Here is a 57671-nt window from a genome sequence, read left to right on the forward strand (position 1 = left end):
CCCCAGAAGATCACCGAGATCACCGGCATCACGCAGAAAGACCTGGCCCATGCCATGGACGAACGCACCGCTTTTATCATCCTCAAGGAGTTTATTGGTGACAGCACCGTGGTGGCGCATAATGCCCCCTTTGACCTTGGATTCCTGTACAGCACATACCGCCGGCTGAAATTGGGCCCGGTGCAGCACCCCTTCATTGACACCCTATCGGTTTGCCGGTTGCGCCAGCCCTCGCCGCGCAATTTGCCAGACATGTGCAAGGTGTACGGTATTCCGCTTACCCGTTGGCACCGGGCCTTGCCAGACGCTACCGCCACCTGGCACCTGCTTCACCGCCTGCACGAGGAAAGCCCGCTGGACGAAATGCGGAACAAACTGGTTTTAAATCCAAAATACGGCACTCCTTATTGGCTCCCGCCTTTGGCAGAAGTATTAACCCCGCCCGGCGCTCCCGTACAAGACGCGTTTGCCTCCGCCCCAGAATAGGAAACAACGCGCTAGCAGAACCCATGGGCAATATATCAATTGTAACAAAACCAACACACTCCTGTTTACCACCTTTCTGAAATTCCGGTATTTTCAACCATAAAATCTCGTACAAATTCAGAATACCCCATCATTCCTCCTTCGTTAAAGCATACTCTAGGGATAGAGGCAGGGCTACTATTTAGCACTATTCCCTTTTACTAATTTTTACAAGAGTCTAAGAGGAACGACAATGCGAAAGTTACAACTGATCTGGATACTGGTGCTGAGCGGATGGCTAAACGCTTGCTCGTCCAATGAAGACACCCTGGAGCAGATAGAGCAGGAAACAGGTTTTCTGACCAAGGGAGTATACCCCCTAGAGGATGTAGGTGATCTGGATGTCCTTGTCAACGAAGTGGGCAACAGCCAGTACGTCTTGATTGGGGAAGCGTCACACGGCACTTCTGAGTACTACACCTGGCGGGCAAATCTTACCAAAAGACTGATCCAGGAGAAAGGATTCAACCTTATTGCGGTAGAAGGCGACTGGCCGGCCGCTTACTCTTTAAACCAATACATTCAGGGGCAAGGCAGCGGAACCGCTCAGCAAGCGGTGCAGTCGTTTCGGCGGTGGCCTACCTGGATGTGGGCCAACCAGGAGGTAGCCACCTTTTCTGAATGGCTCCGAGGACATAACCAAACGTTGCCTCAAAACCAGAAAGTAGGGTTCTACGGCATGGATGTGTACAGTCTGTGGGAATCACTGGAGGAAGTCCGAATCTATATGGAAACCGCAGACCCAGCAGTGGCCCAGTTGGCCCGGGAGGCCCAAACCTGCCTTGCGCCTTACAACAGAGATGAACAGCTCTATGCCCAGGTTACGGCCCAAGGCTCTTCCTGCGCTTCCCAGATAGAAAGATTATTCACCGCGGTACAGGCTCACAGAACCAGCCTAGCGGCAAACAATGAAGCCGCTTTCAATGCCGAACAGAATGCCTTGGTAGCGGTAAACGCCGAGAGGTACTACACTCAGATGATGCGCAGTGATGTGGGCTCTTGGAATGTACGCGACCGGCACATGCAGGAGACTGTGAACCGTTTGGTAGCACATAAAGGAAATGGGGCTAAAATCATCATCTGGGCGCATAACACCCACGTAGGTGATGCCCGCCACACCGATATGGCTGCCGTAGGCATGGTGAACATTGGCCAACTTTTACGGGAGCAGCATGCCCAGCGAGGAGTCTATTTGGTAGGTTTTGGATCTTACCAGGGGCAGGTGATTGCCTCCAACATGTGGGGCGGGTCTATAAGAGTCATGAACGTGCCGGCGGCCATGCCCAACAGTTGGGAAGAGGTGCTGCACCGCCACAGCGCCGAGGACAAGTTATTGCTCATGCGGGAGTTGCAAGACATCCCGGAAGCGCTCCAGCGTAGGGGGCACCGGGCCATTGGGGTGACCTACAATCCTTCCTCTGAAGGAGGCAACTATGTGCCCACGGTGTTGCCCCGCCGTTACGATGCTTTCCTGTACATAGACCAGACCACCGCTTTGAACCCACTCTAAGGCTGGCGCGTAGCCTTCACCCTTTTACATCATCACCCGACAAGGAATCCATCTTGTCTCCAATAGAAAAGGGGAGCTAGTCAGGCTCCCCTTTTAATTATTTTGTTTTTGTTGTTTCAGTCATTCTGGAAGCTTTGTCACGCTTCCGTTCACTACCTCTAAAGCAGTTAGTCAGGCTGCTAGAGAAGTTTGACGCTTTTGGCCACGTCATTGCCTTCATCATCTTTTTCAATCTCAAACTCCACGCGGTCTCCTACGTGCAGATCATTAAAGTCTGTGTCTATCACATTGGTAAAATGGAAGAACAGGTTGTTGGGCGGGAATTTAATGAAACCATACCCGTTTTTCAGGCTCATGATTTCCCCTTCGCCGTGGGTTTCTGTCGGTTGCTCGTCATCATACTCCTCCTCATGGGCAACGGTGCTCCGTTTCTGATCGGGTTGTACAAACAGCCGCTGGATGGTGGCATCATTACGGCTCATGCGCTGGTCAATGATGCCGTGCATAGCCATGGGGTACGTTACCTCCGCTAACAGATCCTGAGACGGGCGGGTTGTCATCCGCTGTCCATTGTCTGTGGTGTACTCAAACTCCCAGGTTAAGGCCATCACACGGGTTCCCAGCGTATTCACCTTGCGTACCATAGGCACATAATCTCCGTCTGAAGAGATCAGCACCAGCACATCGAACCGCTTGTAAAAGGCTTGCTCAAAGGCTTCTAATGCCAACCACACGTCTATGCCGCGCTCCTGCTTATACCCCTCCGGTGTAGTCCGCACCGGCAGGTAATGGGTAGTCACGCCCTCAGACATTAGGATGTCATCAAAAACCCGGTCCCAGTAAAGGGTGTCGCCCCGTTGGCTGGCTTCGTAGGCATTGAGCCGTCCTCTGAAGTAGTGGGCGTCTACAATTCTACAGAAGCGCGGGTCAACGTCCTCTTCCTTGGCTACCTGCTCCCGAATGAACTCATGAAGGCCAGAGATACTAATTCTACGCTTGCGCTGATGGCCGTAGGCATAGTAATTACTGACCTGTAAGAAATAATTGCCGTCATAGAAGACGCCAATTCTCACTAATTTTTCCTGCATGCTATTTCTGTTTTGTGTCTGTCTGTCGTTTTTCTCATTCTTATCTGTCTGTATGTTATTTCAATCTTGTAAAACTGGGGGAGGGGATGTAACCGTCAGAAAGCGGCAAACGGCAGAGGAATTTTTCTGGGGAGGAAGAGCAGGAATTTGTTCTCTATGGATGGTTTTATAGAAACTTAAAAAGCGCAATCTGCTATATCTTAAAAATACCTTCATTTATTTAGTCTGGGGGACCACTTTCTACTATATCAATTCATCAACCTGTGGAAGGTTTATTTTGACCACCACAGGGCACCTGCAAAAGCAGGTTGTATTTTGGTGTTTCCCGGGAAAGCAAAGAACATTTTTTCTCAGGGTTATCTGGCAAAAGTAGGGAATGATCTTTTTGCTGACAACCTATTGTGTATATTATATAAACGCTCGCCAAACAAGGTCTAGTACTCTGGACTATGACCGTTTATAGCATGTTTTAAAAGAAATCTTCAGAAATAATTAATGTTTTCACTTAAAAGGGCTCAGATTTCACGCCTACTCCTCTCTTTTTGTACCTATTGCATTTAAATACCCAAAAAAGGCTTGTCTTGGCCGCTAAGAAAAAACAGGAGAATATTTTCTTAATTTACCTTTTATTGCTGGCATTATCAAGGGTTAAATTCATACAAATTCCCTTTCATTAGCTTGTGCCAACCTTTGCACAACCCAATCTTTCGTAGGATTCTCCTAATTTAAACACCTGTTTCACCCAATAGCGCCTAATATTGCATCCATCAAACCAAAGCTAACCAGAAACTCTAGTTCAGTTTTTGAAGTCTTCCTTTTTCTTCTTTAGCCAAAAGCATCAACTGTCCGATATCGTACAAACCAATTTTCTACTTCCTATTTTCAAGAAGGGTGATCGGTCCTTTAACATTTAAATTCAGGCACAATTAAGACTTGGATTAGGTAGTTCTCTTAATATTTAAACACGCTTTTATAATCAGATATATGCGCAACCGGCTCTTACAATGGCAAACTCATCTATTAGTAATTAGTCTTCAGCAAATTGATCTGGTGACACCTAAAGCGAGCATTCTCAAACCTTTAATACCTCTACTCCCATCAATAGCACTGTAGAGTAGAAACAGCTAAACAGCCCTATTGTTTAACTAAGCCTACTAGAAAACAAAACGGCCTGTCACTTTACTAGTGACAGGCCGTTTTAAGGCTGATTTAAGATGCTTTTGCTTGAAACAGGTTAATCTTTCAGCACCCCTAATTCCCTCCCTACTTCTGTAAAGGCTTGAATGGCAGTGTCTATCTGCTCCTGGGTATGTTCCGCGGAAAGCTGTACCCGTATACGGGCGGCGCCTTTGGCTACAACCGGAAAATAGAAACCAATCACATAGATGCCTTTCTCCAACATACGGGCAGCAAATTCCTGCGCCAAAGTGGCTTCGTACAACATCACCGGCACAATAGGGTGCACGCCCGGACGGATGTCAAACCCGGCGGCAGTCATCTTCTCCCTAAAATACCTGGTGTTCCACTCCAACCGGTCACGCAGTTCAGTAGTGGAACTCAGCAGTTCCAAAACCGCCAGTGAACCACCCACAATAGCCGGAGCAAGCGAATTAGAGAACAGGTACGGGCGCGAACGCTGACGCAACATGTCAATAATCTCTTTACGGCCCGAGGTAAACCCACCCATGGCGCCGCCTAAAGCTTTGCCCAAGGTACCGGTGATAATGTCCACGCGGCCCATCACGTTGTGGTACTCATGCGTACCGCGGCCCGTCTTACCGATGAAGCCGCTAGAGTGTGACTCATCTACTAACACCAAGGCTTTGTACTGATCTGCCAGGTCGCAAATTTTGTCTAGTTGCGCGATGGTACCGTCCATGGAGAAAGAACCGTCGGTGACAATGATGCGGTGCTTGGCGCCCTGTGACTCCTGCAGTTTGGCTTCCAGATCTGCCATGTTGTTGTGTTCGTAGCGGTAGCGCTGCGCCTTGCACAACCGGATGCCGTCAATGATGGAGGCGTGGTTCAGGGCATCGGAGATGATGGCAGATTGCTCATCAAACAAAGGCTCAAACACACCGCCGTTCGCGTCAAAGGCCGCCGCGTAGAGGATGGTGTCCTCGGTGCCCAGGAACTCGGCCAGTTTCTGCTCCAGTTGTTTGTGGATGTCCTGGGTTCCGCAGATGAAGCGCACGGAGCTCATGCCGTAGCCGTGGGTGTCCAGGGTGCGCTTGGCAGCTTCCAGCACCGCTGGGTGCGAGGAAAGCCCCAGGTAATTGTTTGCGCAGAAGTTCAGCACCTCGCCGGTCTGCTGGGTTTTGATCTCGGCGTGCTGCGGGGTGGTGATCACGCGCTCTTTTTTATACAAGCCATTGGCTTTGATCTCGGCTAACTGCTGCTCCAGATCTGGTTTTAAGGTTTCGTACATATCAATTAGATAAACTTGCTACTGTTTTTATGTGGTTTCGGACTTGTTTTCTGAAAAACAGCCGAAAAATGGGTTCCTGTTTTCAATTAGGTCGCAGAAACTGCGCAATAGATTGAATCATCTGCTGTTTCTGGCCTGCGGTGGCCCCGTCCCACATATCGTTGTGGAGCGTGTTTTCCAGCTGTATAACTCTGATTCCGAACTTTTCTTGTTCTGCGGCCGTGGGCAACACTCCGGCATCAGCGGGCTGGTCACTGGAACGCAGCGTCAAGAGGCGGGGTTGGCGGGTTCTGGGCAAAGGCACCCGGCGATTATCCAAAGAAATGACTTCCTGCACCTGGTCTGGGTACTCCTGCGCAAACAGCATAGCCATGTCGCCGCCGTTAGAATGCCCTACCAATAGCAGTTTTCCTTTTTCCAAATCTGGGGTTCTTCTGCCTAGCTCCTGCACCACAAATCTGATGTTCTGCACCCCGCGCTGCCAATGAGGCAGCCTGGTTTCGTACACCGGTCCGGTGAGGGCCATGGGCGCATCTGAGGGCAATTCATGTTGAATGCTGGCCACCAGATATCCTTGGGAGACCAGGTAATTAGCGATAAAGGAATAAGCCGTGTTTTTGCCCCCGTACCCATGGTTGAGCACGGCCAGTTTCTGCTTTGTTTTAGCGGTCTTTGACGGAAAATGGCTTGAATACAGCACCACGGGGATGGGCCGCTGTCGGGCAGAATCCGTTAGAAGAAGCGCTTGGGTAGAAACCGGGTCTTGATTTTCTGTTATGGCAGACTCCCTTAGACTCCTTGTCTCCTGCCGCGCCTGGGCACAGCCGGTCAGCCATACACCCAGACCAAAAAGAAAAAGGAGCGGTTGCCGCATGAAACAAGGATTTAAAAGTCAAATTCTCCGATGATTTCACCAAAGACGCGCACTTCGCCACCAAAGATACAAAACCTCTACACTCTCCCTATTTTTGGAGCCACTTGAATAACGTACATTTGTTTTCCTATTCAGCACTTGCATGTCAAAACAGAAAAATGCCATTTTAGTGATAGGCGCCTGCGGTCAGCTAGGCTCTGAACTCACCCTTGAATTGAGAAAAATCTACGGCGATGCCAACGTGGTAGCCGCCGATATCCAATACCCCAAGCAAGCCGATCTGCGCGAAACCGGGCCTTTTGAGATTGTGGACGTGCTCACTCCGCAGCACCTCACTGAGTTGGCTTCGCGCTACAAGTTCAAGCAGATCTATCACTTGGCGGCCATTCTGTCGGCTACCGGCGAGAAGAACCCCAAGTTTGCCTGGCGCCTGAACATGGACGGCCTCTTCAACGTGCTAGACTTCGCGCTGGAGCAGAAGGTAGAGAAAGTGTACTGGCCTTCGTCCATAGCGGTTTTCGGGCCCAACACGCCTCGCCAAAACACGCCGCAGGACACCATCATGGACCCCAACACGGTGTACGGCATCAGCAAGCAGGCCGGCGAGCGGTGGTGCGAGTACTACTTCAACAAATACGGTTTGGATGTGCGCAGCTTGCGGTACCCCGGCCTCATTGGCTACAAAGCCCTGCCCGGTGGCGGCACCACCGACTACGCCGTGGACATTTACCACCAGGCTTTGGCCACCGGCACGTACAAATGCTTTCTGAGCGAGAACACCCGTCTGCCCATGATGTACATGCCAGACGCCCTCAAAGCCACATTAGATCTGATGCACGCGCCGGCCGAACAGGTGAAAGTGCGCTCTTCCTATAACCTGGCGGCCATGAGCTTTACCCCGCAGGAGATCGCGGCCAGCATCCAGCGCCACTACCCTAGCTTCACCATCAGTTACGAGCCAGACAGCCGTCAGCAGATAGCCGATTCCTGGCCGCAGAGCATCAACGACCTGGCCGCCCGCCAGGACTGGGGCTGGAACCCGCAGTATGACCTGCACACCATGACCGATGACATGCTCCTGCACCTGAAGCGCATCAACAACTAAGGGTTACAGGGTAAAAGAACCTGCAACGTTGGATTAAAGTCATTCATGGAATCCATGCCCTTCTGCCGAGCATGGATTTCTTGTTTTAGGCCAGTATTTCCCATTCAAGCCAGGAACACCCAAAATCAATCTTCTTCATTCTGAGGCCACTATCCTTTGGAAAACCGTTCACCGGCTACAAATACGTAAGGCTTGCTTAATATTGCCCCTCAGAAACATCCCCTAATTAACTTTAAAACTATGTTGAAGAAATTTTTCTCTGCCGCTGCATTGTGTTTTACTATCAGTTTTGCGGCTTCGGCGCAAGATGGAGGCATCAAACCTACCTCTGGTGAGGTAACCGCCGAGGTGCAGTTGAACCTGACAGATGGCACCACCGTGGGCTTAAACTCCAGCCTCTTACGCGGTCGGTACTTCGTGAGCCCCACTACGGCTGTACGCGCCTCGTTTACGCTTCAAGTTGAAAACGAAGATTTCAATGATGACTATGGCCGTACTTCTACCTACTTGGAACTTGCCCCGGGGATTGAGAAACACTTTGCCGGTACAGAGCGCCTTTCGCCCTACATTGGTGGAGAGATCAGAATCTCTAAATTCTTTGCCAACGAAGAAAATGGATTCGCAGAAATTGACGGAGCTTGGAGTAACGGGAATGGCATTACCAACCGCAATTACTTCGGTTTGGGTCTGGCGGCAGTAGCCGGTGCCGATTACTACTTTGCCAAACACGTTTACCTGGGCGTGGAATTTGGCTTGGGAATTCAATACAGAGCTTTTGGCGATGTAGAGATTGACGAGGTGAATGGCCCTACCAGAAATATTGACGCAGAAGGCGGCAACTTGTCTTTTGGCCCTCGCGTGAACAGCGGCCTGCGTTTAGGCTTTGTGTTCTAGTCTTTACGTCTTGACTTTACCGGCCCGGCATTGGTTTTCAGTGCCGGGCTTTTTTATGCCTTTTTCACAGAATAGCCTTAAAACGATAGCTGTAACCGGGCAATCAGCATTCAAGAGCTTTGTCACTGCGTTTTAGGGCTTGTTTCTGGAAAACTCCGTAGAAATCCCAAAGCTAATCTGGCGCAACTGCCGTACAATCTTTCACTGTACCACCCGGTTTACCAGCCGGAGACCTTTAGCTTGAAAGACGCGCTATGATTGTGAATCCGCATGAGAGAGGCTGGGAGATTATCTACCAACAGGCCCACGCCTTACTGGCCGCCGAGATCGGCTTTGCCTGGCAACCAGGGAAGCGACCGCTCCATTTTATGCAGACCCTGGCGGCCATTGCCCAGCATGATGACGGCCAGAAAGACTGGAACGGCCATTACGCCATCACGCCGGCCGGGGCGCCCGCTAACTTCACGCAATTGCCTTTCTGTCTGGAGCAGGCCCAGCAGGTCATGAAAGAGGCCCGTTTCCAGGGCAGGTGGCGCAGCTTGCTCACCAGCATGCACCTCTCCTTTTTGTACGAAGACCTGCGAGGACAGAAAAAAGAGTGGGACGCGTTTTTAGACGAGCAACAAGCCTGTCAGAAGAAATGGCGGCAACAGCTGAAGATCTCCAAAAAGGATACCCAGTATGCCTATGACTTTATGCAGTGGTGCGACCGCTTTTCCCTTATTCTGTGCCGCAATGAGTTGCCGGAAATGGAACACGCCCTAGAAATAAGCAACGGCCCGGACCAGATCAGGTACGAGGTGACCTTGCTCAAAACTGGAACGGTACGCGTGACGCCCTGGCCCTTCCAGGAAAAACAGGTGCCCCTGAGCGTAGAGGCCCGCTGCCTTACGCAGCTGCAATTCTCCTCAGACCAGGAACTGGCCAGCGCCATGTGGCAGGCCGCCATCACCAAAAAAGAATGGATTCTGCAGAAAGACTAATTCCTGCCCTGCCAAGAAATCTGTTATTCTTTAACCTACGGCCATTTTCACACGTTATGTTTAGTTTACACCATTCTTTACATTAAATGATGGCCATTCACACCTCCTCTGACAATGAGTTACGCTCTATCATCTTTGAGAAAGAGCGGGTGATTGTCAAGTTCATAGATGAAAACTGCCTGATCTGCAAAGCGCTGGCTCCCTCCTTCAAGCAGTTCTCAGAGAACCCTATTTATAAAGACATCACGTTCCTGCAAATGGACGCCGCCGAAAACCCCGTGTCCAGCAAGGAAGTGAAACTCACCGGCACGCCTTTCTTCGCCATTTACTTCAAAGGCACCCTTCGTAAATGCGACCTCCTGTCTTCAGAAGAAGATGTGCGGGAGTACCTAGATGATCTCATGATTGCCAAATAAGACGTACTTTAGGGCTACTTTTGTGGAAACAGCCTTAAAAGGAGTTCCGCTTCCTTGGGGCATTACAGGTATTTGGGCATGCGAGGGTATCCGTTTCTTTTTTACATCTTGATTCTGCTGGGCTTGTGCTCTCCGTTGGCGTGCCAGAAGTCCACGTCGTTGGCAGTGCCCGCCCCCGATGCCACAGTGACTCCCCAGCCGCTGCCAGACCTTCAGCTCTCCACCATCACCCTGCCTATCTCTATCCCAGTTTCCGCGTTGGAGGGGATGCTGAACCAGGAGATAGCCGGCGTCATTTACCAGGACGACAACCTGCAGGACGATGATTTGATGGTGAAAGTGACCAAGGCAGGCCCCATGAAACTGCGCTCTGAGTTCAGCAAACTGTCTATGGAAGTGCCGCTCAAGATCTGGGCCAAAGGCCGATGGCAGTGGAATGCCTGCGAACTGTGCAAAAACATCCAGAAAACCGAGGAGACTGAGTTTGAGGTAACCGTGCGCACCGAGAGCCGCATGCAGCTTCAGCCTGATTATACCCTGAAAAGCTATACCAGCGGTGATTTCTCTTGGGGAGCCCGTAAACCTACCCTTTCCTTGGGGCCGCTCAAAATCAACCTGGCGCCTTTTATTGAGCCTAAACTGAAGAGCCAGATAGCGCCCATGCTGCAGCAGTTGGACCAGGAACTGCAAAAACGGGTTCCTTTGCCTACCTACCTGTCCCAGGCTTGGAGACAACTGCAAACCCCTGTGCAACTCAATGAGCAATACAACACCTGGCTTTCTATCACGCCGCAGGCCGTACGGCTCACGCCCCTGGAACTTCAGCAAAACCAATTGAGCCTGCAGGTAGGGATAGACGCCTTCGTTCGGGTGCTCTCGGGGCAGAAACCAACCGTAGGCAAAATGGCGCCTCTGCCAAATTACACGCCTACCCGCTCATTGCCGCCCACGGCCCAGCTCAACATTGCCAGCGATATCTCCTACGCCTACCTCACCCAGGTGGTGCAGAAAGAAGTAAAAGGGCAGAAGTTCAGCTTTGAGCAAGACAAGCACCAACTCACCATCCATGACGTGGACATCAGCGGAAGGGGCACCAAGCTGCTGCTGGCATTGGATGTAAGCGGACAAACCAAGGCGGCTTTCCTCACCAAGAAGTTCAGCGGGAAAGTATGGCTGCAGGCCACGCCGTACTATGACGCCGCCACCCAAAGCCTGAAGGTACGGGACCTGGAGTACACCCTCCAGACCAAAGACCAACTGGTGAACACCGCCCAATGGTTGCTGCAGAACCGCTTCAGATCCGAGTTGGAGAAACAAATGACGGTCTCGGTTAAAAGCCACCTGGCTACCATGCGGGAATCCCTGCAAACCGGCCTAAAGGAGAACAAGCTACAGGAGCGTTTCCTACTGCGAGGTGCCGATTTCACCATAGAACCAGACACTCTTTTGGTGACACCCACGGGCGTGCAGACCCACTTCCTGGCCTCAGGTCACCTCACGTTGTCCTTCCAGTAAACTCCATTGATAGCATCTAAACAGGCTCTAACGGAAAGATCTTTGACCCTATTTTTCTGAAAACAGGCTAAAATCAGGGTTTATTCAACCTATGCTAACCTGCCTAAACGTACAGAGATATCAACAATTGCCTTCGTGTTCCCGTAATTTCAGATAATCCAACATTTGATTCTGAAGCGAATGGCTAAATATACAGCGAAGGGCATTCTTGGCCTGGTGATGAACTCCGGATCGGAGTTCATGAAAAACAACTCACTGCGGCTAGCGGCGGCGCTCTCCTACAACACTATTTTCTCCCTGCCGCCCCTCCTGTTCATTGTGGTGCGTTCAGCGGGCTACTTCTTTGGCGAGGAGGCCGTAAGCGGACAGCTGTATGGCCAGATACAAGGCTTGGTAGGTAAGGAAGCGGCTGCGGAGATCCAGACCATGATCACCAAACTGCACCTGGAGGGCCCCAGCCCCTTGGCCACCTGGGTAGGCATAGGCACGCTGATCTTTGCCGGAACCACCATCTTCGTGACTCTGCAAGAATCATTGAACCAGGTTTGGAACCTGCAGACCAAAGCCAAGAATGGTATTCTCAAGCTGGTGATGGACCGCATCTTATCCTTGGGCATGATTTTGAGTATCTCCTTTCTGTTACTGGTGAGTTTGGTCATCAGTGCCGTGATTGGCGTGCTCACAGACTACATGCAGCGGCTGCTGCCCGGAATTGCCGTGGTCTTCATTTATATTCTGGATGTATTGGTTTCCATGGGGCTTATCTCGCTGCTTTTCGCCTTGATATTCAAATACCTGCCAGATGCTATCATCCGCTGGCGCGATGTTTGGGTAGGCGCCGCAGTAACCGCTTTCCTGTTCTTGCTGGGCAAATACCTCATTGGCTGGTACCTGGGCCGAAGTGATTTCAGCAGTTCTTATGGGGCGGCCGGCTCTATGGTGGTGCTGCTTTCGTGGGTGTACTACTCTTCGCTCATCATCTTCTTTGGGGCGGAGATTACCCAGGAGTACGCAGACACCTACGGGCAACCGGTTACCCCCAACCATAACTCCGTGCGGATAGAAGTGCGCGAAGTACCCCATGAAGAGTCGCATGAATCTGTCAACTCTGGCCGCCCGCCGGCAGAAGGACGCTTCAGGAAATAAGCGTTTCAAGCCTGATTAAACCAAAACGGTTCTTGAACGGTATCTCCTGCATTTTACTTTGACCCTTTGCCTAAAAATGAAAAAAATTTCTGGGAGGTTAGGGGGTACCCACAAGTATAGTGGTCTTATAATCACGCTAAATTTCTGGGGGTTCTATGTAGCTTTGCAGGCGGGTTTCCCGTATACTAGAATACCAATCTGGTTCTAGCAAAATCTCTATTTTTTATTTCTTCTACGGGTATGTGGCGGCTGATCGTGCTCTTTTGTTTGCTCCCCTTGTGGGCGCATGGTGGCTGTCAAAATAATCAGGAGCCTGATAGTCCTCGGGTGGCCCGGGCGGCGCCTAAGCCTAAGTCTACTCAGGCTAAAAGCACTTTTGCGCCAAATTTTGATAATACCGCGCGTATGGAGGCGTTCTATGAACGCTTGCAGTTCCAGTCACAGGATCATCCCGAGGTGATCAAGGCGTCGGCTTTTATCAACAATCCTTTTTTACCGGTAGAAGAGCCGGTGCTGCAGCATTATGCGGCCCAGATCAGGACGTCCTTTGAGGTGTTGAAAGACACCGTCACCAACCAGCACAAGGCCCGCTACATTGACACGCTCTTCCAGCTCAACTTTGACTCTAGCACCGTGGAGTTATATTACCCCATGTACACCAAGCGCTTCCTGCTTTCTTACGCCGACATTAAGAGTCCTAACCTTACCCTCCGGAACGGCATCAAGGTAGGCAACTCGCGGCAGGAACTCTTGCAGAAGTTGATGGCCTATAAACTCTTCATCAAAGAGCGCAAGAACGTGATTGAAGTCTGCGATTGGGAACGGAACTCCTGGCTCAGATTCCACCTGGCAAAAGGCAAAGTGAAGAGCATTGAGTACGAAGGCTACGTGGATTAGCCATTGGCTTTCAGGAGCGACAGTTACCTTCTCTTGCTGCCTTGGTTTTGCAATTCGCATTATAATCCTGCTTTTAGCCTGATATTCCAAAACCAAGGCCAAAACGTTCTTATTGGATCAACCTGGGCGTGCGCAAACCGCCTTTATCTACAAAGCGCAACTATCTTAAGTTTTGTAGCTGTTTTAGAACAAGCAAGGTAAAACGCAGCTAATTTGCCTTTCCCATTCCTGATTCTTCCTTGCTTGTTTTAAATTTGCCTTATGAATCTGGAAGTAAGACAAACCAAAGACGGCTCCACCACGCTTTTCGTCCCTGAACTGAACGAGCATTACCACTCGGTACACGGGGCGTTGCAGGAGTCTTTGCACGTGTTCATCAAAATGGGGCTGGAGGCTACCCTGGAGCGCCAATCAACGGTACGCCTGCTGGAAGTTGGGTTCGGCACGGGTCTTAACGCCTTGCTTACGCTGCAACACACCCTGGTTTCCGGAGCTACCGTGCTGTATGACACCTTGGAGAAATACCCCCTTACGCCAGACGTAGTAGCCCAGCTGCAGTTTGACAGATTCATCCTAAATCCTGAGTTACTGGACTACTTTGCCCCGTTGCACGCCGCTCCTTGGGAAAAGCCGGTTTCTCTCACCCCTCATTTCACCCTAAGAAAACTGGAGACCGATTTAGAAGCCTTTGCTCCCGCGCCGGAAAGCTATGATTTGATTTACTTTGACGCATTTGCCCCCGAGAAACAACCCCACCTCTGGACCGACGCTATCTTCCAGAAAATGTATGATTGCTTAGCTCCAGGCGGCACTCTGGTCACCTACTGCGCCAAAGGAAGCTTCAAGCGAAGCATCAAAGCCGCGGGCTTTACGGTGGAGGCGTTGCCCGGCCCACCGGGTAAAAGGGAAATGACGCGGGGCGTGAAAAAGCAATAAGGAGATTAGAGAATTAATATTTAGATTGGTCAATATATCTAATATTAAATTCTACTATCCCTACATGAAAAGAAGTGTACTTCTGTTTTGCGGCCTTTTTCTGTCTTTTCTTTTAAAAGCCCAGACCAACTTCAAACCCGGGTTGGTCGTCACCAGTGCAGGTGATACCCTCAAGGGGTTTATTGACCACCAAGAGTGGATACAGAACCCTGGCGGCATCGTTTTCAAACCCGCAGAGACCAGCACAACGGAGCAAAAACTCACCCCCGCCAACACCCGGTACGTGGAGGTGCTTGGATTGGAGGCTTACCAAGGCGCGAGGGTATCTGTCTCCCAGTCACCCGTTCAACTTTCTAATCTCACCCTTGGGGCAGACACCACTAGTTTACTGGGTACCGTCTTCTTGAAAATTGTGTATGCAGGCCCGGCGGTATCGCTTTTCTCCTACAGAGACAAAATCAAGACCCGCTTTTACATCAAAGAGCATGCGAACGGGACAGCTTTTCAGGAGCTGCACTACAGGAAGTACTTCAAGACAGACCAGCCCGACCATATTGCGACAGACCCGCTTTACAGAAACCAGCTTTGGGCTTTGGCCATCAAATACCAAGGGCAGGCCGACGGACTCCTTAACAAAATCAAAACGGCTGATTATGTAAAAGGCGACCTATTGCAAATAGTTAGACAGTTAAACGGGCCAGAACAGCGGAAAGAAGGTACCCACCCCTTGGAAAAACTTCCTAGAACGAGGGTGCTGGTAGGCCTGTGGCTGAATAGGACAACTATGGCAAATGGCACAGAGTCACTGGCTGGCGCAGAGGAACATGCCTCCTACTTGCCCAAGCTTTCCCTAGGGCTAGATGCATTTATAAATCCGGCCACGCAACGACTATTGCTCAGGACCGAGCTTTCGGTGTCAATGGCAGAACCTAAGGTACGGAGAGAAGTCCCCAACGGCCCTTCGGTATCAATGGTGTACCAATACGAGTACAAGCAGCTTTCTGCCTCATTGAACCCACAGGCCCTCTATCATCTGTACAACGGTACCCAATGGAAGGTGCATGTAGCGGCTGGTGTCATAGCCACGGCTGCCCACTATGCAAAAGACCGGTACACCTTCTCCTATGTGATCAAATCTGACCAAACGTCCACCTCTCAGGCCACCGATGATTTTGAGAAACCAAAGACTTTCTGGTACTCATACACCGCTCGGGCTGGTTTGACGCTCCGTAACAAGCTGGATGTATCTCTTCTGTACACCCCTAGCCGCATTTCCAGAAACAAGAACTACTCTATAGACACGCAATCGCTTAGTGTGGGCGTGAGTTACTTGTTTTCCTCCAAAAGCAGATAAGACACAAGAGGCTGCTCTTAAAGCACCCCGTGGTAATTGCATTCGCTGCAATGATCACGGGGTGTCTTGTCTTGTAGCTTTTGCCTTATCTCCTCTCCCGAGCGGATCTTCTTTGGGGCTGATTCAGAAAAACAAGACCTGTTTCGTATCTTCAAGCTTCCAAACACACACACATAACCCTTTACATGAGAATTCTTTACTTTCTGGCTGCCTTTCTAGTGGCAAGCCTGGGAGGGTACGCTCAGTCTGGGCAACCAGCCAAAGCCAATTACCAGCTGGCCTCCCGCTTCTCCCCCAAAAAACTTGAAAAGCTTATTTTCACCACCAGCCTTGACCCGCATTGGCTAAAGCAAACCGATCGGTTCTGGTACATGTACGAGACCTCCAACGGCAAGAACTGGTACCTGGTAGATCCGGCGACCAAGTCTAAGCAGCCTATCTTCAACACCGACAAACTAGCTGCTGACATCACACTGGTGGTACGCGACCCATTTGATGCCCAGCACCTGCCCATTGAGAACCTTAAGTTCACGCCCGACGAGAAGAACGTCCAGTTTGAGATCAAGAGCACCATTGACCAGGTAAAGAAAGACCGTGTAGATAAAAAAGCTGCTGACTCACTAGAAAAGAAGGTTTTCTACTTCCAATACAACCTGGCTACCCGCAAGCTTATTGAGCTGAAAGACTACAACAAGCCCAAGCGTAAGCCTATGTGGGCCTCTATCTCGCCCGACCAGAAATACGTGGTGTTCGCCAAAGAGCACAACCTGTACTGGATGGACCGCGCCAATTACGAGAAAGCCCTCAAAAACGAGAAAGACTCCACCATTGTAGAAACTAAATTCACCACCGATGGCGTGGAGAACTACAGCTATGGCGACTCGCAGGGTGAAACCAACGTGGAGCGTGAGCGAAACAAGAAGAACCGCAAGCCGGCTTTCATCATGTGGTCGCCGGACTCTAAGTACTTCATCTTGACCCGCACCGATGCCCGCAAAGTGAAAGACTTATGGGTGTTGCACCACACCGCCTCTGGCCGTCCGGCGCTGGAAACTTATAAGTACCAGATGCCCGGTGAGAAAGAAGCCCCTATCAGAGAGCTGCTTTTGTTCAACTTTGCGGAAAAGACCTCCAAAAAGATCAACGCTGCTGCGTTCAAAGACCAGGAGCTTTCTGTGTGGCCTGCACCCGCCAAGCAAAGCTCCCGCGATGATGAGTTCCGAGCCAACCTGTGGCACGGCACTAACAACAAGGTGTACTTCACCCGCACCAGCCGCGACCTGAAAAAGATTGACGTGCTTTCTTTGGATGTTCCATCAGGTACCGTAAAGCCGCTGATTGACGAGCGTTTCAACACCTACGTGGAAGTAAGCCGCATTGGCCTGGTGAACGGCGGAAACGAGCTGATTCACTGGTCTGAGCGTGATGGTTACGGTCACTTCTACCTATATGACGGCAACGGCAAACTGAAAAACCAGATCACCAACGGGCCTTACCACTGCGAAGAAATTGTAGGCATTGATGACAAAGCCCGGGTGCTGTACTTCACCGCCAACGGCCGCGAAGCCAAAGAAGACCCGTACTACCTGCACCTGTACCGCGTGAACTTTGACGGCTCCGGCCTGAAACTGCTGAACAGCGGCAACTTTGACCACCAGATTAGCATGAATGACAGCCGCAAGTTCTTCGTGAACAGCTCGTCGCGCGTGAACTCTGTGCCTAGCTTCGCGCTGTACAACAACAACGGCAAAAAGGTAATGGACTTAGGTACCGCTGATTTGTCTGGTTTGATGACCGCTGGTTACAAATTCCCGGAGCCGTTCAAAGTGAAAGCAGACGATGGTATTACTGACTTGTACGGCGTGATGTATAAGCCTTTTGACTTTGACTCTACCAAGAAATACCCAATCATCGAATACATCTACCCAGGCCCGCAGACCGAAGCCGTGAACAAAGCCTTCGGCAGAAGCATGGACCGGATGGACCGTTTGGCGCAGATGGGCTTCATTGTGATTACCGTTGGTAACCGCGGTGGTCACCCAGCCCGTTCTAAGTGGTACCACACCTACGGCTACGGCAACCTGCGTGACTATGGTTTGGCAGACAAGAAAGCCGCCGTGGAGCAACTAGCCGATAAATATGACTTCATTGACATCAACCGTGTGGGTATTACCGGTCACTCCGGCGGAGGTTTCATGTCTACGGCCGCCATGCTGGTGTATCCAGATTTCTTCAAGGTAGCGGTATCGGGTGCCGGTAACCACGAGAACAACATCTACAACCGCTGGTGGTCTGAGAAGCACCACGGCGTGAAAGAAGTGATCACCGCCAAAGGCGACACCACCTTCCAGTACGCCATTGACAAAAATCCTGACCTGGCCAAGAACTTGAAAGGACGCCTATTGTTAACCCACGGCGATGTGGACAACAACGTGCACCCGGCCAATACCATTAGAATGGCAGATGCTCTGATCAAAGCTAACAAACGCTTTGACCTGGTGATCATGCCCGGCCAGCGCCACGGATACGGCGATATGACCGAGTATTCTTTCTGGATGACCGCTGACTATTTCTCCAAGCACCTGCTAGGCGACTTCTCTCAGCCAGTAGACATCATAGAGATCAACCGGGAGGCAGAACAAAACAACAAGAGACCTCAGTCTAACAGATCCGCTCAGCCGGAAGACAAGGAATAACCTGTCACTTCTCCTGAGAAAAAAGCCGCAGCCCGTTAAGGGCTGCGGCTTTTTTCATGCCCCAAAATTGGCCTTTTCCAAAACCATTTACACCCTATTTTTCCTTTCGAAGGAGATTGAAAAAAATAGCTCTTAAACGGATTACACCTTCAGGTGCACTTAAAACAAAGCTCTTCCTTCCGGCAAGCAATCCTTTTATATAGAACTTTCCGTATAAAGCATCTATGAAAAAACTGCTGTGCCTGTTACCCTTTATCTGCTTTCTCTCTTCCTGCTCCCGAGACAATACCACCCAGTACGAGACTAACCCATCGGTAGAGCAGGTGGTGAATGAGGCGCCTGCGGTTCCGTTTACTAGTTTCGCTTCTGAGTTACCCCCATTGACGTTACCGTTCAAGGCTACCTGCTCTTTTGACTACACCTTAGGCCCCAGGTTAGATACCACTGCCGCCAGTGCCTACCTGAAACCACATGAACTGCCTTATCGGCGTTTCTCGGTGAACAAAGATGTCATTGCCCTGCTCCTACTTTTTCCCGCCGATGAGACCTTGCCCAGAATCAGGACCTACAATCCGGAAGGCAAACAACTGGATGAGCAGGACCTGAAAGTTTCTCCCTGCGGAGAAGAGCCGGGCATCAAGCACAGTGAGCAGTACACCATCCAGAAAGACTTTACCATTGTGCACATTGACAGCACCACCCGTTGGCAGTTTGACGCCGAATACAATGAAATGCCTAATACGCGCAAACTCTCCGTGGTCCGGAAACTATTCCGGATCTCGCCGGCCGGGGATATCTCAGAAATAAAGTAGTAGAAAGAGGCACCAGAAACTTTCCGGAGTTTTTACCTTCGCCCAACTGATGAACCTATGAAAGACTTTAAGAAATATTACCTGCTGCCCGCCACCCCAGAGGAAGTATACATTGCCCTCACCAACCCCATCACCCTGGAGATCTGGACCGGTGACAAGGCCGAGATGTCTACCCAATCCGGTTCTGAGTTCTCGCTCTGGGAAGGCAGCATTGTGGGCAAGAACCTGGAGTTTGAGGAAAACAAGAAGATAGTGCAGCAGTGGTATTTTGAAGGCGAGCCAGAAGACTCCATTGTCACCATTAAACTGCACCCGCACAAGCAAGGCTGCTCCATGGAGGTAAAGCAAACCAACATCCCCGACGAAGCTTACCAAGACATCTCTGAAGGATGGGACGAGAGCTATGCCGGGGCTTTGCTGTCATTTTTTGAAGAACAGTAATAAAGCAGATAGAAGTCTTATTTCTGTTTTTAGCTTAGTTACATAAAAAAGGCCGGTTTTTACCGGCCTTTTCCTATTGATTCTTTTCTCATATTTAGTTTTTGTCCCACCAAACTTTTCCGTACAATCCATCTGTACCGCCAATTCTTTGTAGCGCAGCGGAATAGTTAGCGGCGTTGATGGAGGCCTCATTGGCCGGATACATCAGTCTTAAAGGAACTGCTTTTCCTCCTGGGGCCACCAGGTTATCAGGGTAGCCGGTTCTTCTCCATTCGGCCCAGGCTTCATACCCGTGCATGAACAGATGGATATAGCGTTGGGTTGCTATTTGCTCCAGGGCTTTGGCTGGATCATACGCAATCTCTGGTTTAGCCAGGAAGGCATTTACTCCTGCGTCGCTTCCGGTCCACTGCATGATGGATTGTTTGATGGCTTCCTTGTAGTTGGCCTGAGCTTCTGCGTCACTACCCGGTATCCAGCCCAACTTAGCGGCCTCAGCCTTGGCGAACAACGCCTGGGCGTAGGTTACCAGGCAAATAGGAGCATCTTGGGCATAGATTGCCGTACCTAACAAAGAAAAGTCATTGGTATTCATGCCTTGGGTTCTACCAAACTCAAGACCGATATATTCTTTGTTCAATCTGGTGGGTTGAGCGAAAACAGGCAGACGAGGATCGGCGACGGGCTTCATTTCCTCTACTAGCGTTTGGGTTAAAGCCCACCACTCCCGGTTTTGGTTTACCACCTGGCTGTACCAGTAGCTTTGGTTGTTGGCGTCCTTCAGGTGTTTAAACACCAGATTGTCTGCGTTAGAAGTCATGATCCCTGCCGTCAGCGCTTTGTTGAATTCCTCCTGTCCTTTGGTGGGGTTCACTTCAGACAAGCGCAGGGCCATCAATAGCCGGATGGTGTTGCCCAGCTTTTTCCAGCGGGTCATGTTACCTCCGTACACAATGTCATTGCTGATGTTACCGGCTACAATTTGCTTATCTGCCTCGTCTAAGAGCAGGAACAAGCTGTTGTAGATAGACTCCTGGGTGTCATAGGCTGGCGTGAAATTAGCCGAGCCTTGAAGCGCCTGGGTGTACGGCACGTCACCCCACCGGTCGGTGATGTTCCAGAAGTAATATGCCTTCAGAATTTTGGCCACTGCCAGCTGATTGGCAACCGGCCCCTCGTTTCCGTTCAGGTTTTCCGGATGATCCAGAATGGTCTGCAAGTTCATCAGAGGTCCCTGATACCAGCCGTAGAAACTGGTGGCACCCTCGGGGTACAGAGAGGCAGTTACATATTGGGTCTCGGCGAGGTATTGGGCCAGGAACTCCCCGTTAGGAGAAGAGCTCAGGTCTGGTAACGAAAGGGCTGCGTTGGAGATCAGTTGGGTACCCGATGCTTGGCTTGGAGCGTTGGGGTTCACGTTCAGCTCATCCAAATCAGTACAGCTTCCTAAGGCAAAGCAGGCGATAACGGCTAAATATAGTTTCTTCATGGAAGTACAAATTAGAAGGTAATGTTTAAGTTAACTCCGTAGGAGCGAACAGTATTCAACTGGCCAGACTCATACCAGCTGATGTCTTGGCTACCGGTGGAAAGCTCTGAAGGATCCAGTCCTTTAGGGGCTTTCTGCCAGATCATGGCTGGGTTACGGGCTATCAGGGCCAGGCCTACTTTCTCAAAAGGCAGTTTGCCTAGCAGGCTTTTGTCCAAGGTGTAGCCAATGCGTACTTCTCTCAGTTTCACGTAAGAAGCATCGTACAGCCAGTCATCATAGATTCTTCTGCCGGTGGTACCGTACAAGGTCTGCGGGTTCACATAAACGGTCACTTCCTGACCGCTTACGTCTACGCCGTTCACTTTCACACCCGGGCCATACACCCCATCCACTCTAACGCCGCCGCCTTCAGAGACTGCATCGCGCACGTTCTTGCCTTTGTCGTTCATGGCTACGGTGAGCGGGTCAAGACCGGTTCTTACGGCCAGCATTTTAGAGCGGCTGAAGAACTGACCGCCTACCTGGTAATCAATCATGGCGGCTACATCAAATTTCCAGAGACGGAAGGTGTTCTGGAAACCACCGGTGAACTCTGGTAATACCGTACCAAAGTCATGGGTAGCGGTCGTGTACAATGGCACGCCGTTAGCCCCTAACAGGATTTTTCCACTCGCCTCGTCACGCTGATAGGTCTGCCCCACCAGGCTTCCGAAGGTTTTTCCTTTGTAGGCATACAGGTAGCTGGAGGTGCTGGAGTAAGTGGTCGAGCCCAACAACAAGGCATCAATCCCAGGAACCAGCTCTATGATCTTGTTCCGGTTCCGGTTCAGGTTCAAGGTCGCATCCCAGGCAAATCTGTTGGTCTGGATAGGGCTACCAGTTAAGGTAAGCTCAATCCCTTTGTTTTCAATTAAACCGGCGTTGATGATGGTAGAGGCATAACCGCTAGCCCCAGATACATCCAGGTTGAAGATCTCGTTTTTATTTCTTTGCTGGTAGTAAGTGAAGTCAACGCCCAATCTGTCCTGGAAGAACTTCAGGTCAATACCCGCCTCATAGCCCCGCACGAAAGCTGGTTTGATGTTAGGGTTGTTAAGCGTATTAGGCACTCCAATCGTGTTCACACCATTGTAGTTCCCGCCAACGCCATAGAAGAAGGACGTGCTGTAAAGCGGCACATCAGAACCGGCCTCGGCGTAGCTCACTCTCAGTTTACCGAAAGAAAGCGGATTCCACTCTAAAAGCTCACTAAACACGAAGGAACCCGACACTGATGGATACCAATAAGGATCTGGCAATGTAGAAGAATGGTCTCTTCTCAAGGAAGCATCCACAAAATACGTGTCTCTGAAGCCCAAAGACACCATGCCGTACGCACTCTGGATCTGTTTTCTGTTCAAAGAAGAAGTGGTGGAAGGACGGTCAACAGAGGCAGCTATGTTATAGAAGCCAGGCGAGGAAAGTCCGCCTACGGTGGCCATGAACACGTTGGTTCTTTTCCAGTCAAACAGGTTAGCTCCCAGGTTGGCGTTCAAAGAGAAGTCACCCCACTCTTTGCTGTACTGGGCCAGGAACTCGTAGTTAGATTCACGGTTCTGGTATTTTCCTACAGAATAGCCAGGAACACCCGTTCCGCCAAAGGCGCTTCTGCCCTCAATGTTCTGGGTGTAAGTATCGGTGCGGAGGAAGCCGCTGAGGGTTAACTCAGGCAACACTTTGTAGGTAAGCCCCACATCACCGAACACGCGGTCTCTGCTGTCAGTGGTGGTGTTCTCGTAGGCCTCAAAGTACGGGTTGTTCCAGTACAGCGGCTTAAAGTTGGTGATCTCGCCGGTAGTGGTGCTTGGGCGGTTCAGGTTCCAGTTCAGGAAGGTGCCGTCTGCATATTTGTAGTTTTTGAGCCGGTTCATGTCTACGTTGCGCTGAAACCACTGCCCTAAATAGCGTGAACCATCCTCAGACCCTTGGGCAGGACGCTGCGCACTGTTGGTGGCATAGTTGATATTGGTAGACACACTCAGCTTCTCGGTAAGGGACACCCCTAGGCTAAGCCCCAGGTTGTTCCGTCTCAGCCAGGTGTTGGGCTCCACGCCTTCAATTCTGGTATCGTTGAAGCTTAACCGGTAATTGGTTTTCTCTGTACCCCCCGAGATGCTTACCCCGTTATTAAGGTTGGTGCCGGTTTCAAAGTAATCTTTGATGTTGTCTGGATGCGCCACAAATGGCGTTAACTGGCCATATTCCGGATCTTGAGGGTAAAAGCTGAAGACCTGGCGCACCAGGGTACCATCCATCTTTGGGCCCCAGCTCTCATCCACTGACATATCTACGTACTTCTGGCCATTAGGCAGGGTCCTCCAGGTTTGGCTGCTTCCACCACCGTACATGTTCTGGTAGGGCATGATGTTGCCCACCCGTTCCACAGAGAAAGCTGAGTTTAACTGCACCGTGATCTTGTCGGCTCCTTTTTTGCCTTTTTTAGTTGTGATCATGATCACCCCAAACTGTCCTCTGATCCCGTACAGGGCAGAGGCCGCCGGACCTTTGAGTACGTTGATAGATTCTATGTCCTCAGGGTTGATGTCCTGGCCCAGGTTACCAAAATCCACCCCGGAGCTTCCGGCATAGTTGGCGTTGGAGATGGGGGTTCCGTCAACTACCAGCAAGGGCTCTCCCCCACCAGTTACCGAGTTCACGCCCCGCACTTTGATTTTCTGGGTACCGCCCATGCTGGCTCCGGAAGAACCCGTCACCTGCACCCCGGCCACTTTACCGGCCAGTGAACCCAGCACGTTTTGCTCTTTGGTAAAGGTCAGGTTCTCCCCACTTACCTCCTGGGTAGAGTAGCCCAGCGAGCGCTCGCTCCGCTGTATACCCAAGGCGGTCACTACTACTTCTCCTAACTGTTGGTTGTCAGTAGAAAGGGAGATGTTGAGCGAAGACTGTCCTGCTACCGGTACTTCCCTGGTCAGGTAGCCTAAATAACTAAGCACCAAAATAGCGTTGTCATCAGCTACGCGGATTCTGAAATTACCCTCTGCATCGGTGGAGGTTCCGTTGGTCGTGCCTTTGACAACCACGCTGACCCCGGCCAGGCCGCTTCCGTCGTCTGAGGCAGTTACCTTGCCACTGATTTCCCGTTGCTGCGCAAAGACGATGCTTAGCGAGGAAAGCAGTGCCATCAAAAGAAGTAATGTTTTTTTCATGCGTTAAGTGGGTTTAAGTAGGTGAGAAATTATGATGGAGGAATGAGTTACAGTTGCCGTAAATTGATACCGGAGTATATTCATAAAATCAAATATCTCCTAAAGTATCCTTTAAATAATTATTATTTTTTTCAACCTAATGTACCTTTCACAAAAAGACATGGCAAGAGCTATGACTTTTTATGAAAAGTTAAAATCATTACTTAGGTAAACTTTCCTATACTTCCTCACCCTTGGTAAAGACCACTAAAAAAGAGCCCCGTCCTTTACCCCTGTTTTCTAAAAAACAAGCATAAAGGACAGGGCTCTTCTCGTTTTTTCGGTTTCGGTTTTTGGCTACAAGTGTGTATAGAACCTATCCTTGGATGAGCACAAAATTCACGTCACCGTTTTTGGCCAAGCCTCGTTAACCAAGAAATATGCAGCCTTGAACCTCTATGAAAAACAACTACTTAGCCGTTCTTTTTTGTCTGATATCTTCCTTCTGCTGGGCCCAAGCTACTCCGCCGGGTGCCACCGAACGGGTGCAGGTCACGGTGCCCCAGAACATGCGCAGTTCCCCTTTCAATACAGAGCGCTTTGTCTCTGTACCCAGAAACTTTTCCGTTGCGGTGTATGCCCGGGTGGCAGGTGCCCGGTTTATGGCCATTGCGCCTAATGGAGATCTGTTGGTTTCGGTGCCGGGACAAGGTCGGGTGAAACTGGTTCGGCCTAGCGCCACCGGAAGCCCACATATCACCGACTTTGTGACGGGGTTGGCCCGACCCCATGATTTGGTTTTCCACGAGATCAACGGCACCACTTACCTGTACATCTCGGAGAAAAACAAAGTTAGCCGCTATACTTACCAAGCAGGAGACTTGACTGGCCGCAACCGCGAGGTCCTTATGGACAACCTGCCGGATGCCAGCCTCCCGGAACTGAACGGAAACTACGGGCACGAGCTCAAGAACATTGCTCTGGACTCAAAGCACAACTTGTACGTGTCCATCGCCTCTACCTGTAACGCCTGCCTCTCAGATACCCAAAGTGATCCTATCCGAGGAGCCATTTACGTGTATGATGCCGAGGGGAAAAACAGGCGACTTTTTGCGCAAGGCCTGCGAAACGCCGAGGGGCTTGCCTTTATCCCGGGCACTGACCAGTTATGGGTCACTGTGAACAACCGCGACCAAATCCGCTACCCTTTCAATGACGCCACTGGCAACTACGGCAAAATTGTCTCCAGTTACGTGGACAACAACCCTCCTGAGGAATTCACCAAAGTGCGGGATGGCGGCAACTACGGCTGGCCCTTCTGCAATCCCCTCCTGAACCCAGGTCTTGATAACATGCCCTTTGCGCCCGATTATGAACTCAACCGAAACAACACCGTCAACTGTGACAACATGGATAGGATCTCGAAGGGGATAGCGGCGCACTCGGCTCCGTTGGGCTTCATCTTTTCCCAAGGCACCAAGATGGCGGCTCCTTATGACAACGGCGCCATCATTGCCCTGCACGGCTCCTGGAACCGAACCAAGAAAACCGGATACAAGGTGATTTACTTTCCCTGGAACACCGAGACGCAAACCCCAGGCACCCAGATTTCCCTCATGGACCACATCCTGAACGAAGATTCTACCAGTTCCTGGGCTAGACCCGTTGACGTGGCGATTGATCTGCAAGGCAACTTGCTGGTATCGGATGACCAGAGTGGCACCATCTTTAAAATGTCTTACAAAGACCCGCTCTTAGCCTCAGACAACCTGCCTCCGGGGCACACCGTTACTGTAGGACCAAGCCCTGCCCCCACTAGCACAGTGGTTACTCTTCAGGTTCCTTCCTCTATGAAAGCGGATCTTACCCTAGTCACCCCCCAGGGAGAGAAAGTGTGGGCAACCTCCCGCAACCTGGCAAGCGGAACTTCCAAAGTCACGGTGGAAACTGCGCATTTAGCGGCGGGGATGTACGTTCTGCAGGTAGTAACGCCTTCGTTTAAGGTCACCAGAAAAGTGCTGGTCCGGAAGGAATAGAAGTGAGTTAGCGGGTGTGGCTTCTGGCGGATGAAGAGTTTTGCCCTTGAAAGGTCCAGACCTGATCAGGGGTGATCACGGCATCCAAGGTCAAGTCATTGCTGTGCACATCGTCAATGATGTCAATAGGCGGCTCTAGGGAAAGCCCAAGCTTTTGGCTTGCTATGGGCAAAAGGGCCAGGAAACGGTCATAGAATCCCTTACCATACCCCACTCGGTGGCCTTTTTCATCAAAAGCCAACAAAGGAACCAGCACGATGTCTATCTCTGACTCCGGAATAGGCAAAGCATTGACAGGCTCTGAAATACCCCATTTGCTTTCCTGGAACTGGGTGTCTGGTGTAATAAGGAAATGGGTCATGGAAAAGTCAACCGCATTGGCCACCGGCACGGCTACCTGCACCTGCAGTTGCCATAACCGCCGGATGATGTACCACGTGTTGATTTCCTGCTGCTGCTGAATGGGCAGGAACGTGTGGATCGTTTGGCCCGCCTGCACATCAAATTGGGAGAAGAAGAGATCGGTAATCTTTTCACTGCAAGCCTCCACCTCTTCCGCCGGGTATTGGCGGCGCTTAAGGGAATATTCCCTCCTGAGATCCGCTTTCAAGGCCATGGTTTAGTCCTCCTGAAGTAGGGTGAAGCAATACGCGAATGGTTCAAAGGCCGCAACCAACTCCTGGATGAAGTTGGGGTTGTTGGTTTGATACGTCAGCAGATTGTCTACCCGTTCCTGCAATACCCCGGTCGGGAAGAGTTTCTCCTTAAGGTTTGCCAATTGGTTATACGCGGTATCGTTTTTGTTTTCTACGGCCTTGCCTAGTTTCTTTTCCAGCATCTGCAGGCTGTTCTGAACTTTCTGGGCCTCCGCTCCCACGGCTTTCACCAACGTAGGATCAATGGACTGGGCCATTTCCTCTAACTGCCGGAAAACCTCTTCCAGTGCTGTCCGCTGGGGCGTCAGGTTGACTTCCTGCTGGTTCAGAAGCTCAGCAAGGCGTTTCTTCAGCTCGGGCATCTCCCCAAACATCTCGGTTATGGTAAACCCGAGCTTCTCCAGGCGTTGGGCATTGGCTTTGGTGATGTACAGCGCGGAATTCCGCAGCATTACGGCTGGGTAAGGTACCCCAAATGCCTCAAACATGCCTTTTAACTGAAACCAGTACGCCACCTCGGCTCCGCCGCCAATGTAGGCCAAGTTGGGTAATACCAGTTCCTGGTACAAAGGGCGCAGCACCACATTGGGGCTGAACTTTTCAGGTTGCTCCTGTGCCAAGGCTAAGATCTGCTCTTGCGTGAAAACCAGGTCGGTGTTCAGGACTTTGTATTGGCCGTCTTCCTGCACAATGCGCTCGCGCAGATTTTGATCCAGGTAGAACAGGTTGATTTCGCGCACCATCACTTGGGGCTTGTAGTGCTTCTCCAGGGCGGCATTGGTCTTAGAAACCTCGGTAAATCCTACCTGCTCCTTTAGCTCCCGCTGCACAACGGGACTAAACGTTTTCTTCAGGGTTGGGCTGTCACCATCTACGCATACCACGCCGTATTCCCCAAACAGAACGTTCACAATGTGCCGCATGGCTTCCGCCAGGGTGCTACACTCGGTGTACGCCTGCTCAAACAGGGGATAACTTTCCGGCATTTCATCCAGCAGTTCATTTAAACCAGCCGTTGCGAATCGTCCCACGGCTCCTTTGGCATCACTCTCCCAGGTATAGTTCTTCCCGAAGAGCGTGAAATGGTTTACCTCGGCAAAGTCATGGTCTTCGGTGGCCATCCAGTACACGGGCACAAACTTCTGGGCGGGGTACGCCTTCTGCAGCTCCCGTGCCGTGTTGATGGTAGTAATAATCTTATAGACAAAGTAGAGCGGACCCGTGAACAAGTTCAACTGGTGGCCCGTGGTGACCGTGAACGTTTGTTCCTGCGCTAATGCGGCCAAGTTTGCCTGCACCGCCTCCGATACTTCCACGCCTTGGTATTGACGGGTTAGCTCCTGCACCAGCACCTGCCGCTGTTCCGCAGGAAAATTGCGCTCCTTTATAAGAGCCGGAAAGGAGCTGATTTCTGGAAAATGGGCGTAAAAGGGCTGCAGCTTGGCATCCTTCCGCAGGTAATCCAGCACAAGCGAGGAGAAGGCACCAGTGGCGCTATAGTCAATACAGGAAACTTTCATAACGAAGGTATAAGTGGCATTAAGCACACCAACCGTGCAAAGGTAAAATCTATTTTCAGAATAATACCCGTAGTACGTTTCTGAGTTCCCCTTGACTGGTGTCGTGCAGGAAACTACAGATACTACTTTAGTTTGTTTTAGCCGAAGATAAGATGAAAGAATTCCTATTTTAAGGCCCTTTGTGTAAAAACAGACCTGAAATGCATAGTTTCCGTACTAGCACCAGAGCTATATAAAAAGAAAGCCCCCACAGGTTTTGAAAACCTGTGGGGGCTTGTTGGCTCCTTTTAGAGCTATTTTCTAAGAAACAGACGGTAAATGCGCGGAAGCTTCTTTCTCTGCCGGAGCGTAGTTATTGGTAACCACCTCGCCGTACAGGTCAAAGTCAGAAGAATCGGTGATTTTCACTTGGGCAAAGTCGCCGAGGCGTACGTAGGTGCTGTCGGCTGGTACTAGAACTTCATTGTCCACTTCTGGAGAATCATACTGGGTACGGCCTACAAAATAACCGCTTTCCTTACGGTCGAAGAGCACTTTGTAGGTGTTACCCACTTTAGCTTCGTTCATCTCCATGGAAATCCCTTGCTGCAGTTCCATGATGGCATCGGCACGCTCTTGTTTTACCTCATCCGGCACATTGTCTTCCAACGTATGGGAATGCGTGTTTTCTTCGTGCGAATAGGTGAAGATGCCCAGACGGTCAAATCTTGTTTCTTCCACCCATTGGTACATCTCCTCAAAGTCTTTCTGGGTCTCGCCAGGGTGACCAGCAATCAAGGTAGTTCTCAGAGCAATGTCCGGTACACGCTGACGGATGGTGTCTACCAACTCCAACGTACGACGTTTGGAGATACCACGGCGCATGGTCTTGAGCATGTTGTCTGAGATGTGCTGCAACGGCATGTCCAGGTACTTGCAAATGTTCTCACGCTCTACCATTACATCCAAGGCATCCATCGGGAACTGAGATGGATAAGCGTACTGCATCCTGATCCACTCAATCCCGTTCACGTCTGACAAACGCTGTAACAACTCGGCTAACTTGCGCTCACCGTAGTGCTGTAGACCGTAGTAAGTTAAGTCTTGCGCAATAAGAATGAGTTCTTTGGTACCCATGTTGGCGAGGCGAGTGGCTTCTTTCACCAGGCTCTCCATAGGACGATCCACGTGCTTTCCGCGCATCAAGGGGATGGCGCAGAATGAGCAAGGACGGTTACATCCTTCGGCAATCTTGAAGTAAGCGTAGTGCTTGGGCGTAGTCAACAAGCGCTCACCAATAAGTTCGTGCTTGTAATCGGCCTCTAAGGTTTTCAGCAATTGCGGCAACTCCAGGGTCCCGAAGTAAGCGTCCACCTGCGGGATCTCGGCTTCTAAAGAATCTTTGTAGCGCTGAGAAAGGCAACCGGTAACATAGAGTTTGTCAATAGCGCCCGCTTCTTTGGCATCGGCGTAGCGCAGAATAGTGTCAATAGATTCCTGCTTGGCATTATCAATGAAGCCGCAGGTATTCACGATGATGATGTTAGCGTCATCTTTCTCTGAATCGTGCACCACCTGACGGTCGTTGGCGCGCAACTGGCCCATGAGCACTTCAGAGTCTACTAGGTTCTTGGAGCAACCTAGGGTGATAACGTTGTATTTGTCTTGTTTAAGCGATCTTACTTTCACGTGCCTGTCTTAGGTAATCTGTGTTATGGGGTGCAACAACCAAAACGAGGTATTTGGTTTACTTTGCGCCTATAAAATATGAAAGCCATTCTGGTGCCTGGTTGCCTTGCAGCAAACCAATGCCTCAAAATGGCTACATTCCCTCTATTTCTTGGAGAACAAGGAATCTACGAACTCGCGCTTGTCAAATACCTGAAGGTCCTCCACACGCTCGCCTACGCCAATGTATTTCACCGGAATCTTGAATTCGTCTGAAATCCCGATGATCACGCCGCCTTTGGCTGTTCCGTCCAGTTTAGTTACTGCCAGAGCGGTTACTTCGGTGGCTTTGGTGAATTCGCGGGCCTGGATCACGGCGTTCTGGCCAGTGCTACCATCCAACACCAACAATACTTCCTGTGGGGCGTCTTCAATCACTTTCTGCATCACGCGCTTGATTTTGGAGAGCTCGTTCATGAGGCCCACTTTGGTATGCAGACGACCGGCGGTGTCAATGATCACCACATCGGCGTTCATCTCCACGCCCTTTCTAACAGCGTCATACGCCACGGAGGCTGGGTCGGTGTTCATGCCATGGTCAATCACCGGAATGCCTACGCGGTCACCCCAGATTTTGAGTTGATCCACGGCGGCGGCTCTAAACGTATCACCAGCACCCAACACTACTTTCTTACCAGCTTTGTGGAACTGAGAGGCCAGCTTTCCAATGGTAGTGGTCTTACCCACACCATTCACGCCTACCACCATGATCACGTACGGTTTCCCGCCGGTGTCAGGAAGGGTAAAATCAGCGGCTACGCCTCCTTTGTTCTCCTCCATCAAATCAGCGATCTCTTCGCGTAGGATGCGGTCCAGGTCTGAGGTGCCCACGTATTTGTCACGGGCTACGCGCTTTTCAATGCGGTCAATGATCTTGACGGTGGTCCCAATTCCTACATCGGCGTGTACCAGAACCGTCTCCAGCTCATCCAATACTTCTTCATCCACCTTAGACTTGCCCACTACAGCTTTGCTGAGTTGGTCAAAGAAGGAGGTCTTGGTTTTCTCCAGACCTTTGTCCAGAGATTCTTTTTTGTCTTTACTGAAGAAACCGAAAAGTGCCATAGCGGTCTAAGGTACTATTGGATGTAAGAATTATTAAAAATGAGAATATACCAAAAAAGTCCCGCGTATGGAGGGACTTTTACAGGTATATCATCAATGCGATATCGGCAATTATTTCTTGAGGGCGTCTTGCACTTGGTCAATCGGCACCATCTCTTCTCTGAAGGTGTATGCGCCAGTCTTAGGAGACTTAACAGCTTTGATCACCTTTGCCCAGTCCTTACCAGTGGCGGTCTTCAGGGTTGCTACTACTTTCTTAGCCATGGTTATTTAATTTCTTTATGTACAGTAACTTTCTTCATGAACGGATTGAACTTCTTCATCTCCAAACGCTCAGGAGTGTTCTTTCTGTTTTTGGTAGTGATATACCGAGACATGCCAGGTACGCCGGAGTTTTTCTGCTCAGTGCACTCCAAAATCACCTGAACTCTATTGCCTTTAGCTTTCTTTGCCATCGCGAAGTTGATTTTTATTTAGGACTGCAAATATACGAGGCCAGTCCTGTAATTACAAATGCTTTTCTACTTTTTTACTTTGTGTATCACGTAGTTTGTGCCTAAACACCCTCTTCGTTTGACTTCCCTAAGTTGAAGCGTCGTGCTTTAGTTCCTTTAGAGCTTGTTTTCTGTAAAACGGTTCCAAAACCCCTTCTGACCTTGGCACTTGCTTTTAGCAACCGATACCCTTACTTCAACTCAGGTAGCTTGAAATTATCCAAAGGGCTGGGCTTAGCCATGGCCGCCTCAATATCCTTAACGGTGCGAGGCGCGCCGACGGACAGGTTCTCCCAGCCTTTCTCCGTAATCAGGATATCATCCTCAATCCGGACTCCTATGCCCCACCACTTCTTGTCACACGGGCTGCCTTCCGGAATGTAGATACCTGGCTCTACCGTGATCACCGTGTTGGACTTGAAAGGGCCATAGGTACCTCTGTCATGCACATCCAACCCCAGATAGTGCGACACCCCGTGCATGGTGTAGCGGCGCGCTTCCTCGGCTTTCTTGATGATGCCTAGTTTGATCAACCCCTCGGCTAAAACAGCCTGGGCCGCTACGTTGGGCGCGCTGAACGCATTCCCCACCTTGCACTCTTTGAAACCGGCTTCCTGGGCGGCGTATACCAGCTCATAAATCTGTTTCTGCTCTGCCGTGAACTTGCCGTTGGCGGGAATAGTGCGGGTCACATCGGCGGTGTAGCCGTGGTACTCTGCCCCCAAATCCATCAAGACCAAATCATTGCCCAGCTTCGGTTTCTCGTTTTCTATGTAATGCAGGATACAGCCATTGTTGCCTCCGCCCACAATAGACGGATAGCCCTCGTACTCAGCCCCATATTTCTTGTACACAAACTCATGGATGCCCTGCACCTCCATCTCAGACATGTTAGGATGCATGGCTTTCATCACCTCCAATTGCCCTATGGCAGACATGCCGATGGCCTTACGGAGAAGCTTCATCTCTTCAGGGGATTTTGACTCCCGCATTTCAGCCAACATACTTTCCAGCGCAGACAGGTCAAACTTCTCTTTGGGCATGTTGGCCACCAAGGCAGCACGGGCAGGGGCATCTTTGGCCGCCAGATAGCTTTTCAGGAACGCATTGTTGCTCAAGGCCGGATTAACTCCCATTTGGCGCTGCACCTCTTGCCTCACCCTATCACCTGACTGGGCATCATATTGCCGGATGATCTGATAGAGTTCCTGGTGGGCGAAATCCTGCGTGGGGGCAACTCCTATTTTCTGCCGGAACTGCGCCACCAAGTCATACAGATCGGCTTTGTCTCCGGGATCGTTCCTCAGGTCAGCAGGTAGGTTCAGAAACAGAATCTGCTCAAATGCGGCTGTGTCTAGCTTGAAGTTGGCGAAGGCTGTGGCTGGCAGGGCAGGCGTTAAGCCAAGATGCTGCTTTACACCTTTCTCACCTAGGCGCTTACCAGTCCAGGACTCACGCTGTGGGTTGCGGGGCTGTGCAAACAGCAGTTCCTCAGTGGCCACCCCGTTTATGACCTGTTGGTCTGAAAACAGGAGTAAAACGGAGTTGGGCTCACGGTAGCCGGTAAGGTAATAGAAGTCAGGATCTTGGTGGAAATTAAAGTCCACGTCATTAGCCCGATTCCTCAAGGGGTTAGAAAACAAAACGGCAACGGAGTTGGCCGGCAGCTTTTGCCGCAGGGCCTCTCTCCGTTGCCGGTGAAATTCTTTATCCAGGAAATCAGCAGGTTTGTCCGGGCCAGTGTTTTGCGCGGTCACCCCTATCGGCAGCGACACAAGCAATGTAAAACATAGGTGTCGCAGGGCCTTCATGGCAAAAGTCTAGTAAACGATGAAGCCGTCTTCTTTGGCTTTCTTCAATACTGAAGAGATACCGTTCTTAGTAATGTTGCGCAGGGCAGACGTAGAAACTTTCAGGGTTACCCAAGCATCTTCTTCTGGGATGTAGAAGCGCTTCTTCTGTAAGTTAGGGTAGAATCTACGCTTGGTTTTATTGTTGGCGTGCGAAACGCGGTTACCCACCTGCACTCTTTTACCGGTTAAATCACAAACTCGTGCCATTGTATCGTTAGTATCGTTTATTACAAAAGGGATGCAAATATCCGCAAAAAGTTATGGAATGTCAACCCTTTCCCGCAACTTTTTTCTTTAATGTGTTCTTCAAAAGTGTTTTACCCGGCTTCATCGGCATTTTTGCTTCCATCTGCTGGGGCAGATTTCGCGTTTTTCCGGTATCCGTAAGGGCAGTGCTTACACCCGCTTTGGCAGCAATACCCGCGCCGGAGGTGGTACTGCTGGGTGAAAACCATCAACCCCTGCTCGTTGAAATAAAAGTCACCGGGCTCCAGCGGCAGCGGTTTTGGCTTCATGCCACAAAGATACAAGACAGCTGCTCTGGATAAAAAGGAATTTCACCCCTCCTTCTGATTTAGGACTTTTTCCCTCTAAATGGCCCTAAAAAGCATCTTACTTTTGGCTTAGGCCTGCCTTTGGCTGCCGTTTAGCTTCCCATTCAAGACTTTTCTTTACTTTTATCTCTGGAAGCGGTTCCTCCGTAAATACAGAATTAAGGAATACCGCTCGTCCTTTCCTTTCACCTTAAATGTACTACCACATGAATACTTCCACTGTTACCTCCAGCCAAGAGGCTATTGCCTTAGAAGATAAATACGGAGCCCACAATTACCACCCCTTACCGGTGGTGCTGAGCCGCGGCGAAGGCGTGTTTCTCTGGGACGTGGAAGGCAACCGGTACTATGACTTCCTTTCGGCCTACAGCGCCGTGAACCAAGGGCATTGCCATCCGCGCATCATTGGCGCCCTTACCGAGCAGGCGCAACAGCTAACCCTTACCTCCCGCGCGTTTTACAATGACAAGCTAGGCCCTACAGAAAAATACCTGGCAGAGCTCTTTGGCTATGACAAAGCACTGATGATGAACTCCGGGGCCGAGGCCGTGGAGACTGCGTTGAAATTGGCCCGCAAGTGGGGCTACAAAGAAAAAGGCATTCCGCCACACGAGGCCGAGATCCTGGTGGTAGAGCATAACTTCCACGGGCGCACCACCGGCATCATCTCTTTCTCCACCGATCCCAGCAGCACCGTGGGCTTCGGGCCATACATGCCGGGTTACAAAGTACTACCATACGACAACCTGGAGGCGCTGGAAAGAGCCCTGCAGGAAAATGCCCACATCTGCGCCTTCATGGTGGAGCCTATCCAGGGCGAAGCTGGTGTGGTGGTTCCGTCAGACGGATACCTCAGCGGCGCCAAAGCCCTTTGCGAGAAATACAACGTGCTCCTGATCATTGACGAGATCCAGACGGGTGTTGGCCGCACCGGGAAACTTTTAGCCTCTCACTACGATGGCGTGAAGCCCGATATTCTGATTTTGGGCAAGGCACTTTCGGGAGGGGTTCTGCCAGTTTCTGCCGCCCTTGCCGATGACCGTATTATGCTTTGCATCCAGCCGGGCGAACACGGCTCTACCTTTGGGGGCAACCCACTGGCCTGCGCGGTGGCGGTAGCTGCTTTAGACGTGGTACAGGACGAGAACCTAACTGAGAATGCCATGCGCCTGGGGGAAATCTTCCGCGCGCGGATGAACGAGCTGAAAGCCCGTCACCCCGAACTGGTGAGCTTGGTGCGCGGCCGCGGACTGCTTAACGCCGTGATCATCCAACCTACCCCAGACGGCCGTACCGCCTGGGATGTCTGCGTGAAATTGATGGAGAACGGCCTACTGGCCAAGCCCACCCACGGCGACATCATCCGCTTCGCGCCCCCATTGGTGATCACCGAAGAGCAATTGAACGCTTGCTGCGACATCATTGAGAAGACACTAGCGGAGTTCTAGTAATTTAAAATATGTCTTGAAAGGCTACCTTAAGGCAACTTGAGGTAGCCTTTTGTTTTTCGCCTTCTTTTAGAAAACCGGGCAGCAAAAGAAGCCAGCTTCAAGCCTGTTTTCCCAAAACAAGACTTGAAGCTGGCCCTTGCCTAGATCAAAGTAAAACATAGCATCTGATTCTCTGGTGCCGTACCTTTGCGCCCGAGCAGAGAAAGAGCCCCGTAGAATTTCTTCCAGGCATAACACTTTTTCAGCAGCTCATTTGTTGTATCAGCAGCAGGCCCGCTCCAGACAGGAACCGCTTGCTTAACCCTAAACGCTGCTATGAACCATTTAACCCGCCGGCCTCGCCGGAACCGTAAATCAGATGTCATCCGCAATCTGGTACAGGAAAATCACCTCGCTTTACACGATTTAATCTTCCCCATATTTGTTACCGAAGGCCAGAATGTGCAGCAAGCCATTCCGTCTATGCCCGGCATCTCCCGCTTTAGCTTAGACCGCTTGGTAGATGAAGTGGGCCAATGCGTGGAACTAGGCATTAAGGCTTTTGCTCCTTTCCCTAACATCTCTGAGGAAAAGAAGGACCGGTTTGCGCAGGAAAGCAAGAACCCCGAAGGCCTTTTCCTGAAGACCATTTCTGAACTGAAGCGCCAATACCCCGGCATTGTGCTGGCGACCGATGTGGCCATGGACCCCTACAGCACCGACGGCCATGATGGCATTGTGGACAATGGCGAGATCATCAACGATGCCTCTTTGGAAGTACTGGGTCAGATGGCTTTGGCGCAGGCCCAGGCTGGCGCTGACATTGTGGCTCCATCTGACATGATGGACGGCCGTGTGGCGCACATCCGCCAGTTGCTGGACAAGCACGCCTTCTACAACGTGGCCATCATGAGCTACACTGCCAAGTACGCCAGCGGCTTCTACGGCCCGTTCCGCGATGCTCTGGAGTCTGCCCCCAAGCACGGAGATAAGAAAACGTACCAGATGAACCCCGCCAACAGCCGCGAGGCCCTTATTGAAGCCGAACTGGACACCTTAGAAGGCGCCGATTACCTCATGGTGAAGCCCGCCCTCTCTTACCTGGACGTGATCAAATCGCTCCGCGACAACTCCAACCTGCCTATTGCCGCCTACAACGTGAGCGGCGAGTACGCCATGGTGAAAGCTGCCGCCCAGAACGGTTGGTTAGACGGCGAGAAAATCATGCTGGAAACCCTGCTCAGCATGAAGCGGGCCGGCGCTGACATCATTCTCACCTACTTCGCGAAGGAGTTTGCCCAGTTCACAAAGCGCTAAGCCGTTTCCGCATCACTTTGCTTAAACTGCCCTGAAAACAGAAAGGGAGCCCGGCGGGCTCCCTTTCTGTTTTCTATACCAAATCCATCAACTAAACTCTTCTAACAAAGCTTGAGAGCCCTTACTATTAGACAAAAAAGGCTACAGAAATAGATCACCGCAGCCTTTCTTGTTTAAGTTTATATGTTTCTTATCGCAGGAAAGCCATACGCTTAGTGTAGCTTTTACCGTCAATGGTCAATTGATAGAGGTACGTACCAGTGGCTACTGTTCCTCCTCCGGCAGTCCGGCCATCCCAGGTGATCTGGTGTTGCCCGGCTTGCTTTCTTCCGTTAACCAAAGTAGTTACCGCTCTTCCGCTTAAGTCATACACCATCAGTTTCACATTGGCTGCTTTCTCCAATACAAAAGGAATAGTGGTGGTAGCCCCTGCCCGGAAAGGATTTGGATAGTTTTGCTTTAAGCCAAACTGAGAAGCTTTTGCAATTTCTTCTGGGGAGGCAAGCGGCCCGCCGTATCTGCGGCTATACACCCCGTTCCCGTGGGTACCTACCAACACCAGGTCATCGGTGGTACGGCTCAGCACCATGTCTACCGGTACCTGCCCAATGGAACTGTTTCCTTCCCGCACCCAGGTGGTATTTCTTCCGCTGAGTACTCCCGTTGAATACAAACCGGTACTGGTCCCCACCAAGTACTTAGACGTGCCGTCTGGGTTAGGCAAAATGGTGCCCCATCTGGCCGAGGGACCGTTGCCCTGCACATTGCCGTTTTCCTCTAAGTTTCCGGAAATGGCAGTCCATGAGGTACCTCCGTTGGTGGTATAGAAGAGACTTTCCACCTTGTAGTTGGAGAACACCACTATAGCTTTGTTTGCATCTCTAGGATCAATGGCAATACATTGAATATTACCCGTCGGGAAACTATTACCTGTAATGGTGGTTCTGGTAGGGCTGGCAGCGGCACCATTCTGCAGCTTATACAATCTACCGGCTCTTGTTCCAAAGTACACCACGTTGGCAGGTGACTTACTCACGGCTACAGCCGATATCTCTTCGCGGGTTCCTAGTTTAGATACCACTTCCCAACCAATGGAAGATTGGCCGCCCGGTCCGTTTTTCCTTACCGGAATCTGGGAAATGTCTTTGTTCCGCCACAAGGTATCCCCGGCCGGCAAAAACATGGTGTATTCATTATTAGGGTCAATGGTGTACGGGTTCACAAACAGGTATCCCGTTGCTTTAGGAGGGTCAATACGTGCGTACCCGGCAAATCCTTCGTCGTCAAAGGCGATCCGGTAAACGGTTCCGCTTTGGGCAGACACCAGAATAGAATGGGTAGTTACCGCCGCAAAGGCACCGTCACCACCTAATTGCTCTACCCACATGGTCTGCTCCTCAATGTTATCCACTGCCCAGGATCCGTTGTCCTGCATCCCTCCTACCACAAAATCATCGGTGGTATTCAGGTCCATCGCCACGGTGTAGAACTGGGTGGTTTGATACCCACGGTTCAAAGACTCCCACACCACAGAAGCCGCCAGATTATCGGTAGTTCTGGAAAGCCCGCCATCATGCGCCGAAACCATAGAGTTAGGGTTGGTTCTGTAGAAGGCCACCTCATGCTGATCTGGGTGATGTTGGTCATACAAAGAGAAGTCGTCATTGGTAGGAGTGTAGCCTCCAATCTTGGTGGTAGCAGTTGTATTGGAGAAACCGCTGGTGGACCGGTACAGATTGGTACCGCCTAGTACCACGTAATTAGGGTTGTTCGGCTTTACCCGGATCACCATGTTATAGCCACCCTGTAAATCAAGATCGCCGGTCTCGCCGCCCAGCATAGGCAAATTAGCAGTTAAATCGGTCCAGACTCCGCCTGTGCCGGCTCCTGTTCCGGAGACATATTCATACTTCCAGAGGTTAGCCTCCGAATCTGGATTTTCAGTGGTATAGACCAGGAAGTACACAATGTTTTCATTGGACGGGGCAATGTCCAGCACAATCCTTTCATAAGAATCCGGGAAGTTGGCAGGGGTGATATCGGTCCAGGTTGTACCGTTGGTGGAACGGAAAATTCCTTTGGCGCTAGAAGTTCCGTTGCCATTGGCAAACTCGCTTAAGGTGGCGTACATGCTTCCGTTATTACCAATGGCAATATCCGTGAAGAAAGGACTCTCGTTGAAATCTTCCACATCGGCATCGTAACCTAATACGTGACTCCAGGTGGCGCCTCCGTTCGTAGATCGTCTAATGGAGCCGGCAGTTGCCGCAAACACTTCATCCTGGGTTGTATTGGCAGGGTTGGTGGCCACTCTGTAGGTGATCTGGAACATATTGGTGTAGAGCTGGGTAGGATCGCTTACCTGTGTAGAAGGCAGCACATTCCAGGTCACGCCATTGTCTATTGATTTAAAAATGCCGTTGCCCAGGTAAAATGCATCCAGTTTACTGGCTGAGTTACCAGAAAGCATCTCCCCGGTGCCATAATACCATACATTACGCTTGCCGGCTCTTCTGTCCTGCGCCACGGTAGTCACGCTATGAACCATGTTAGGATCGGTTACCTTCACCCAAGAGGTACCTCCGTTGCTGCTGCGCCACATGCCGCCAGAAACCCCTCCGGCCAGGATTACATTTTCATTGCTCAAGTCAATAGCCAAAGCCCGGGTACGGCCGCCCACATTGAAAGGACCCCGCCTGTCCCAGGTATAGGTTGCCAGCTTGGCGTAAGGGTTAGTTTCTAGGAATATCTGCTCGGCGGTTAGGATCTTATTGGAGTAGGCAAGCTCAAGCTCCCGGATCCCCTCCGGGATTTTACCGGTCGCCGGATCTCTCAAACGGGCGAGTTCATACTCTTGCCTGGCATTTGGGTTTTCCTTGCTTCCGATCGCCCCTTTCTTGTGCAGGCGATTGGCCCTTGCAAACCGACCCGCCTCCTTCAACTCCTCCATTGAGATACGCGGCTGCGTACCTTTAAGAACAGAAGAAGAGGCAAAGTACAGGAGCGCCCCAAAAAAGAGGAGCAAAGCGCATGACATCCAAAGTTGCCGCTGCTGGGTTACACGTTCCATGAAAAAAATTTATAAATGGTCTTGGGTTGGAATTGAAAAGAAAAATGTACCGGCACCAAACAGCCGCTGAAACCTAATCTAGTAAAACATAGGAATGGACCACTAAAGGGTCACTCTCCTTGAGGGAGCCTCGTACCTCTGCCCTTATTTTCTGCCCCTGAAGAACGCCGGGCCTTCCTTTGACAGCTTTGGTGGTCATGGGAAAATAAGCCCGCACCTGCTGGCCTTCGCCTAAACTCTGAGTAAAACCAGAGCCATACCCCACCACCTGGCTTATCTTGATTTCTGCCTGGCAGGGCGCTTGGCTGCAAGGCCCGTTTCCTGAGGCATCAAGGTCAGGAAGTATCTTCACCACCTCTACCACCACTCGGGCATGCCCAGGTGCCACAGGCTTCTGCTGCGGGAGCGGAAGCTTTTCATGGGTAGTGCTTCGTTTAGAGGTAGACGCAGGCATTCCGTTTTGGGGCTCAGCTTGTGACTCAGGCATTCGTTTACAGGCAAAACCAGCCAACCACAAAATAGTTGGCAAGGCAAGCAATGTATACTTTCTGACACGGGCACGACGCATATAACAAATATACTTACAAAGATCAGGTTTTAAGCATCTTACTATAAATTATTGAAGATTGGATTTCTTACCTGAGCTTATTTCTGCAATTCTCTTAAAACCAGCAACCTTGATCCTTGTTATAGGTATAGGAGGAAAGCATTAATTACAACTTCTCTATATAGTTTACTTCATGAAAACAACCCACCTGCCACCGCACGTGAAGTGGCTGGCACTATCCTTTCTTTTTTTCCTGTCTGCCTGTGATCTGTTTGAGTACCACCCGTACGCGGGCAACCTGGAGTACAAGAACCTCACGGCCGAGAACGTAGCTAGGATCAAGGCCTTGGAAAGCCAATACAACCCGCAAACACCCTTAAGATTTGCCCTCACCGGCGATACCCAAGGCTTCTTTGAGGAGACCGAGGACATGGTGAAAGACATGAACTCGCGGGATATTGCCTTTGTCCTGCATGCCGGAGACCTCACCAACTACGCCTTTACAGATGAGTTTGAGCGCATGCACCAGGTACTCTCCAAGTTGAAGGCCCCCTACGTGACCGTCATCGGGAATCATGATTGCCTGGGCGATGGCGATAAGCTCTACAAAGAAATGTATGGTCCCTTGAACCACTCTTTCACCTTTGGACCGAACAAATTCATTCTCCTCAACACCAACTTTCTGGAGTTTGACGAAAGTGTACCAGATATTAATTGGTTGGAAAAAGAGCTTCAGACCCCTACTTCCATTGTAAATAAATTTGTCATCTCCCACATCATTCCTAACAACAGCGAGGCCAACCGTGCCCAGGAAGAAACCTATGTGGCCTTGATGAGAAGATACAACGTGCGCCTTTCTTTACATGGCCACACGCATAACTACAGCGCGTCTGAACTCTACAAGGATGGCATCCCCTATGTCACTACGGCTGCCTCCCTCAAGCGGAGCTATGTGCTGGTCACGGTCACCGGCAATCAGGCTACTTATGAAAAAATAGAATTCTAACAGTATGCGTTCTTTTTACACCCTTTGCCTTCTTTTCTGCCTCCTGCTTTCCGTTGTGGCACATGCGCAGGAGACTTCTGACAGCACCGCCCAGATTGCCTCTGATAAGATAGACCGACCTAAAAACAAATGGTACGCCCCAGATTATGTGGTGGTGCAGCACGCGGGTTTGATTGGCATTTTGGCGGCCGGTTTTGGTTATGATTTCGGGAAACACGACCGTACTAACGCGGAGCTCATGTACGGTTTCACGCCTAACTACGGGTTTAAGAACACCACCCACACCTTCACCACCAGAATCTACTACCAGTCGCACCCCAAGCCTTTGTGGAAAGGCTTCCAGATCAGTTGGATTAAGGCGGGCACCGGCATCAGCATGACCATTGGCGAGCAGTTTGAGACCTTCTTTCCTAAAAAGTACCCCGAAGGCTACTACATCTGGCCCACGGCCACCCGCATTCTGCCCTTTGTGGGTTCTTCCCTGGTTCGGGAATTCAAAGGTCAGAAACGTCCCATATTCGGCGAGTTTTATGGGGAAATTGGCACCAGCGATGTCATGATTGTAGACAAGTACCGAAACAAAGGCATCTCTGTGCCCGATATCCTGAACCTGGCCATTGGCGTACGCGTGTCTTTGTAGGCCTGTTTAGAAGGCTTTTCCAGAAAGAAGCCTTGAAACAATGGCTTCCTGCACGCTGTTCTGGTCATGAGCGTGTAGGTTTCCAGCAGGCAATCCACGATTTTTGCAGCGGCATTGCCTTCATCGCTTTTGTTTCCTGAGAATATCTTATGGATTATAATTATCTTAAATCGCTGCACATCATTTTTGTGGTCACCTGGTTTGCGGGCCTTTTCTACATTGTGCGGTTATTTGTGTACTACGCTGAAACGGCTCAAAAACCCGAACCTGAGAAAAGCATTCTGCAGGCGCAGTTTGCCTTGATGCAGAAACGATTGTGGTATGGCATCACGTGGCCCTCGGCGGTTCTAACGGTCATCATGGGACTCAGTCTGTTGCATTATTTCAACCCCATTCCCACGTGGCTTTGGATCAAACTGGGGTTTGTGGCAGGGCTCCTGGCCTATCATCTCTACTGCCACCGCATCTTCAAACAGCACCAACGAGGCGACATACAGCAAAGCTCCACTGCCCTCCGCATCTGGAATGAGGTAGCCACCCTTTTCCTAGTCAGCATTGTGTTCTTGGTGGTGCTCAAAAACGGGCTGAGCGCGACTTGGGGTGTATTGGGCTTTATAGGATTATCTATCCTGCTTATGGTGGCGATCATGGTGTACAAGAAACTCCGGAAAGCCTAAGCCTGGCATTCTGTTCAAGTCTGAAACCCGAAAGCAGACTGGCCTAAAAAGGAAACGGCCCCAAAGGGGCCGGCTCACTACAAACAACCAACATGACAGCGGCTTACTGATAAGCCGCCATTACCTTTTCGTATTCATATTTAGAACCCACGGTTTTAGCCGCCTGGGAATACGCTTCTCTTATTATTTTATCGTCTTTGGGTAATTGGAGGGCCATCTTGCGAAGCAGTTTGGCTTTCTCGTAATCAGAACTGATGCCTTGGCTGGCTTTCAGTAAGGGCAGATACTGCGTGGTACCCAGCCTTGAGTTGCTCAGCAGCCCACTGTAGGCCTTGGCTTTCTCGTAGTCTGAGTTGATGCCGTTGATGAGGGGCAATACCCTGTCAAAGTAGTTCACCACCTGCTGTTCGTGCCGCATGAGGGTGCCTAAACCCTTGGTGCGCTCATAGTCTGAGGAAACCGTCTGCAAAGCCCGCATCGCCAATTCAAACTGTTTCTCAGATAAAGCAGGACGGGCTGCCAGGGCATTCAGCACTTTCACCTTCTCGTAATCAGAATGGATGGTTCCTAATGCTTCTGCGGTTTTGTCTATGGCTTTGCCAGACAGGCTCTCCTGCTGCAAGAGGTGTTTCAAGGTGCGGGCCTTCTCATAGTCAGAAGAAAGACTGGCACTGGCCGCGGCATAGGCTTCGGCGGTTTCTGAGTTGGCCAGCAGGCTAGCCGGTATCTTGGTCAGAATAGAGGCAGCTTCGTAGTCAGAGGTTTTTCCTTTGCTTACTTGCTCCAGCAACAGGCGCATTTCACCCGGTTTTAGGTCGTTTCTGGCCAGAAGGTAGCGGTACATTTTGGTGCGGCCGCTGCCTGCCTCCATAGAAGCAGTATGCTCCAGTACTTTCTTTGTGCCGCCTTGTTGGTACAGGCGTTCGGCGCGAGCCTCGGCACCTAACCCGGTTTTGGAAATCATCTCGGGCAGGTATTTGGCCAGCCAAGCCTTACCCGCTGTGGCATACTCCTGTGCCTCTCCATCAATCCAGTACTTTCCTTCCAGGTTGCCCTCTCTGTTCTCCAGCACCACTTTATGCTCTGGCGCCCCCTTCTCCTGGCGGACAAACTCAAATCGGCCGCCTTCGCTTAACTCGGAGATGGAATGCTCATCCTCGGCTACGGTCACTGTTCCTTGCGTCACCAGTTTCAGGCGTAGGCCATTGTCATCGGTGGTGATGTACACCGTTTCTCCCTTCTCCCCTTTGGTAGAAAACGAGCCATTGATGACCCGCACTTCTTCGTGCACTGAGGTGCTGACCTCTGTTTTAGTTTTTTTGTTTGGGGAAGCCCCAGAAGATTGGGCACTGGCGGGCAGTACCATATTCAGGCAGGCCAAAGCAACGAAAGAAGAAAGTAGAAATGGACGCATGGCAGATGTTTTCATGTAAATGGCTTTTCTGATACAGCAACCCGGGTTCCTGAGCTTCCTATGCTAAAGACACCCCTTCTTTTGGGTGGTTGCATGTTTTTCAGATAAAGTTTCTGCCTTTTTTTTGACAAGGGCCATGCCAACACTTTAATATATTGATTAACAATGTTTTACCTCAAACACACAAAACAAAAATGTCCGCTTCCGAACAACAAAAATTCGAAAGCGGACACTCTTACCGTACGTTTTAAACCTTTTTAAGCGAATATCAGCAGAAAACAGGCAGTGCTTCTAAAAACAATCTCTATTCTTCTTCGCGTTCTAATAGCAGCACCGAAGATTGCGGCACGATGAAGTACTTGTCTCCCATATAGTTGATTTCAACGGCATCGCGCTGAAGGTAAATGGCCAGATCGCCTTCTCGGGCTTGCAACGGAAGGTAGCGCACCTGCTCTTTCTCGTCTTGGTTCCAGATCTCGTCATCTAGGCCGTAGTCTGCGGGGATAGGGTACCCTGGACCAACTCGCATCACGTAGCCTTCCTGCACTTTCTCTTTCTCCTGCACACCGGGCGGCAGGAACAACCCACTCTTGGTCTGTTCCTTTGTGCTTTTCGGCTTAATGAGCAAGCGGTCTCCTACTACAATCAACTTCTGCAGTTTATGGGCGGGTGAGTCTTTGCGCATAGTGGTAAACGTTAAAGATAATTGGGGCCGCAAAGATACAACAGTAATGGTGTTTGGCGCTAGGAGATGTATGGGGATTTAAGAGTATGGTTTGAGGAGTTAATTGTGAAAATAGGCCGGAAACCACCTCACGATAAGTAATTATATCTTTGAAAGGTCAACTACCTGTATTTTCTCCAGCTTGTCATGCTCACTAAACATTGGAGAACCGTCTACTTTGATATTAAAAAGTATGTCTTTGAAGGTTTCTCGGTATTCTTTTATTTTCTGACTTTCAACTTTCAAAGCAATGTCATAGGCAAAGCCTTTATGGTCAACCACCATGGATAGCGTCACATATTTCCTGTTCTCAATTGTAGTATAGTATTCCGCATCATAGGTTTCTTTAGTATCAAAGATCAATTTCTTCACAGAAACACTATCAAATTGCTCTTTTAGATCCTCCTTTACAAGTTCGGAATACAAGTGTCTTAAATAAGCATTAACAGTATCCGGTTCTCCCTTGGATTCAATCTTGACAACTGCAAAATAGGTATTATCATCTTTGTTGTTGAGATATGCCATAAACCAAGCCAAATCTTGCTGGAGCGGTTTCCATTTAGCAGGGATACAGAAGTTGTCCTGAGCAGCGTCATAACACTCCCATTCATCAGCACTTAAAGGAGCTCCACGTTCAACTTCATACTTTGTCACTTCCCATGTCTCCTTTACTTCTGTTGTATTTTCAGCAGGAGTCTGGCAGGAAAACAAGCTTGTAATGATAAGCAAAAGGCCAATACTGACAATCAACCTCATTTTGGCACCCAATAGTAACAACTGAAATGATTTATTCGGGCAGGAGTTTGCAGGAAGTCTCTTTTTTTATGGAGAGACTTCCTGCTGATTTTAATCCTCTTTCCTTAAACCAACCTTTAAACGCTAGTCCATCATATCTGCTGGGCGGGGAGCTTGCGGAGCGGCGTCTGGGTTCCAACTCATGGGATAGTTTTGGTCTACCAGTTCCAGGGCATCCACGGTCAAGTAAAGCGGCTTGAAGGTGTCAATCATCACGGCTAGTTCATGCGTCTCCTTTTTCCCGATGCTGGCTTCTACGGTGCCGGGGTGCGGACCGTGCGGAATACCGCTGGGGTGAATGGTGAACGAGGCGATGTCAATGCCTTTGCGAGACATGAAGTTGCCGGCTACGTAGTACAGAATCTCGTCTGAGTCTACGTTGGAGTGGTTGTAGGGTGCCGGAATAGCCAAAGGATGGTAGTCAAACAACCTTGGCACGAACGAGCATACTACAAAGCCTTGCGTTTCAAAGGTCTGGTGCACGGGCGGTGGTTGGTGGATGCGACCGGTAATAGGCTCAAAGTCGTGGATGGAGAAAGCGTAAGGGTAAAAGTAGCCGTCCCAACCCACTACATCCAGCGGCGAGAAATCATAGTGGTACTGGTGCAGGAAACCTTCTTTCTTGATTTGCACCAGGTAATCGCCGGGCTCATTTTCCTGGATCAACTCATGGGGCGGGCGCAGGTCCCGCTCACAGTACGGCGAGTGCTCCAATAGCTGCCCAAAGTGGTTTCGGTAACGGCGCACCGTCTCTACCGGGCTAAAGCTTTCGGTGATGAGCAAACGTACAGGGCCTTCGTTCCAACGCCATTGGTGGATGATGGTCCGCGGGATCACTACATAATCGCCAGCTTCCACTTCTAAACGCCCCATTTGCGAGCGCAACTCCCCGGAGCCTTCATGGATGAACACAATCTCATCGGCCAGGGCGTTTTTGTAGAAGTACGTCATCTGGCGCTCACGCGGCAGGCAGATGGAGATGGTGCAATCTTTGTTCATCAGGAGCGTCTTGCGGGCTCCCAGGTAATCCTCACCGGTGCTTTCCCCTTTGAACGGCCTAATGTGGTAAGGCGCTAGCGGCACATCAGACTTAACGGGGCCATACGGTACCGGCTCGCCTATCTTGGTAATTCTAGTGGGCGCGTGCTGGTGGTAGAGCAGCGAGGAAACGCCGGAGAAGCCCAACGTACCTACCAGTTGCTCATGGTACAGACTTCCGTCTGGCTGCCGAAACTGCGTGTGCCGTTTACGGGGTATATTTCCTAACCGATGATAAAATGCCATGCAAGTTGTGGTGAGAGATGAATGGAGGAATAAGTTAGAATTAACTTTGCATAAAGCAAAAGGGCAGTAGGAATATCCCACTGCCCTTTCTTTATCTTCCTAAGCTGATGTGCTTTGCCTGGTCAAAAAGCCCTAAGGCTCGCTGGAAATCAGGGTCAATCTCGTTCAACACGGGGTAGAACCCTTCTGCTTCGTAGCGGCTTCGGGCAATAAATGCCTTCAGGTTGTTCCTAATGGTTTTTTCAGAGCGTTTCAGCTCTTTGCTGTCTACCTTGATATCCGCGCGCTTGGCTTCTTTCAACAGGCCTTGCAACATGGCATCGGTTACCTGGAACGTCTCCTGGAAGTGGGGCAGCGTAGTGTTCTCTAACTGCTGGCGGTGCTCCCGGAAGTACGTCAAAGCGTACTCACGCAACACGTTTTTACGGTACAGCTCGGTTAACAGGTTGGTATTGTCTGTGGTGTCACGCGGCACAAACACATCTGGCATAATGCCTCCGCCCCCGTACACAATGCGCCCGCGGCTGGTTTTATACTTAAGCGAATCGTTGAACTTGATGCTGTCCTGGCTGAAGAACTCGCCATGCTTGTAGCGGTTGGTGAGCTCCATTTCATAGTCCTCGGCAGATTCTGGGTCGTACGGTTTCTGGATAGAACGGCCGCTTGGCGTGTAGTATCTGGAGATGGTCAGGCGTAGCTCGGCTCCGTCTGACAACGGAATAGGCACCTGCACCAACCCTTTACCGAAGGAACGACGGCCCACAATCAAAGCTCGGTCATGGTCCTGCAACGCACCCGCCAGGATCTCAGAGGCAGAGGCGCTGCCTTCGTTGATCAAGACAATCAGCTCCCCGTTTTCAAAGTCACCTTTCACCTTGGCGTAGTAGTTGGCATCGTACTTAGAGCCTTTCCCGTCGGTGTACACCAGTTTCTTGTTTCCGGCAATGAACTCATCGGCCATACGAGTGGCGTGGTCCAGGTAACCACCCGGGTTATCGCGCAAGTCCAGGATCAGGCGCTGCAAGCCTTGTTTCTTCAAGGCAGTCAGCTTGGACTTGAACTCCTCGTAGGTACCGTTAGAGAAGCGGCTCACTTTGATGTACCCGGTCTTGTTGTCAATCATGTACCCGGCATCTACCGACAAAGATGGGATTTTACGGCGAGTTACGGTAAACTGAACTGGTTTCGCTTCATGCGGGCGCAGCACCGTCAACACCACCTTAGAACCTCTAGGGCCGCGTAGTTTCTTGAACACCGTCTCATTGGAGATGTTCACCCCGGCAATATTCTCGCCGTTCACCTTCAGGATTTTGTCCCCAGCCTGAATGCCCACCTGCTCAGATGGTCCGCCGCTTAGGGGCGCAATCACGTACAGGGTGTCTCTAAAAATGTTGAACTCCACCCCGATTCCGTCAAAATCACTTTCTAAATAAGAACGGGCCATGGTGATGTCCTTGGCCGGGATGTACGAAGAGTGCGGATCCAGCTTCTCCAGCATCTTGTTGATGGCGTATTCAGAGAGCTGCTCCGTGTTCACAGTATCCACGTACTCGCGGTCAATGTAACTCAGGATTTCCCTGAACTTCAAATAACCCCGGGCAGTACCCTGCGGATTGGTAGAACTGGGCTGAAACAAGGTAGCACCTAGCAGTATTCCCAACGCCACGGCCAACCCTAGAAACAACGGCAAACGCACTTGAAACAAAGAGTTCTCAATTTTATTTTGCTCTGTTTTCTCAGTCATATAGTATATGAATCATATTAACCTCAAAGAAGACAACTTTACAACAGATTGATACTATATGATTTATCATCAATCCAACAGAAAGAATCTTCCTTTATAATACAAATTTTAACCCAGTAAAGTTGCCTGTAGAGGCTTATGCGTTACTGGTTAACTTCTGCGCCATTTTCCTGAGTTCGCGGGCGTAAACCTGGCGGTAGCTTCCGTTGCGGGTGGTGGTATCTGAAGGGGAGGCAATAGGCCGGGCTTGTACGCGCTTGGCTGTGGCTAAGGCAACCTGGGCAATCTGTTTATCGGTCCAGTGGCCTTTTAAAGCCCGCAGGCACTTGTAAATCAGTTCTGAGTCCTCAGACTTAGCTTCTTGCAATTGCTCTGTGTAATAAGCAATGGTCAGCAGCACCCTGGTATTGCCCATGTCCTGATAGTAGTGCGGGAACAACTCATGGCGCAGCATTTCATTGGCGGCCTGCTGTTGCAAGACAAAAAGGTAGTCTTTGCGCATGTTCTGGAGCAGTACCCCTTTGATGTCGGCGTGCTTATCGGCCCAGTTCGCCTCGCCTTTATGGGTTTCTGAGATTCGGGGAATTTCTTCGAATGGATTTTGCTTGGCCCCGGCAGGTGGTGTGAGGCCCAGGTATTTAGATCCTTTAGGATAAGTGATCTCGTATTCTGGTTCTTTTGCCTTTTGGGTGGAAGCGGCAGTGGCCGAAGAGTCGGGGGCCGTTGCCTGTTCCTGGGAGGTTTTAGCGCCTTTGCCTCCGGGCATTGTATCGCAGGCGGTCAGGCCTAGAATTCCAATACAAGCTAATGCCCACACGGCACGACTGGGGATCAAATACATCATGTAACTTAAAATAAACCACTTTTAGAAGACAGCCATCACACACAATACCCTACCCCTCGCTCCTAAAGTAATGCTTTAAGTAAGTTACTTGAAGCAAGTAAGAGAGAATATTTGTCAACGTCTTATCCACTTTGCTATACACCAGCTTTTCCACAGGCTTATCCACCTAGGCTCTATCCTTTAACTTGCTGGCCATCTTCTTTAATTCGCGGGCATACACTTGCCGGTGATACCCATTGGTAGTGGCGGTGTCTGCCGCCGATTGTATTTTCCTTGCCTGCACGCGGGCGGCGGTGGAAAGCGCCACCTGCGCGATCTGTTTCTCTGGCCAGTATTCCTTTAAAGCCCGCAGGCACATGTAAATTAATTTGGCATCCTCTGACTTGGCCTCCAGCAGTTGCTGGGTGTAGAAACTAATGCCTTCCAGCATGTTGGCCTGCGTAGGGTCACTGTAATAATGCGGGAACAATTCATGGCGCAGCATTTCATTGGCCGCCTGCTGCTGCAAGACAAACAAATACTCTTTGCCGGCGTGGGCCAGCAACAATTGGCGCATGTCTGTATCTTTGCCAGCATAGTCTCTAACGGGACCATTGGCTTTTACAATGCGTTCTACCTCTAAAAAAGGGTTGGGGTGTATGCCCGCCGGCGGCGTGAGGTCCTGGTATTTAGAACCGGCAGGGAACGTTAGCACCCACTCAGGCTCCCGCACCACCTCTGCATGGATAGGCGCCGCTGCCATGATATTGGCGCCGCTGTTTCTGGGGCCGCTTCCTGAACTGGTAACATCAGGCAGAAAAAAACGCTGCACCACCAATGTAGCCAACCCCAAGGCAATCAGGAAAACATCAAGTTTGTAGCCCTTTGTCATTTCCAAGTTCTTCATCATCTGTTGGTGCACTCCTGCGGTATTCTTTGTCTTCTCTTTTAATTACCTGATGCGCTTTGGGTCTTGTTTCCATAAAACAGCGCAAAAGGACCAAAGTTATTGTTCACGGGCATCATGTTCACCGGTTTGGTACACGGTTTTCTCCAGTTCCAACTGCTGCTTCTGTTCGGGCGTTAGAGGTGCCAGGTTCTTGAGGTCGGGTTGCCCGGCGTTGACCCAGGCCGTGTACCAGTAGCTGGCCACCAAATGGATGGCCCAGCGCATCTGTCGCTCTACCTGTCCGGCAAGCCCCCGATGGTAGGCTTGGCTGAACTCCCGGGAGTACACCTTGACGGTGGTGGCTCCTCGTTCCTCCAGGCTGTACTTTTTGTCCTCAGAATAAGTCTGGCTTAGTTGCTTCTCTACCGAAAAGACAGAGTCCAAGGCCGCATTTGATCTGGCTACTATCTCCCAAGCCGTTTTGCCCGGGTTCTGCAAGTGTTGCGGAGGGCCTATAAAGAAATCATATTCTGGTGCCCAAAGTTCCGGCAACCGGCTTTCCCACAACCCATGAATGCCCCGCTGGTTTGTGAACTGGCCATTGTAGTTGCGGGTGGTATGCAGCGGTACACAAGCATCAGCGACGTAATGCCCCAGCTCAGCGGAAAGACGAAGGATTCGCTGGAGATCGTGCTGCTGGAAAGCCTGGGTGAGTTGGTACTGCATCAGCCCGATGTGCCAGGGCACAATGCCGTGCCGTTGCAGCGTATCCAAGGTAAATTGTTTAACGGCATCATCCCAGAAGCGAGGGAGTTTGTAAGCGGCGCTGTCTCCGTACACATCTAGGTCAATAAAATGGCGGGCACCTTCCTCAGGCACGGCATACCGCCTTTTATCAGGGGCTACGGCCTGTTCTGTTATATAAGGCAAATGCTGCTTGTAAAACCCGATCATCTCGGGAGGCAGGGTGAACACCGCCTGCTGGTTAATGCGTTGGTGCGCGTAGAAGCCCCACCCATAGGAAAACCGCAGGACTACCAGGAAAAGCACTAAGAGCAGAAGCCGTTTTTGCATGAGAAGGTATACGAGCAACCCCGCCAGGGAAGTTCCTGTATTTCAACCCTCTTTCACCAAAGGCAGGGCTAAAACAATTCTCCAAAAATTAGCGGAAATTGCCTACAGGGTTTTGCGGGTGTTTTCAGGAAAACGAGTTCAAACCAGAATCAAAGCTTGGCGCTTTTTTTGGCCTGCAGATAATCTTCTTTCTTGAAGATCTTAATGCCGTAGTAGTTGATCTGCTTGTAATCATACAGCCGCGCCACGATCTGCTCATCGGCGTAATCGGTGTAGGCGTCTACAAAATCAAGGCCCTCTACCTGCTCCCCTTCCTCCAGCAACGCCATATCGCGCTTCTTTACATTCTTCCTGATCTTGTCAAATGCCGGGCCGCCCTGGGCATTGTAGAGGATGCGGTTAGGGCGGTTGTCACCATAATAGAGAATACACCAGGCATCGGCGCCTTCCCCCTCGGGATTATATGCCCACACGGCTTTGCCCAGTTTATCTGCCGCCGGGGCTGCATCAGATTTAGAAACCCAGCCTTTTTCCTCTAGAAAGACACCCACCTCCTGCTTGCCCATGCTTTGTAGTTTCATGAGTTGGTCCAGGCTCAGCCCTTGCCCCATGCAGGTAAAGGAAAGCAATACAAATAACGGGTATAGAACAAGCTGCTTCATAACCTTCTACTTTTAACTGCCTGATAGTAAGTTAAATATTTCTTTTCGAAAAGAAAAAAGAAATTATAACCCGCCTCTTTCCTCTGTTATGCGGAAACTACACCGAAAACTTACCCTTCACTGCTAAAAGACACTTACTCCAACACCGTTTGATTTTATTTTTGAATAACAGCGCCAAAAACCGGAAACGGTCTCACCCTAGATAGGCCAATTCATTTTGTTATAGAACCGGCAATCCTTCCCCGGACATTATTCCAAACAAAAAATTAACAAGCGGGCAACGTTTGCCACCCCCTCGGCATTCCTACCTTTGAACACCCACTATAACCGCGAACACCTTTGGAAGAAGAGCAGCTTATACGCCTGTGTAAAAAAGGCGACAACAAGGCGCAAAAGCATCTATATGACTTGTATGCCACGCCCATGTTCCGGATTTGCTGCCGCTACGTTAGAAACCAACAAGAGGCTGAGGACGTGTTGCTCAAAGGCTTTCAGAAGGTGTTCACCCATTTGCCTGGGTTTGAGCTGCGGCCAGATAAAAGCCTGGCCGGTTGGATTAAGAAAATCATAGTAAACGAATGTCTGATGGCGCTGCGGAAAACAAACAACTTCAATCTGAGCACCCTCTCTGATGAGTTGCCCATTGCGGCCGAGGAAACCTTGGAAAGCAATTTATCTGCGGAAGACATTTACGGGTTAATTCTGGAACTGCCGCCCGGGTATCGCACGGTGTTTAACCTGTACGTGATTGAAGGTTACAGCCACAAAGAGATAGCCGAACAATTACAAATAAGTGAATTAACCTCCCGGTCGCAGCTTAGCAAAGCAAAAGCCACGCTCCGGCATTTACTCACCAAAAACCAGTTGAACTGTGCCGTCTGACAACTTAGAAAATCTATTCCGAGAAAAAGTGGAGGAAGTCCAGCACACGCCTCCTCCGCAGTTCTCCTGGACGCCTGAAAAGAGCTGGGAGCAGCTGCAACCTTTGCTGCCCGCTCCGCGTCGCAGATCTGCGCTAACCTTTTACCTGGGCGTGGCGGCTGGTCTGGTGTTGGCGCTCCTGGCGGGCCTGTCTTTGTACCGGATTTCTGAAACCAGAACTCCTGCTGCCACTGTGGTTGCCTCTACGGGCAAGTTGCCGTCACTTCCTCCAGTTGAAGCCCCTAAATCACCATTGAATCAGTTGGAGAAACCGAGCAAGCTACTGATAACCGCTAAGGCAACTACTCCCCTCTCATCCCAGAAACCAAAGGTTGGCTTTGCAACTAGCAGGGAAGTACCGAATGTGCCAGATGTCCTAGAGAAAGATACGACGGCTGTACCAATAAATCAGAAAAAAGAGAAAGAGCAGGAATCTGCGGACCAACCTACTTTGCTTTCGGCAGCGACTCCTGCGGCAGATACCCAGCCCCTGAAAATAACAGTAGTGCTGGGCGCCAAAACCTTGGCCCGTACAGAGGCAATGGCTCAGGAAACTACCGTTGTCCCTTACACTAACCTGATCTCAAAAGAGAAACCAAAGAAGAAACTACGCCTGCGTATCCATCATCCAGACTCCGGTCTTCAACCCGATTCCCAACTCGCTACCATCAAACCTATTATCTCCGATATAGGCCTGGGCACCCGCATCAAATTTTAACCTAACCTTCCTTTTACACCTATGCTACACCGAACTTTTTTATCGGCTGGAATCCTATTGCTGTCACTTTTCTGGACCAGCGCCTTCGGCCAAACTCAAATCAGGAAAAATGCCGCCAGCCCCACAGACTCTGTTGTGGTGGAGTTGCCCCACAACACAAAGATGATCCTGATACTGGATGATATCACGAAGCTGAAACTCCTGGAGAAAACCAACCTGGATTCCTTAGTGAAGGCCCTGAACCAACAGTTAAAAGACCAGGGCTCCCTTCCCGCCTCTATCGCTCCTACATCTAGCTATACGGGCCTCGGCAAACCATCAGTTAAAACCGACACCACCAAGTCAACGGATCAGTTGGTGTTGTGGGCAAGCGTGGGCGCCGGCTTGGTGCGGAGTGACTTTGTGCCGCAACTAGCTCCAGGCCTTGAAGTGCGCATCAAAGACAAAGCTTATTTCTTAGATTATGACATGAATTTTTTCTTCGACCGTACCCCCGAAGGCAAGTACAAGATGCACCTCAACTCCTTTGTAGATGTTGGCTTCGGGTTTAAACCTGGTAAGAGCGGGTTATTCAACTCAGTAGACCCAGACCATTTCCGTCGCATATCAGTGGGGTATCTGCTCCAGCAGAAGGGCGGCTATTTTGAGCGGAACACATTTCGCCTGTCTTACTCCTACCCTATCCTGGACAATAAGATAAAAGTAATGCCTCAGCTGTATCTCACTGACAACTTTAAATCGGTGTTCCCTGGGGTAAGCCTTCGGTTTTAGAGTACTTGAAAGGCTGCTCCTGCATTGAATTCACCAAACCTGCTAGATTTATACCCCTATAGTTTTAGGTGTGCTTTCCCTAAAACGGTTCTAAAACAATAAACCTCACAGGTCTGAGCAGACCTGTGAGGTTTAAAGAAAAGGCTAAACAGGCAATTACCGTTTGCTCAACCCGGCAAACTTCATGCGGTAATCAGCATCTACGTCGCCTTTGGTGATTTTGGTGAGTTTGCCTTTGATCAGGCGCTTCTTCAATGCCGACAGATGGTCGGTGAAGAGGATGCCCTCAATGTGGTCGTACTCGTGCTGGATCACGCGGGCGGTCACGTCATCAAACTCCTCAATGTACTCTTTGCCTTCCAGGTCATAGTACTTGATCTTGATACGCTCCTGACGCCACACTTCCTCGCGAATGCCCGGGATGCTGAGGCAGCCCTCATCAAAGCCCCACTCCTCACCAGATTCTTCCAGAATGGTGGGGTTGATGAACGCCTTTTTCACGCCTTTATCTTCTTCGTCCTCGTCCATGAAGGGTTTGGAGTCAATCACAAACAGGCGGATGCTTTTGCCTATCTGCGGCGCGGCCAGCCCTACGCCGTGGGCGTGGTACATGGTCTCAAACATATCTTCAATGAGCTTTTCCAGCTCCGGAGAATCTAAGGGGATGTCTTTGGCCTTGGTGCGCAGCACCGGATCGCCGTAGGCAACTATAGGATAGATCATAAGTATTGTCTGCTCTCTAAATAACTCTGTAAAATAATGGTGGCGCTAATTTTGTCCACGGTAGCCTTGTCGGCGCGGGCTTTTTTGTTCAGTCCGGCGTCAATCATGGTCTGAAACGCCATGCGTGAGGTAAAGCGTTCATCATGGGTGACTATTTTCTTCTCGGGGAACAGCTTCTGCAATTTCCTGACAAAGCCTACCACGTGCTGGGTGTTGTTGGTGTCTGAGCTGTCCAGGCGTTTGGGCATGCCCACCACAAATTCGTCTACCTCCTCTTTCTGCAGGTACTGGGTCAGGAAGGCCAACACATCCTGCGCGTGCACCGTGTCCAATGCCGAGGCAATGATCTGCAGGGGGTCTGTCACCGCCAGTCCCACTCGTTTCACGCCGTAATCAATGGCCAGTATGCGCCCCATGGTTCCCGTTTTTACGTTAGTTTCCTGAATTTGGCCTGTAAACAAAGCAGTCTTTCTGCTGCTATTGGCCACCTTCTTATAAACAAGGCAAAGGTAGCGCATTATTCTGAAAACGTTTCCTCGCCCGGCTTGCCTGTTTCAACCCATTGCTCTTTTCTGTATCTTGGTGGGGAAAACGTAATTATCACCCATGTCTCTTATTTCGTATGGCCGGTCGCTCCGGCTCACTTTTCTGGCTCTGCTGCTGTGGAGCTTTTCTCTCCCCTCTTTTGCCCAAGCCGATTTACAGAAACTAGACGCCTATTACCAGAAAGCCCTTAAAGACTGGAACGTACCCGGCATGGCCATCGCCATTGTGAAGAATGACTCCGTAGTATTTGCCAAAGGCTACGGCGTACGCGACCAACAGAAAGGCGGTGCCGTGGATGCCAACACAATCTTCGGGATTGCCTCCAATACCAAAGCCTACACTGCCGCCGCGCTGGCCATGCTGGTAGACGAGGGCAAACTGAGCTGGGATGATCCCGTGACCAAATATCTGCCTTACCTGCAACTGTATGACCCATATGTAACGCAGCAACTCAACATCAGAGACCTGCTCAGCCACCGTGTGGGTCTTCAGACGTTCAGCGGAGACTTACTTTGGTACAACACCATCTTCAGCCGCAAAGAGATTCTGGAGCGGGCCAAATACCTGAAACCTACCTATCCGTTCAGGGGCGGTTACGGGTACTCCAACCTCATGTTTATCGCCGCGGGCGAAGTCATTGAAGCCATCAGCGGAAAGCCCTGGGAGCAGTTTATCCAGGAGCGCATCTTCAAGCCTTTGGGCATGAACCGCTCTTTCACTTCGGTGAATCAACTGAAAGGGGTAGAAAACGTGACTACGCCACACGGCAACCCTACCACCGAAGGCGGAAAGCCCGTGCCTACTGTGATCACTGCCTGGGACAACTGGAACCCCGCCGCCGGTATCTTCACCAGCGTACTGGAAGACGGCAAATGGCTCAAACTGCAACTAAACCGCGGTACCTACAAAGGCCAGCGCCTGTTCTCTGAGAATGCCTCCCATACCATGTGGACCATGCACAACCCCATGGTGGTGGCGAAGGAGATGGAGAAAATCACCCCTTCCCTGCATTTCAGCGGGGCGGGCCTGGGCTGGATGCTGAACGATTATCAAGGCAAGAAAATAGTGGTGCACGGCGGCGGCCATGAAGGTATGAACAGCCGCACGGTGCTAGTGCCGGAAGAGAACTTGGGCATCGTGATTCTAACCAACAGCATGAGCAGTATCATGGCCCCAATTGCGAACTACACCATAGACCAGTTCCTAGGCATCACCAATGGCCGCGACTGGAGCCAGTTCAATCTGGAGATGGCTGCCAGAGCCCAGGCAGCAGAGAAGGCCGCGCAAGCCAAAATGCGGAAAGAGAAAGCAGCTAAAGTAAAACTCACTCGCGACCTGGATGCCTACGCCGGTACCTACAACAGCCCTCTTTACGGAGATGCGGTAGTGTCTGTCCAGAACGGGAAACTAGTTTTGAGCTTGGTTTCTGCCCCAGCACTGGGAGGCACCCTCTCCCTCTGGAAGCCCGATATCTTTGACCTGGCCTGGAAAAACAACTTCGCATTGATGACGCCCACCAAAGTACGGTTCTTACCTAACCCGGATGGCTCCATCACCGAAATGCGCTTGGACGCCAACAACCCAGATTTCCATTTCTCAGAACTGGAATTCACCCGGGTAGCCAAAGAAACCATCTAAAGATCACTTCATTCTATAAGCAGAGAGCCCCGTCTGGTACGCCCTTGCCGGGGCTCTCTGTTTTGAAGCTATTTTC

51 protein-coding genes (1 of these 51 cut by a window edge) are annotated in these 57671 nt (G+C 50.6%); 24 read left to right on the top strand and 27 right to left on the bottom strand.

Annotation, left to right across the window (positions count from 1 at the left end):
* On the top strand, nucleotides 1–486 hold the 3' portion of the coding sequence (locus ACW9SV_RS04670) for a 3'-5' exonuclease (protein ID WP_479555575.1). 192 nt of this gene lie to the left of the window's left edge; the window shows 486 of its 678 coding nt (coding positions 193–678); the start codon falls outside the window, past its left edge; it ends in the stop codon at nucleotides 484–486.
* Nucleotides 487–718: 232 nt separating this feature from the next.
* Nucleotides 719–2035: an erythromycin esterase family protein gene (locus ACW9SV_RS04675; protein WP_479555576.1), complete on the top strand. Its 1317-nt coding sequence runs from the start codon at nucleotides 719–721 to the stop codon at nucleotides 2033–2035.
* Between the two features lie 179 nt (nucleotides 2036–2214).
* On the opposite strand, the gene ACW9SV_RS04680 is transcribed toward ACW9SV_RS04675, so the two are convergent.
* The 3 genes from ACW9SV_RS04680 to ACW9SV_RS04690 form a co-directional block, all read right to left on the bottom strand.
* The gene (locus ACW9SV_RS04680; RefSeq protein WP_479555577.1) at nucleotides 2215–3123 is read right to left on the bottom strand and encodes an NYN domain-containing protein; all 909 of its coding nucleotides are present in this window, start codon (nucleotides 3121–3123) and stop codon (nucleotides 2215–2217) included.
* Between the two features lie 1234 nt (nucleotides 3124–4357).
* On the bottom strand, nucleotides 4358–5551 hold the full coding sequence (gene kbl, locus ACW9SV_RS04685) for a glycine C-acetyltransferase (protein ID WP_479555578.1): 1194 nt from the start codon (nucleotides 5549–5551) through the stop codon (nucleotides 4358–4360).
* An 82-nt stretch (nucleotides 5552–5633) separates the two neighbouring features.
* Entirely contained in the window at nucleotides 5634–6425 is a 792-nt protein-coding gene (locus tag ACW9SV_RS04690; protein ID WP_479555579.1) for a serine aminopeptidase domain-containing protein, read from the bottom strand.
* 142 nt (nucleotides 6426–6567) lie between these two features.
* Between ACW9SV_RS04690 and ACW9SV_RS04695 the strand changes: the two genes are divergently transcribed.
* The 12 genes from ACW9SV_RS04695 to ACW9SV_RS04750 all read left to right on the top strand — a co-directional run bounded on the left by ACW9SV_RS04695 (nucleotide 6568) and on the right by ACW9SV_RS04750 (nucleotide 19620).
* Entirely contained in the window at nucleotides 6568–7530 is a 963-nt protein-coding gene (locus ACW9SV_RS04695) for an NAD-dependent epimerase/dehydratase family protein (RefSeq protein ID WP_479555580.1), read from the top strand.
* A gap of 240 nt (nucleotides 7531–7770) precedes the next feature.
* Entirely contained in the window at nucleotides 7771–8424 is a 654-nt protein-coding gene (locus tag ACW9SV_RS04700) for a hypothetical protein (protein WP_479555581.1), read from the top strand.
* A gap of 254 nt (nucleotides 8425–8678) precedes the next feature.
* Entirely contained in the window at nucleotides 8679–9407 is a 729-nt protein-coding gene (locus ACW9SV_RS04705) for a DUF3891 family protein (RefSeq protein WP_479555582.1), read from the top strand.
* Nucleotides 9408–9493: 86 nt separating this feature from the next.
* Nucleotides 9494–9823: a thioredoxin family protein gene (locus ACW9SV_RS04710; protein ID WP_479555583.1), complete on the top strand. Its 330-nt coding sequence runs from the start codon at nucleotides 9494–9496 to the stop codon at nucleotides 9821–9823.
* 78 nt (nucleotides 9824–9901) lie between these two features.
* Nucleotides 9902–11338, top strand: a complete 1437-nt coding sequence (locus ACW9SV_RS04715; RefSeq protein WP_479555584.1) for a DUF4403 family protein — start codon at nucleotides 9902–9904, stop codon at nucleotides 11336–11338.
* Nucleotides 11339–11518: 180 nt separating this feature from the next.
* Nucleotides 11519–12484, top strand: a complete 966-nt coding sequence (locus ACW9SV_RS04720) for a YihY/virulence factor BrkB family protein (RefSeq protein WP_479555585.1) — start codon at nucleotides 11519–11521, stop codon at nucleotides 12482–12484.
* A gap of 405 nt (nucleotides 12485–12889) precedes the next feature.
* Complete coding sequence (locus ACW9SV_RS04725) at nucleotides 12890–13381, top strand: hypothetical protein (RefSeq protein WP_479555586.1); 492 nt, start codon at nucleotides 12890–12892, stop codon at nucleotides 13379–13381.
* Nucleotides 13382–13642: 261 nt separating this feature from the next.
* Nucleotides 13643–14317 (top strand): tRNA (5-methylaminomethyl-2-thiouridine)(34)-methyltransferase MnmC2, encoded by a 675-nt coding sequence (mnmC2, locus tag ACW9SV_RS04730; protein ID WP_479555587.1) that lies wholly within the window; start codon nucleotides 13643–13645, stop codon nucleotides 14315–14317.
* A gap of 64 nt (nucleotides 14318–14381) precedes the next feature.
* Nucleotides 14382–15671: a hypothetical protein gene (locus ACW9SV_RS04735; RefSeq protein WP_479555588.1), complete on the top strand. Its 1290-nt coding sequence runs from the start codon at nucleotides 14382–14384 to the stop codon at nucleotides 15669–15671.
* Between the two features lie 185 nt (nucleotides 15672–15856).
* On the top strand, nucleotides 15857–18367 hold the full coding sequence (locus ACW9SV_RS04740; protein WP_479555589.1) for a S9 family peptidase: 2511 nt from the start codon (nucleotides 15857–15859) through the stop codon (nucleotides 18365–18367).
* Between the two features lie 224 nt (nucleotides 18368–18591).
* Nucleotides 18592–19179, top strand: a complete 588-nt coding sequence (locus tag ACW9SV_RS04745) for a hypothetical protein (protein ID WP_479555590.1) — start codon at nucleotides 18592–18594, stop codon at nucleotides 19177–19179.
* 57 nt (nucleotides 19180–19236) lie between these two features.
* Entirely contained in the window at nucleotides 19237–19620 is a 384-nt protein-coding gene (locus ACW9SV_RS04750; protein WP_479555591.1) for an SRPBCC domain-containing protein, read from the top strand.
* 94 nt (nucleotides 19621–19714) lie between these two features.
* On the opposite strand, the gene ACW9SV_RS04755 is transcribed toward ACW9SV_RS04750, so the two are convergent.
* Together ACW9SV_RS04755 and ACW9SV_RS04760 are read right to left on the bottom strand one after the other, a co-directional pair.
* Complete coding sequence (locus ACW9SV_RS04755; protein WP_479555592.1) at nucleotides 19715–21109, bottom strand: SusD/RagB family nutrient-binding outer membrane lipoprotein; 1395 nt, start codon at nucleotides 21107–21109, stop codon at nucleotides 19715–19717.
* Nucleotides 21110–21120: 11 nt separating this feature from the next.
* Nucleotides 21121–24318, bottom strand: a complete 3198-nt coding sequence (locus ACW9SV_RS04760; RefSeq protein ID WP_479555593.1) for a SusC/RagA family TonB-linked outer membrane protein — start codon at nucleotides 24316–24318, stop codon at nucleotides 21121–21123.
* 437 nt (nucleotides 24319–24755) lie between these two features.
* On the opposite strand from ACW9SV_RS04760, the gene ACW9SV_RS04765 reads away from it, so the two are divergent.
* The gene (locus tag ACW9SV_RS04765; protein WP_479555594.1) at nucleotides 24756–26333 is read left to right on the top strand and encodes a PQQ-dependent sugar dehydrogenase; all 1578 of its coding nucleotides are present in this window, start codon (nucleotides 24756–24758) and stop codon (nucleotides 26331–26333) included.
* 7 nt (nucleotides 26334–26340) lie between these two features.
* Here the strand turns inward: ACW9SV_RS04765 and ACW9SV_RS04770 are convergent, their stop codons facing one another.
* From ACW9SV_RS04770 to ACW9SV_RS04810, 9 genes are all read right to left on the bottom strand, one after another.
* Nucleotides 26341–26949 carry a 5-formyltetrahydrofolate cyclo-ligase gene (locus tag ACW9SV_RS04770; RefSeq protein WP_479555595.1) on the bottom strand — a complete coding sequence of 203 codons (609 nt, stop codon included), beginning with the start codon at nucleotides 26947–26949 and terminating at the stop codon, nucleotides 26341–26343.
* A gap of 3 nt (nucleotides 26950–26952) precedes the next feature.
* On the bottom strand, nucleotides 26953–28509 hold the full coding sequence (bshC, locus tag ACW9SV_RS04775) for a bacillithiol biosynthesis cysteine-adding enzyme BshC (protein ID WP_479555596.1): 1557 nt from the start codon (nucleotides 28507–28509) through the stop codon (nucleotides 26953–26955).
* A 300-nt stretch (nucleotides 28510–28809) separates the two neighbouring features.
* Nucleotides 28810–30177: a 30S ribosomal protein S12 methylthiotransferase RimO gene (rimO, locus tag ACW9SV_RS04780; RefSeq protein ID WP_479555597.1), complete on the bottom strand. Its 1368-nt coding sequence runs from the start codon at nucleotides 30175–30177 to the stop codon at nucleotides 28810–28812.
* 144 nt (nucleotides 30178–30321) lie between these two features.
* The gene (gene ftsY / locus ACW9SV_RS04785; RefSeq protein ID WP_479555598.1) at nucleotides 30322–31281 is read right to left on the bottom strand and encodes a signal recognition particle-docking protein FtsY; all 960 of its coding nucleotides are present in this window, start codon (nucleotides 31279–31281) and stop codon (nucleotides 30322–30324) included.
* A gap of 111 nt (nucleotides 31282–31392) precedes the next feature.
* Complete coding sequence (locus tag ACW9SV_RS04790; RefSeq protein WP_071887815.1) at nucleotides 31393–31545, bottom strand: DUF4295 domain-containing protein; 153 nt, start codon at nucleotides 31543–31545, stop codon at nucleotides 31393–31395.
* A gap of 2 nt (nucleotides 31546–31547) precedes the next feature.
* Nucleotides 31548–31736, bottom strand: coding sequence for a 50S ribosomal protein L33 (gene rpmG, locus ACW9SV_RS04795; RefSeq protein WP_062543030.1), 189 nt, complete (start codon nucleotides 31734–31736; stop codon nucleotides 31548–31550).
* Between the two features lie 230 nt (nucleotides 31737–31966).
* The gene (locus tag ACW9SV_RS04800; protein ID WP_479555599.1) at nucleotides 31967–33550 is read right to left on the bottom strand and encodes an aminopeptidase P N-terminal domain-containing protein; all 1584 of its coding nucleotides are present in this window, start codon (nucleotides 33548–33550) and stop codon (nucleotides 31967–31969) included.
* 45 nt (nucleotides 33551–33595) lie between these two features.
* Nucleotides 33596–33835, bottom strand: coding sequence for a 50S ribosomal protein L28 (rpmB, locus tag ACW9SV_RS04805; protein ID WP_479555600.1), 240 nt, complete (start codon nucleotides 33833–33835; stop codon nucleotides 33596–33598).
* Between the two features lie 110 nt (nucleotides 33836–33945).
* Nucleotides 33946–34143: a DUF5522 domain-containing protein gene (locus ACW9SV_RS04810; protein ID WP_479555601.1), complete on the bottom strand. Its 198-nt coding sequence runs from the start codon at nucleotides 34141–34143 to the stop codon at nucleotides 33946–33948.
* Between the two features lie 245 nt (nucleotides 34144–34388).
* Here ACW9SV_RS04810 and rocD point away from each other — a divergent pair, with 245 nt between their 5' ends.
* Nucleotides 34389–35630, top strand: coding sequence for an ornithine--oxo-acid transaminase (rocD, locus tag ACW9SV_RS04815; protein ID WP_479555602.1), 1242 nt, complete (start codon nucleotides 34389–34391; stop codon nucleotides 35628–35630).
* Between the two features lie 318 nt (nucleotides 35631–35948).
* Nucleotides 35949–36929 carry a porphobilinogen synthase gene (hemB, locus tag ACW9SV_RS04820; protein WP_479555603.1) on the top strand — a complete coding sequence of 327 codons (981 nt, stop codon included), beginning with the start codon at nucleotides 35949–35951 and terminating at the stop codon, nucleotides 36927–36929.
* Between the two features lie 190 nt (nucleotides 36930–37119).
* On the opposite strand, the gene ACW9SV_RS04825 is transcribed toward hemB, so the two are convergent.
* Complete coding sequence (locus ACW9SV_RS04825) at nucleotides 37120–39999, bottom strand: FlgD immunoglobulin-like domain containing protein (RefSeq protein ID WP_479555604.1); 2880 nt, start codon at nucleotides 39997–39999, stop codon at nucleotides 37120–37122.
* A 73-nt stretch (nucleotides 40000–40072) separates the two neighbouring features.
* Nucleotides 40073–40486 carry a hypothetical protein gene (locus ACW9SV_RS04830; protein ID WP_479555605.1) on the bottom strand — a complete coding sequence of 138 codons (414 nt, stop codon included), beginning with the start codon at nucleotides 40484–40486 and terminating at the stop codon, nucleotides 40073–40075.
* A 253-nt stretch (nucleotides 40487–40739) separates the two neighbouring features.
* Between ACW9SV_RS04830 and ACW9SV_RS04835 the strand changes: the two genes are divergently transcribed.
* From ACW9SV_RS04835 to ACW9SV_RS04845, 3 genes are all read left to right on the top strand, one after another.
* Nucleotides 40740–41552 (top strand): metallophosphoesterase family protein, encoded by an 813-nt coding sequence (locus ACW9SV_RS04835; RefSeq protein WP_479555606.1) that lies wholly within the window; start codon nucleotides 40740–40742, stop codon nucleotides 41550–41552.
* Nucleotides 41553–41556: 4 nt separating this feature from the next.
* Nucleotides 41557–42192 carry a hypothetical protein gene (locus tag ACW9SV_RS04840; protein ID WP_479555607.1) on the top strand — a complete coding sequence of 212 codons (636 nt, stop codon included), beginning with the start codon at nucleotides 41557–41559 and terminating at the stop codon, nucleotides 42190–42192.
* A gap of 149 nt (nucleotides 42193–42341) precedes the next feature.
* Nucleotides 42342–42869, top strand: a complete 528-nt coding sequence (locus ACW9SV_RS04845) for a CopD family protein (RefSeq protein WP_479555608.1) — start codon at nucleotides 42342–42344, stop codon at nucleotides 42867–42869.
* A 103-nt stretch (nucleotides 42870–42972) separates the two neighbouring features.
* Here the strand turns inward: ACW9SV_RS04845 and ACW9SV_RS04850 are convergent, their stop codons facing one another.
* The 9 genes from ACW9SV_RS04850 to ACW9SV_RS04890 form a co-directional block, all read right to left on the bottom strand.
* Nucleotides 42973–44298 (bottom strand): hypothetical protein, encoded by a 1326-nt coding sequence (locus ACW9SV_RS04850; RefSeq protein ID WP_479555609.1) that lies wholly within the window; start codon nucleotides 44296–44298, stop codon nucleotides 42973–42975.
* 289 nt (nucleotides 44299–44587) lie between these two features.
* Nucleotides 44588–44968, bottom strand: a complete 381-nt coding sequence (locus tag ACW9SV_RS04855) for a co-chaperone GroES (protein ID WP_479555610.1) — start codon at nucleotides 44966–44968, stop codon at nucleotides 44588–44590.
* 141 nt (nucleotides 44969–45109) lie between these two features.
* The gene (locus ACW9SV_RS04860) at nucleotides 45110–45784 is read right to left on the bottom strand and encodes a hypothetical protein (RefSeq protein ID WP_479555611.1); all 675 of its coding nucleotides are present in this window, start codon (nucleotides 45782–45784) and stop codon (nucleotides 45110–45112) included.
* A 102-nt stretch (nucleotides 45785–45886) separates the two neighbouring features.
* On the bottom strand, nucleotides 45887–47086 hold the full coding sequence (locus ACW9SV_RS04865) for a homogentisate 1,2-dioxygenase (protein WP_479555612.1): 1200 nt from the start codon (nucleotides 47084–47086) through the stop codon (nucleotides 45887–45889).
* Between the two features lie 91 nt (nucleotides 47087–47177).
* The gene (locus ACW9SV_RS04870; RefSeq protein WP_479555613.1) at nucleotides 47178–48830 is read right to left on the bottom strand and encodes a S41 family peptidase; all 1653 of its coding nucleotides are present in this window, start codon (nucleotides 48828–48830) and stop codon (nucleotides 47178–47180) included.
* A 136-nt stretch (nucleotides 48831–48966) separates the two neighbouring features.
* On the bottom strand, nucleotides 48967–49674 hold the full coding sequence (locus ACW9SV_RS04875; protein ID WP_479555614.1) for a hypothetical protein: 708 nt from the start codon (nucleotides 49672–49674) through the stop codon (nucleotides 48967–48969).
* Between the two features lie 166 nt (nucleotides 49675–49840).
* Nucleotides 49841–50563 (bottom strand): hypothetical protein, encoded by a 723-nt coding sequence (locus ACW9SV_RS04880; protein ID WP_479555615.1) that lies wholly within the window; start codon nucleotides 50561–50563, stop codon nucleotides 49841–49843.
* 96 nt (nucleotides 50564–50659) lie between these two features.
* On the bottom strand, nucleotides 50660–51616 hold the full coding sequence (locus ACW9SV_RS04885) for a zinc dependent phospholipase C family protein (RefSeq protein WP_479555616.1): 957 nt from the start codon (nucleotides 51614–51616) through the stop codon (nucleotides 50660–50662).
* A 149-nt stretch (nucleotides 51617–51765) separates the two neighbouring features.
* Nucleotides 51766–52278 (bottom strand): hypothetical protein, encoded by a 513-nt coding sequence (locus tag ACW9SV_RS04890; RefSeq protein ID WP_479555617.1) that lies wholly within the window; start codon nucleotides 52276–52278, stop codon nucleotides 51766–51768.
* 339 nt (nucleotides 52279–52617) lie between these two features.
* Here ACW9SV_RS04890 and ACW9SV_RS04895 point away from each other — a divergent pair, with 339 nt between their 5' ends.
* Genes ACW9SV_RS04895 through ACW9SV_RS04905 form a run of 3 tightly spaced genes read left to right on the top strand, consistent with a single transcriptional unit; the run spans nucleotide 52618 to nucleotide 54688 of the window.
* Nucleotides 52618–53160 (top strand): RNA polymerase sigma factor, encoded by a 543-nt coding sequence (locus tag ACW9SV_RS04895; RefSeq protein ID WP_479555618.1) that lies wholly within the window; start codon nucleotides 52618–52620, stop codon nucleotides 53158–53160.
* A complete protein-coding gene (locus ACW9SV_RS04900; RefSeq protein WP_479555619.1) occupies nucleotides 53150–53917 on the top strand; it encodes a hypothetical protein in 768 nt (255 codons plus the stop codon). Before ACW9SV_RS04895 ends, ACW9SV_RS04900 begins: the two co-directional genes overlap by 11 nt.
* Before the next feature lie 21 nt (nucleotides 53918–53938).
* Complete coding sequence (locus ACW9SV_RS04905; protein ID WP_479555620.1) at nucleotides 53939–54688, top strand: hypothetical protein; 750 nt, start codon at nucleotides 53939–53941, stop codon at nucleotides 54686–54688.
* Between the two features lie 156 nt (nucleotides 54689–54844).
* Here ACW9SV_RS04905 and def read toward each other — a convergent pair whose 3' ends face one another.
* Together def and ruvX are read right to left on the bottom strand one after the other, a co-directional pair.
* Nucleotides 54845–55411, bottom strand: a complete 567-nt coding sequence (def, locus tag ACW9SV_RS04910) for a peptide deformylase (protein ID WP_479555621.1) — start codon at nucleotides 55409–55411, stop codon at nucleotides 54845–54847.
* Nucleotides 55408–55827, bottom strand: coding sequence for a Holliday junction resolvase RuvX (gene ruvX, locus ACW9SV_RS04915; protein WP_479555622.1), 420 nt, complete (start codon nucleotides 55825–55827; stop codon nucleotides 55408–55410). Before ruvX ends, def begins: the two co-directional genes overlap by 4 nt.
* A 190-nt stretch (nucleotides 55828–56017) precedes the next feature.
* Here ruvX and ACW9SV_RS04920 point away from each other — a divergent pair, with 190 nt between their 5' ends.
* The gene (locus ACW9SV_RS04920; protein ID WP_479555623.1) at nucleotides 56018–57595 is read left to right on the top strand and encodes a serine hydrolase; all 1578 of its coding nucleotides are present in this window, start codon (nucleotides 56018–56020) and stop codon (nucleotides 57593–57595) included.
* Nucleotides 57596–57671: the final 76 nt, after the last annotated feature.

Source organism: Rufibacter sp. JT20002 (assembly GCF_056491185.1).

Excerpts from the sequence above, each read along its gene's own strand:
- ACW9SV_RS04675 (WP_479555576.1), top strand. The coding sequence starts at position 719 with ATGCGAAAGTTACAACTGATCTGGATACTGGTGCTGAGCGGATGGCTA.
- ACW9SV_RS04680 (WP_479555577.1), bottom strand. The coding sequence starts at position 3,123 with ATGCAGGAAAAATTAGTGAGAATTGGCGTCTTCTATGACGGCAATTAT.
- kbl (WP_479555578.1), bottom strand. The coding sequence starts at position 5,551 with ATGTACGAAACCTTAAAACCAGATCTGGAGCAGCAGTTAGCCGAGATC.
- ACW9SV_RS04690 (WP_479555579.1), bottom strand. The coding sequence starts at position 6,425 with ATGCGGCAACCGCTCCTTTTTCTTTTTGGTCTGGGTGTATGGCTGACC.
- ACW9SV_RS04695 (WP_479555580.1), top strand. The coding sequence starts at position 6,568 with ATGTCAAAACAGAAAAATGCCATTTTAGTGATAGGCGCCTGCGGTCAG.
- ACW9SV_RS04700 (WP_479555581.1), top strand. The coding sequence starts at position 7,771 with ATGTTGAAGAAATTTTTCTCTGCCGCTGCATTGTGTTTTACTATCAGT.
- ACW9SV_RS04705 (WP_479555582.1), top strand. The coding sequence starts at position 8,679 with ATGATTGTGAATCCGCATGAGAGAGGCTGGGAGATTATCTACCAACAG.
- ACW9SV_RS04710 (WP_479555583.1), top strand. The coding sequence starts at position 9,494 with ATGATGGCCATTCACACCTCCTCTGACAATGAGTTACGCTCTATCATC.
- ACW9SV_RS04715 (WP_479555584.1), top strand. The coding sequence starts at position 9,902 with ATGCGAGGGTATCCGTTTCTTTTTTACATCTTGATTCTGCTGGGCTTG.
- ACW9SV_RS04720 (WP_479555585.1), top strand. The coding sequence starts at position 11,519 with ATGGCTAAATATACAGCGAAGGGCATTCTTGGCCTGGTGATGAACTCC.
- ACW9SV_RS04725 (WP_479555586.1), top strand. The coding sequence starts at position 12,890 with ATGGAGGCGTTCTATGAACGCTTGCAGTTCCAGTCACAGGATCATCCC.
- mnmC2 (WP_479555587.1), top strand. The coding sequence starts at position 13,643 with ATGAATCTGGAAGTAAGACAAACCAAAGACGGCTCCACCACGCTTTTC.
- ACW9SV_RS04735 (WP_479555588.1), top strand. The coding sequence starts at position 14,382 with ATGAAAAGAAGTGTACTTCTGTTTTGCGGCCTTTTTCTGTCTTTTCTT.
- ACW9SV_RS04740 (WP_479555589.1), top strand. The coding sequence starts at position 15,857 with ATGAGAATTCTTTACTTTCTGGCTGCCTTTCTAGTGGCAAGCCTGGGA.
- ACW9SV_RS04745 (WP_479555590.1), top strand. The coding sequence starts at position 18,592 with ATGAAAAAACTGCTGTGCCTGTTACCCTTTATCTGCTTTCTCTCTTCC.
- ACW9SV_RS04750 (WP_479555591.1), top strand. The coding sequence starts at position 19,237 with ATGAAAGACTTTAAGAAATATTACCTGCTGCCCGCCACCCCAGAGGAA.
- ACW9SV_RS04755 (WP_479555592.1), bottom strand. The coding sequence starts at position 21,109 with ATGAAGAAACTATATTTAGCCGTTATCGCCTGCTTTGCCTTAGGAAGC.
- ACW9SV_RS04760 (WP_479555593.1), bottom strand. The coding sequence starts at position 24,318 with ATGAAAAAAACATTACTTCTTTTGATGGCACTGCTTTCCTCGCTAAGC.
- ACW9SV_RS04765 (WP_479555594.1), top strand. The coding sequence starts at position 24,756 with ATGAAAAACAACTACTTAGCCGTTCTTTTTTGTCTGATATCTTCCTTC.
- ACW9SV_RS04770 (WP_479555595.1), bottom strand. The coding sequence starts at position 26,949 with ATGGCCTTGAAAGCGGATCTCAGGAGGGAATATTCCCTTAAGCGCCGC.
- bshC (WP_479555596.1), bottom strand. The coding sequence starts at position 28,509 with ATGAAAGTTTCCTGTATTGACTATAGCGCCACTGGTGCCTTCTCCTCG.
- ftsY (WP_479555598.1), bottom strand. The coding sequence starts at position 31,281 with ATGGCACTTTTCGGTTTCTTCAGTAAAGACAAAAAAGAATCTCTGGAC.
- ACW9SV_RS04790 (WP_071887815.1), bottom strand. The coding sequence starts at position 31,545 with ATGGCTAAGAAAGTAGTAGCAACCCTGAAGACCGCCACTGGTAAGGAC.
- rpmG (WP_062543030.1), bottom strand. The coding sequence starts at position 31,736 with ATGGCAAAGAAAGCTAAAGGCAATAGAGTTCAGGTGATTTTGGAGTGC.
- rpmB (WP_479555600.1), bottom strand. The coding sequence starts at position 33,835 with ATGGCACGAGTTTGTGATTTAACCGGTAAAAGAGTGCAGGTGGGTAAC.
- ACW9SV_RS04810 (WP_479555601.1), bottom strand. The coding sequence starts at position 34,143 with ATGAAGCCAAAACCGCTGCCGCTGGAGCCCGGTGACTTTTATTTCAAC.
- rocD (WP_479555602.1), top strand. The coding sequence starts at position 34,389 with ATGAATACTTCCACTGTTACCTCCAGCCAAGAGGCTATTGCCTTAGAA.
- hemB (WP_479555603.1), top strand. The coding sequence starts at position 35,949 with ATGAACCATTTAACCCGCCGGCCTCGCCGGAACCGTAAATCAGATGTC.
- ACW9SV_RS04825 (WP_479555604.1), bottom strand. The coding sequence starts at position 39,999 with ATGGAACGTGTAACCCAGCAGCGGCAACTTTGGATGTCATGCGCTTTG.
- ACW9SV_RS04830 (WP_479555605.1), bottom strand. The coding sequence starts at position 40,486 with ATGCCTGAGTCACAAGCTGAGCCCCAAAACGGAATGCCTGCGTCTACC.
- ACW9SV_RS04835 (WP_479555606.1), top strand. The coding sequence starts at position 40,740 with ATGAAAACAACCCACCTGCCACCGCACGTGAAGTGGCTGGCACTATCC.
- ACW9SV_RS04840 (WP_479555607.1), top strand. The coding sequence starts at position 41,557 with ATGCGTTCTTTTTACACCCTTTGCCTTCTTTTCTGCCTCCTGCTTTCC.
- ACW9SV_RS04845 (WP_479555608.1), top strand. The coding sequence starts at position 42,342 with ATGGATTATAATTATCTTAAATCGCTGCACATCATTTTTGTGGTCACC.
- ACW9SV_RS04850 (WP_479555609.1), bottom strand. The coding sequence starts at position 44,298 with ATGAAAACATCTGCCATGCGTCCATTTCTACTTTCTTCTTTCGTTGCT.
- ACW9SV_RS04855 (WP_479555610.1), bottom strand. The coding sequence starts at position 44,968 with ATGCGCAAAGACTCACCCGCCCATAAACTGCAGAAGTTGATTGTAGTA.
- ACW9SV_RS04865 (WP_479555612.1), bottom strand. The coding sequence starts at position 47,086 with ATGGCATTTTATCATCGGTTAGGAAATATACCCCGTAAACGGCACACG.
- ACW9SV_RS04870 (WP_479555613.1), bottom strand. The coding sequence starts at position 48,830 with ATGACTGAGAAAACAGAGCAAAATAAAATTGAGAACTCTTTGTTTCAA.
- ACW9SV_RS04875 (WP_479555614.1), bottom strand. The coding sequence starts at position 49,674 with ATGATGTATTTGATCCCCAGTCGTGCCGTGTGGGCATTAGCTTGTATT.
- ACW9SV_RS04880 (WP_479555615.1), bottom strand. The coding sequence starts at position 50,563 with ATGATGAAGAACTTGGAAATGACAAAGGGCTACAAACTTGATGTTTTC.
- ACW9SV_RS04885 (WP_479555616.1), bottom strand. The coding sequence starts at position 51,616 with ATGCAAAAACGGCTTCTGCTCTTAGTGCTTTTCCTGGTAGTCCTGCGG.
- ACW9SV_RS04890 (WP_479555617.1), bottom strand. The coding sequence starts at position 52,278 with ATGAAGCAGCTTGTTCTATACCCGTTATTTGTATTGCTTTCCTTTACC.
- ACW9SV_RS04905 (WP_479555620.1), top strand. The coding sequence starts at position 53,939 with ATGCTACACCGAACTTTTTTATCGGCTGGAATCCTATTGCTGTCACTT.
- def (WP_479555621.1), bottom strand. The coding sequence starts at position 55,411 with ATGATCTATCCTATAGTTGCCTACGGCGATCCGGTGCTGCGCACCAAG.
- ruvX (WP_479555622.1), bottom strand. The coding sequence starts at position 55,827 with ATGGGGCGCATACTGGCCATTGATTACGGCGTGAAACGAGTGGGACTG.
- ACW9SV_RS04920 (WP_479555623.1), top strand. The coding sequence starts at position 56,018 with ATGTCTCTTATTTCGTATGGCCGGTCGCTCCGGCTCACTTTTCTGGCT.